Source organism: Streptomyces sp. NPDC045955 (genome assembly GCF_056430805.1).
On the sequence record NZ_JBWKKY010000015.1, the window covers coordinates 130,794 to 179,383 of the forward strand.

At 72.2% G+C, this 48,590-nt stretch carries 45 protein-coding genes (1 of these 45 only partly in view); 22 read left to right on the top strand and 23 right to left on the bottom strand.

The genetic code is table 11. The annotated features are described in order from the left end of the window. The 4 genes from AC07F0_RS28500 to AC07F0_RS28515 form a co-directional block, all read left to right on the top strand. Positions 1-1,848 carry the 3' portion of a SpoIIE family protein phosphatase gene (locus AC07F0_RS28500; RefSeq protein ID WP_478982943.1) on the top strand. It extends 888 nt beyond the left edge of the window, so 1,848 of the gene's 2,736 nt are visible here — the last part of the coding sequence; the start codon falls outside the window, past its left edge; the stop codon is at positions 1,846-1,848. A 138-nt stretch (positions 1,849-1,986) separates the two neighbouring features. After that, complete coding sequence (locus AC07F0_RS28505; protein WP_478982944.1) at positions 1,987-3,351, top strand: FAD-dependent oxidoreductase; 1,365 nt, start codon at positions 1,987-1,989, stop codon at positions 3,349-3,351. Positions 3,352-3,494: 143 nt separating this feature from the next. Further along, the gene (locus AC07F0_RS28510; protein WP_478982945.1) at positions 3,495-3,989 is read left to right on the top strand and encodes a lamin tail domain-containing protein; all 495 of its coding nucleotides are present in this window, start codon (positions 3,495-3,497) and stop codon (positions 3,987-3,989) included. A gap of 96 nt (positions 3,990-4,085) precedes the next feature. Next, positions 4,086-5,060, top strand: a complete 975-nt coding sequence (locus AC07F0_RS28515; protein WP_478982946.1) for an alpha/beta fold hydrolase — start codon at positions 4,086-4,088, stop codon at positions 5,058-5,060. On the opposite strand, the gene AC07F0_RS28520 is transcribed toward AC07F0_RS28515, so the two are convergent. From AC07F0_RS28520 to AC07F0_RS28595, 16 genes are all read right to left on the bottom strand, one after another. Further along, entirely contained in the window at positions 5,057-6,559 is a 1,503-nt protein-coding gene (locus tag AC07F0_RS28520; protein WP_478982947.1) for an FAD-dependent monooxygenase, read from the bottom strand. The two genes, AC07F0_RS28515 and AC07F0_RS28520, sit on opposite strands and share 4 nt — an antisense overlap. An 87-nt stretch (positions 6,560-6,646) precedes the next feature. Next, positions 6,647-7,021: a hypothetical protein gene (locus AC07F0_RS28525; protein ID WP_020276893.1), complete on the bottom strand. Its 375-nt coding sequence runs from the start codon at positions 7,019-7,021 to the stop codon at positions 6,647-6,649. Positions 7,022-7,111: 90 nt separating this feature from the next. Then, positions 7,112-7,633, bottom strand: a complete 522-nt coding sequence (locus tag AC07F0_RS28530) for a roadblock/LC7 domain-containing protein (protein ID WP_478982948.1) — start codon at positions 7,631-7,633, stop codon at positions 7,112-7,114. 38 nt (positions 7,634-7,671) lie between these two features. Further along, the gene (locus AC07F0_RS28535) at positions 7,672-8,505 is read right to left on the bottom strand and encodes a hypothetical protein (RefSeq protein WP_478982949.1); all 834 of its coding nucleotides are present in this window, start codon (positions 8,503-8,505) and stop codon (positions 7,672-7,674) included. Beyond that, entirely contained in the window at positions 8,502-8,906 is a 405-nt protein-coding gene (locus AC07F0_RS28540; RefSeq protein ID WP_478982950.1) for a hypothetical protein, read from the bottom strand. Before AC07F0_RS28540 ends, AC07F0_RS28535 begins: the two co-directional genes overlap by 4 nt. 210 nt (positions 8,907-9,116) lie before the next feature. Beyond that, positions 9,117-9,839 carry a gamma-glutamyl-gamma-aminobutyrate hydrolase family protein gene (locus tag AC07F0_RS28545; protein WP_478982951.1) on the bottom strand — a complete coding sequence of 241 codons (723 nt, stop codon included), beginning with the start codon at positions 9,837-9,839 and terminating at the stop codon, positions 9,117-9,119. After that, positions 9,836-11,326, bottom strand: a complete 1,491-nt coding sequence (locus AC07F0_RS28550; RefSeq protein ID WP_478982952.1) for an aldehyde dehydrogenase — start codon at positions 11,324-11,326, stop codon at positions 9,836-9,838. Before AC07F0_RS28550 ends, AC07F0_RS28545 begins: the two co-directional genes overlap by 4 nt. A 117-nt stretch (positions 11,327-11,443) precedes the next feature. Next, a complete protein-coding gene (locus AC07F0_RS28555; RefSeq protein WP_478982953.1) occupies positions 11,444-12,901 on the bottom strand; it encodes an APC family permease in 1,458 nt (485 codons plus the stop codon). A 59-nt stretch (positions 12,902-12,960) separates the two neighbouring features. After that, the gene (locus AC07F0_RS28560; RefSeq protein WP_478982954.1) at positions 12,961-13,407 is read right to left on the bottom strand and encodes a hypothetical protein; all 447 of its coding nucleotides are present in this window, start codon (positions 13,405-13,407) and stop codon (positions 12,961-12,963) included. Positions 13,408-13,479: 72 nt separating this feature from the next. After that, positions 13,480-14,082 (bottom strand): TetR/AcrR family transcriptional regulator, encoded by a 603-nt coding sequence (locus AC07F0_RS28565; protein ID WP_478982955.1) that lies wholly within the window; start codon positions 14,080-14,082, stop codon positions 13,480-13,482. Between the two features lie 48 nt (positions 14,083-14,130). Continuing rightward, positions 14,131-14,976 carry a fumarylacetoacetate hydrolase family protein gene (locus AC07F0_RS28570; RefSeq protein ID WP_478982956.1) on the bottom strand — a complete coding sequence of 282 codons (846 nt, stop codon included), beginning with the start codon at positions 14,974-14,976 and terminating at the stop codon, positions 14,131-14,133. Beyond that, the gene (locus tag AC07F0_RS28575; protein ID WP_478982957.1) at positions 14,969-15,892 is read right to left on the bottom strand and encodes a 3,4-dihydroxyphenylacetate 2,3-dioxygenase; all 924 of its coding nucleotides are present in this window, start codon (positions 15,890-15,892) and stop codon (positions 14,969-14,971) included. Before AC07F0_RS28575 ends, AC07F0_RS28570 begins: the two co-directional genes overlap by 8 nt. Continuing rightward, positions 15,885-17,348: an aldehyde dehydrogenase gene (locus tag AC07F0_RS28580; protein WP_478982958.1), complete on the bottom strand. Its 1,464-nt coding sequence runs from the start codon at positions 17,346-17,348 to the stop codon at positions 15,885-15,887. Before AC07F0_RS28580 ends, AC07F0_RS28575 begins: the two co-directional genes overlap by 8 nt. A 17-nt stretch (positions 17,349-17,365) precedes the next feature. Further along, positions 17,366-18,190 (bottom strand): acetoacetate decarboxylase family protein, encoded by an 825-nt coding sequence (locus tag AC07F0_RS28585; protein ID WP_478982959.1) that lies wholly within the window; start codon positions 18,188-18,190, stop codon positions 17,366-17,368. Between the two features lie 14 nt (positions 18,191-18,204). Beyond that, complete coding sequence (locus AC07F0_RS28590) at positions 18,205-19,422, bottom strand: NAD(P)/FAD-dependent oxidoreductase (RefSeq protein ID WP_478982960.1); 1,218 nt, start codon at positions 19,420-19,422, stop codon at positions 18,205-18,207. Positions 19,423-19,424: 2 nt separating this feature from the next. Further along, entirely contained in the window at positions 19,425-19,613 is a 189-nt protein-coding gene (locus AC07F0_RS28595) for a ferredoxin (RefSeq protein ID WP_478982961.1), read from the bottom strand. A 375-nt stretch (positions 19,614-19,988) separates the two neighbouring features. Between AC07F0_RS28595 and AC07F0_RS28600 the strand changes: the two genes are divergently transcribed. Continuing rightward, positions 19,989-21,308, top strand: a complete 1,320-nt coding sequence (locus tag AC07F0_RS28600; RefSeq protein WP_478982986.1) for a glutamine synthetase family protein — start codon at positions 19,989-19,991, stop codon at positions 21,306-21,308. 17 nt (positions 21,309-21,325) lie between these two features. Continuing rightward, positions 21,326-22,612 (top strand): cytochrome P450, encoded by a 1,287-nt coding sequence (locus AC07F0_RS28605; RefSeq protein WP_478982962.1) that lies wholly within the window; start codon positions 21,326-21,328, stop codon positions 22,610-22,612. A 216-nt stretch (positions 22,613-22,828) separates the two neighbouring features. On the opposite strand, the gene AC07F0_RS28610 is transcribed toward AC07F0_RS28605, so the two are convergent. Beyond that, positions 22,829-23,623 (bottom strand): SCO4651 family lipoprotein, encoded by a 795-nt coding sequence (locus tag AC07F0_RS28610; RefSeq protein WP_478982963.1) that lies wholly within the window; start codon positions 23,621-23,623, stop codon positions 22,829-22,831. Between the two features lie 654 nt (positions 23,624-24,277). Here AC07F0_RS28610 and AC07F0_RS28615 point away from each other — a divergent pair. Further along, complete coding sequence (locus tag AC07F0_RS28615; protein ID WP_478982964.1) at positions 24,278-25,435, top strand: hypothetical protein; 1,158 nt, start codon at positions 24,278-24,280, stop codon at positions 25,433-25,435. On the opposite strand, the gene AC07F0_RS28620 is transcribed toward AC07F0_RS28615, so the two are convergent. After that, positions 25,386-25,943: a serine hydrolase gene (locus tag AC07F0_RS28620; protein WP_478982965.1), complete on the bottom strand. Its 558-nt coding sequence runs from the start codon at positions 25,941-25,943 to the stop codon at positions 25,386-25,388. The genes AC07F0_RS28615 and AC07F0_RS28620 overlap by 50 nt on opposite strands. Positions 25,944-26,176: 233 nt before the next feature. Between AC07F0_RS28620 and AC07F0_RS28625 the strand changes: the two genes are divergently transcribed. The 6 genes from AC07F0_RS28625 (at position 26,177) to tgmB (ending at position 31,732) form a co-directional block, all read left to right on the top strand. Beyond that, entirely contained in the window at positions 26,177-26,707 is a 531-nt protein-coding gene (locus AC07F0_RS28625; RefSeq protein WP_478982987.1) for a (2Fe-2S)-binding protein, read from the top strand. Continuing rightward, entirely contained in the window at positions 26,704-27,708 is a 1,005-nt protein-coding gene (locus AC07F0_RS28630) for an FAD binding domain-containing protein (RefSeq protein ID WP_478982966.1), read from the top strand. The genes AC07F0_RS28625 and AC07F0_RS28630 overlap by 4 nt, the downstream gene beginning before the upstream one ends. Then, positions 27,705-29,861, top strand: a complete 2,157-nt coding sequence (locus tag AC07F0_RS28635) for a xanthine dehydrogenase family protein molybdopterin-binding subunit (RefSeq protein ID WP_478982967.1) — start codon at positions 27,705-27,707, stop codon at positions 29,859-29,861. Before AC07F0_RS28630 ends, AC07F0_RS28635 begins: the two co-directional genes overlap by 4 nt. Before the next feature lie 236 nt (positions 29,862-30,097). After that, positions 30,098-30,409: a YkvA family protein gene (locus AC07F0_RS28640; protein WP_478982968.1), complete on the top strand. Its 312-nt coding sequence runs from the start codon at positions 30,098-30,100 to the stop codon at positions 30,407-30,409. Positions 30,410-30,540: 131 nt separating this feature from the next. Next, complete coding sequence (gene tgmA, locus AC07F0_RS28645) at positions 30,541-30,732, top strand: putative ATP-grasp-modified RiPP (protein ID WP_037669517.1); 192 nt, start codon at positions 30,541-30,543, stop codon at positions 30,730-30,732. A gap of 16 nt (positions 30,733-30,748) precedes the next feature. Next, a complete protein-coding gene (gene tgmB, locus AC07F0_RS28650; RefSeq protein ID WP_478982969.1) occupies positions 30,749-31,732 on the top strand; it encodes an ATP-grasp ribosomal peptide maturase in 984 nt (327 codons plus the stop codon). A 30-nt stretch (positions 31,733-31,762) separates the two neighbouring features. Here tgmB and AC07F0_RS28655 read toward each other — a convergent pair whose 3' ends face one another. Continuing rightward, entirely contained in the window at positions 31,763-31,966 is a 204-nt protein-coding gene (locus AC07F0_RS28655) for a hypothetical protein (RefSeq protein ID WP_436728460.1), read from the bottom strand. Between the two features lie 139 nt (positions 31,967-32,105). Then, complete coding sequence (locus tag AC07F0_RS28660) at positions 32,106-32,579, bottom strand: hypothetical protein (protein WP_478982970.1); 474 nt, start codon at positions 32,577-32,579, stop codon at positions 32,106-32,108. 188 nt (positions 32,580-32,767) lie between these two features. Between AC07F0_RS28660 and AC07F0_RS28665 the strand changes: the two genes are divergently transcribed. After that, positions 32,768-33,766 (top strand): GlxA family transcriptional regulator, encoded by a 999-nt coding sequence (locus AC07F0_RS28665; RefSeq protein ID WP_478982971.1) that lies wholly within the window; start codon positions 32,768-32,770, stop codon positions 33,764-33,766. Positions 33,767-33,783: 17 nt separating this feature from the next. Here AC07F0_RS28665 and AC07F0_RS28670 read toward each other — a convergent pair whose 3' ends face one another. After that, entirely contained in the window at positions 33,784-34,035 is a 252-nt protein-coding gene (locus tag AC07F0_RS28670; protein WP_086559611.1) for a DUF5133 domain-containing protein, read from the bottom strand. 133 nt (positions 34,036-34,168) lie between these two features. Next, positions 34,169-35,026, bottom strand: coding sequence for an aldo/keto reductase (locus AC07F0_RS28675; protein ID WP_478982973.1), 858 nt, complete (start codon positions 35,024-35,026; stop codon positions 34,169-34,171). A 325-nt stretch (positions 35,027-35,351) separates the two neighbouring features. On the opposite strand from AC07F0_RS28675, the gene AC07F0_RS28680 reads away from it, so the two are divergent. From AC07F0_RS28680 to AC07F0_RS28705, 6 genes are all read left to right on the top strand, one after another. Then, a complete protein-coding gene (locus AC07F0_RS28680) occupies positions 35,352-36,881 on the top strand; it encodes an acyl-CoA carboxylase subunit beta (protein WP_478982974.1) in 1,530 nt (509 codons plus the stop codon). A 62-nt stretch (positions 36,882-36,943) separates the two neighbouring features. Beyond that, the gene (locus AC07F0_RS28685) at positions 36,944-38,710 is read left to right on the top strand and encodes a fatty acyl-AMP ligase (protein ID WP_478982975.1); all 1,767 of its coding nucleotides are present in this window, start codon (positions 36,944-36,946) and stop codon (positions 38,708-38,710) included. Further along, on the top strand, positions 38,707-42,672 hold the full coding sequence (locus tag AC07F0_RS28690; protein ID WP_478982976.1) for an acyltransferase domain-containing protein: 3,966 nt from the start codon (positions 38,707-38,709) through the stop codon (positions 42,670-42,672). Before AC07F0_RS28685 ends, AC07F0_RS28690 begins: the two co-directional genes overlap by 4 nt. A 21-nt stretch (positions 42,673-42,693) precedes the next feature. Further along, entirely contained in the window at positions 42,694-43,653 is a 960-nt protein-coding gene (locus AC07F0_RS28695; RefSeq protein WP_478982977.1) for an alpha/beta hydrolase, read from the top strand. A gap of 122 nt (positions 43,654-43,775) precedes the next feature. After that, a complete protein-coding gene (locus AC07F0_RS28700; RefSeq protein ID WP_478982978.1) occupies positions 43,776-44,996 on the top strand; it encodes a PucR family transcriptional regulator in 1,221 nt (406 codons plus the stop codon). A 153-nt stretch (positions 44,997-45,149) separates the two neighbouring features. After that, positions 45,150-45,791 carry a cutinase family protein gene (locus AC07F0_RS28705; RefSeq protein WP_478982979.1) on the top strand — a complete coding sequence of 214 codons (642 nt, stop codon included), beginning with the start codon at positions 45,150-45,152 and terminating at the stop codon, positions 45,789-45,791. 67 nt (positions 45,792-45,858) lie between these two features. Here the strand turns inward: AC07F0_RS28705 and AC07F0_RS28710 are convergent, their stop codons facing one another. Next, the gene (locus AC07F0_RS28710; protein ID WP_478982988.1) at positions 45,859-47,574 is read right to left on the bottom strand and encodes a hypothetical protein; all 1,716 of its coding nucleotides are present in this window, start codon (positions 47,572-47,574) and stop codon (positions 45,859-45,861) included. A 173-nt stretch (positions 47,575-47,747) separates the two neighbouring features. Here AC07F0_RS28710 and AC07F0_RS28715 point away from each other — a divergent pair, with 173 nt between their 5' ends. Continuing rightward, a complete protein-coding gene (locus AC07F0_RS28715; protein ID WP_356924912.1) occupies positions 47,748-47,978 on the top strand; it encodes a hypothetical protein in 231 nt (76 codons plus the stop codon). Positions 47,979-48,045: 67 nt separating this feature from the next. Further along, a complete protein-coding gene (locus AC07F0_RS28720; protein ID WP_478982980.1) occupies positions 48,046-48,459 on the top strand; it encodes a VOC family protein in 414 nt (137 codons plus the stop codon). Positions 48,460-48,590 lie beyond the last annotated feature (131 nt).

Here is a 48,590-nt window from a genome sequence, read left to right on the forward strand (position 1 = left end):
CTCAGCCTGGGGCTGGACCCCGGCACCGCGGAGCTGCTGGCCTCCGGACGTGACGCCACCGACGAGGTGCATCTCGTCGGGGACCGGCTCCTCGCCGTGAACCAGCGCACCACGGACCGTGCGGGCGTGCCGCCGGGCAGCGTGGCCACGCTCCGCGACTCCACCGAGCTGCGCGCCCTGTCCGGCCGGGCCGAGACCGCGCGGGAACGGCTCAACATGCTGTACGACGCCGGGGTGGGCATCGGGACGAGCCTGGACGTGACCCGCACGGCCGAGGAGCTGACCGAGCTGGCGGTGCCCCGGTTCGCCGACTTCGCCACCGTGGACCTGTTCGACGCGGTTCTGGGCGGCGGGCAGCCGGACGCGGCGACCGCGCTCAGCCGTGCCGCACTCAGCGGGGTCCGCAAGGACGCTCCCCTCTACCCTGTCGGCAAGCGGATCAGGTTCGTCGAGTCCTCTCCGCAGGGCCGCAGCCTCGACACCGGCCGTCCCGTGCTGGAACCCCGGCTGAGCGAGGCCCCGGGCTGGCAGGCCCAGGACCTCGAGCGCTCCGCGCAGATCGTGGAGTACGGCATCCACTCCCTGATCACCGTGCCACTGCGGGCCGGCTCCCTGCTGCTCGGCGTGGTCAGCTTCTGGCGCTGCGAGAAGCCGGAGCCCTTCGACACGGACGAACTGGCCCTGGCGGAGGAGCTGGTCGCGCGGGCCGCCGTCTCGATCGACAACGCGCGCCGCTACACCCGTGAGCACAGCATGGCGGTGACGCTCCAGCGCAGCCTGCTCCCGCGGAACCTGCCCGAGCAGGACGCCCTGGAGATCGCCTACCGGTATCTGCCCGCGCAGGCCGGCGTGGGCGGCGACTGGTTCGACGTGCTGCCGCTGTCGGGCGCCCGGGTCGCGCTCGTGGTCGGGGACGTCGTCGGCCACGGGCTGCACGCGGCGGCGACCATGGGGCGGCTGCGCACCGCCGTGCACAACTTCTCAGCCCTCGACCTGCCGCCGGACGAACTCATCGCCCTGCTGGACGAGCTGGTCGGCCGCATCGACCAGGACGAGACGCAGGAGGAGGGCAGCGCCCCGGTCACCGGCGCGACCTGTCTGTACGCCGTGTACGACCCGGTCTCCCGGCGCTGCACCGTGGCACGGGCGGGACATCCCCCGCCGGCGCTGATCCACCCCGACGGCAGTGTCGAGTTCCCCGACGTGCCGGCCGGTCCCCCGCTCGGGCTCGGCGGCCTGCCGTTCGAGACGGCGGAGCTGGAGCTGGCGGAGGGCAGCCGGCTCGTCCTCTACACCGACGGGCTGGTCGAGGACCGGCAGCGGGACATCGACGTCGGGCTGGACATGCTGCGCGACGCGCTGGGCCGGGCCGGCCGGTCCCCCGAGGACACCTGCCGGACCGTCCTCGACTCTCAGCTCACGGCCCGCTCCAGCGACGACATCGCCCTGATCGTCGCCCGCACCCGGGCACTCGCCGCCGACCGGGTCGCCGAGTGGCCGGTGCCGGCCGACCCGGCGGCCGTGGGCGAGGTACGGGCGGCGGTCACCCGGCAGCTGGCGGAGTGGGGGCTGGACGAGCTGACGTTCACCACGGAGCTGATCCTGAGCGAGCTGGTCACCAACGCGCTCCGGTACGGCGGCGGCCCCATCCACGTCCGGATGCTGCGCGACCGGAACCTGATCTGCGAGGTGTCCGACAGCAGCAGCACGTCGCCGCGTCTGCGGTACGCGACGATGACGGACGAGGGCGGGCGGGGGCTGTTCCTGGTCGCGCAGCTCGCCGAGCGCTGGGGGACGCGTTATCTGCCCGCCGGGAAGGTGATCTGGGCGGAGCAGCCGTTGCCGTGAGCGGGCCATAAGGCCGTCTACGGCCTGCCATAAAGTCGCCTTATGAGCTCATAGACCGGACCCGCGTACCAACTTAGGCATGCCTCAGTTTAGGCTTCACGGCGAGATCACTTGTCGCCGCTCGAAGGGAACCTGACCATGCCCCGCCCCCTGCGGGTAGCCATCGTCGGATCCGGCCCCGCCGGGATCTACGCCGCCGACGCCCTGCTCAAGTCCCAGGTGGCCGCCGAACCCGGCGTGTCCATCGACATCTTCGAGCGCATGCCGGCGCCGTTCGGCCTGATCCGTTACGGCGTCGCGCCCGACCACCCGCGGATCAAGGGCATCATCACCGCCCTGCACCAGGTCCTCGACAAGCCGCAGATCCGGCTCTTCGGCAACGTGGACTACGGCACCGACATCAGCCTGGACGACCTGCGCGCGTTCTACGACGGCGTGATCTTCGCCACCGGCGCGATGGCGGACCGGGCGCTGTCCCTCCCGGGCATCGACCTCGACGGCTCCTACGGCGCCGCTGACTTCGTGTCCTGGTACGACGGTCACCCGGACGTGCCGCGTACCTGGCCGCTGGAGGCGGAGAAGGTCGCCGTGCTCGGCGTCGGCAACGTCGCGCTCGACATCGCGCGCGTCCTCGCCAAGACGGCGGACGAGCTGCTCCCGACGGAGATCCCGCCGAACGTCTACGAGGGTCTGAAGGCCAACCGGGCCAAGGAGATCCACGTGTTCGGACGCCGCGGCCCGGCGCAGGCGAAGTTCAGCCCGATGGAGCTGCGGGAGCTGGACCACTCCCCCAACATCGAGGTCATCGTCGACCCCGAGGACATCGATTACGACGAGGGCTCGATCGCGACCCGGCGCGGCAACAAGCAGGCCGACATGGTCGCCAAGACCCTGGAGAACTGGGCGATCCGGGACGTCGGCGACCGGCCCCACAAGCTCTTCCTGCACTTCTTCGAGTCGCCGGTGGAGATCCTGGGCGAGGACGGCAAGGTCGTCGGGCTGCGCACCGAGCGCACGGAACTCGACGGCACCGGCAACGTCAAGGGCACGAGCACGTTCAAGACCTGGGACGTCGGCGCGGTCTACCGTGCCGTCGGCTACCTGTCCGACAAACTCCCCAAGCTGCCCTGGGACCTCGACTCCGGCACCGTCCCCGACGAGGGCGGCCGGGTCATGCAGGAGACCGGCGAGCACCTGCAGTCCACGTACGTCACCGGCTGGATCCGGCGCGGCCCGGTGGGCCTCATCGGCCACACCAAGGGCGACGCGAACGAGACGGTGTCCAACCTGCTGGACGACTACGCGAACGGCCGGCTGCACACGCCCGCCGCCCCCGGCCCCGAGGCCGTGGACGCGTTCCTCGCCGAGCGGAACATCCGCTTCACCACCTGGGACGGCTGGTACAGGCTGGACGCCGCGGAGAAGGCGCTGGGCGAGCCCGAGGGCCGCGAGCGCGTGAAGATCGTGGAGCGTGCGGACATGCTGCGGGCCAGCGGCGCCTGACGTCTCACACACCCCGCGGGCGGGTCCGGTGGCAATGTCACCGGACCCGCCCTTATGCGTGCTTGAACCGTGTACGATCCGGATGCTTCACCGAACCATCACATCGCCTTCACCAGAGGGCCATGCAGGGGGGACGAACGTCCATGCGTATACGCCTTGTCGCGGCCACGGCCGTCGCTGCCGGAACACTGACCGCCCTCGCGGCGGTTCCGGCCCAGGCCGCCGAATACAACTCCGCGCTGAAGATCCGCGGTATCCAGTACGACGCTCCCGGGAGCGACTCCAACCGCTGCTCGACGGGGAACACCGACGAGGAGTACCTGACCATCAAGAACTACTCGCGGTCGACGACGGTGAACCTCAAGGGGTACGTCGTGAAGGACGCCGCGGGGAACAAGTTCACCTTCACCGCGAGCCACACCCTCCAGCCGGGTGACTACGTGAAGCTGCGCGGCGGCAACGGGACCGACTCCGACGCGAACAACGTCGTCTACCGCGACAACTGCAACTTCATGTGGAACAACGACAAGGACACGATCTACGTGTACAAGCCGTCCGGCAGCCGCGCCGACGTGCACTCGTACACCAAGAGCGGCTCCGACCCGGACGGCAACGGGTACATCACGTACCACGGCTGAGCCGTTTGCCGAATCGGCAACAGGCTTCGTGTGCGTCGCGGCGGACGCTGCATGATCGGTGGACCGAGCGCCCCTTTCCGGAACGCGGGAGGAACCATGCCACAGACGTCCGCCGTCGACCACACCCATCGCCTGGTGCCTTCACCGGCCGGCCGCCTTCACCTCGTCGAGCAGGGTGACGGGCCGCTGGTCCTGCTCCTGCACGGATTCCCCGAGTCCTGGTACGCGTGGCGCCACCAGCTGCCGGCCCTGGCCGCCGCGGGTCACCGCGCGGTGGCCGTCGACGTGCGCGGTTACGGGCGCTCGTCCCGGCCCGCTGAGGTGGACGCCTACCGGATGCTCGAGCTGGTGGCCGACAACGTGGCCGTCGTGGAGGCGCTGGGCGAGCGGTCCGCGGTGCTCGTGGGGCACGACTGGGGCGCGGCCATCGCCGCGACGTCCGCTCTGGTCCGGCCGGACGTGTTCCGCGCGGTCGCGCTGCTGAGCGTGCCGTACACCCCGCCCGGCGGGCCCAGGCCCAGCGAGGTCTTCGCGCGGATGGGCGGCGAGGAGGAGTTCTACGTCTCCTACTTCCAGGAGCCCGGCCGGGCCGAGGCGGAGATCGAGCCCGATGTGCGCGGCTGGCTCGGGGGCTTCTACGCGGCACTGTCCCCGGACACGATGCCGGAGGCCGACCCGCATTTCGTGGCGCGCGGAGGCCGGCTGCGCGACCGCTTCCCCGTGGGCCGGCTGCCGCACTGGCTGAGCGAGGCCGATCTCGACGTCTACGCCGGGGAGTTCGAGCGCACGGGGATGACCGGTGCCCTGAACCGCTACCGGAACATGGACCGGGACTGGCAGGACCTGGCGGACTTCGCCGGCGCCCCCGTCACGCAGCCGTCGCTGTTCATCGGCGGCGGTCTGGACGCGTCCACGACCTGGCTGTCCGACGCGATCGCGGCGTACCCGACCACGTTGCCCGGATTGACGGGTTCTCACATCCTCGGTGGCTGCGGGCACTTCCTCCAGCAGGAGCGTCCCGCTGAGATCAACCGGCTGCTGACCGAGTGGCTGAAGGGCCTTCCCGCCTAGGCCTTCTGGCTGGGCAGCCAGCGGTCGAGGTAGGTGCGCAGGCCCGAAAGGTCGGTGCCTCGGGCGACGTAACCCACGTATCCGTCGGGTCGTACGAGGGCGTGAGTGGTGCCGGGCCAGGGACTTTCCGTGCCGAGGCGGTGGACGTCGACCAGGTCGTGCAGCGGTGGGATCCCGGGCCAGGAGCCGGTGAGCAGAAGGTGGTGGCCCGGCCCGGCGGTCCGCTGCTGGAGGCCGCGTGGGACATCGGGGAGCCGGTCCCCCGCCCGGGGGCCGCGTGCCGGCCGGGCCGGTCCGGTGGTGGAGACGGGGCCGCGACGGTAGTGGATGCCGAGTTCGGACACCGTGCGGAAGAGGCGTGCACGGGGGCCGGTCGCCCGCAGGAGCAGCGGAGCGAAGAGCGGGGCGAGGTGGGTGCGGGCCAGCCGTAGGGCCGGGTGACTGCTCGTGCCGACGCTGAAGGCGCGGTCGGTGAGGTGCCGTACGCGGTGGCCGACCGGGGCCCGCTCCGCCTCGTAGGTCTCCAGCAGGTCCTGTGGCGCTGTCCCGCGGCAGACGTGGGCGAGTTTCCAGCCCAGGTTGAGCGCGTCCTGGATGCCCGTGTTCATGCCCTGTCCCCCGGCCGGGCTGTGGATGTGCGCGGCGTCTCCGGCGAGGAAGAACGGGCCCTTGCGGTAATGGGCGGCGCCGCGGTTGTGGATGCGGAAGGTCGTCGTCCAGACCGGGTCCCGCAGGGTCAGCCGGTCGGTCGTCCAGTCGTCGGCGATCTGCTGGAGGAGGTCCAGGGTCACGTCGTCGGACCGGGCTCCCGGCGGGTGCGTGGCGATCATCCGCCAGCTGGCCGGGGTGCCGAGCGGGAAGAAGAACAACAGGCCGGAGGCGGTCATGAAGGTGTGCGCGGTGCCCGGCTGAAGTCCGTCGACCTCCAGATCGGCCAGCAGGAACGTCTGCGGGTAGGCGTATCCCTCGAAGACGATGCCCGCCGCGTCGCGCACGGTGCTGTGGGCGCCGTCGCAGCCGACGACGTAGCGGGCCCGCACCGTCTCCTCGCCGGCCTCCCCGTGGCGCAGGCGGCAGGTGACGTACTCGCCGTCCGCCTCGGCGCTCACCAGCTCCGTGCCCCGCTCCACGGTGACGTCTCGTGCGGCGAGACCGGCCGTGAGGACCGCCTCCGTCTCCGACTGCGGGAGGAAGAGCAGGAAGGGGTACGGCGTGTCGTCGCAGCCGACGTCGAACACCGGCACGTGCAGCACCCGTCCGGGAAAGTGCAGGTGCAGCCGGACCGCCGCGTTCCCCCTGTCGATCAGTTCGTCCGTCACGCCGAACCCGGCCAGCATCTCCAGGGTGCGGGGCTGGATGGCCGGGGCGCGTGACTCCCGCACACGGTCCAGTGATCGGTCGACGATCCGGAACAGGGTGTCGTACGCGCGGAGCTGGGTCGCGAGTGCGAGTCCGGTCGGGCCCGCCCCCACCACGAGCACGTCCAGGGGTGCCGTCATGGGACCAACCGTAGGCGCCGATTCCCGGCGTGTCGGGGCCCTCCGCGACGTGTCCGTGGCGGAGGGCTCCCGTCCGGTGGTGCCGGCTCAGACCTCCAGGTCGGTTTCGATCCGGCGGAGCTGATGGCGGGCCATCGCCAGGTTCGCGCGGCTCGCGTCGAGCACGAGGTACAGGAACAGTCCGCTGCCGCCGCGTCCCTTGAGCAGGCGGATGAGGTGGTACTGGGAGTTCAGGGTGATCAGGATGTCCTCGATCTCCTCCTTCAGGCCCAGGAGTTCCATGGTGCGCAGCTTGGCCCGTACGACGTCGGTGTTGCCGGCGGCGGCGACCTCCAGGTTGAAGTCCTTGGTGCCGCCGAGGGTGCCGAGCGCCATGCCGCTGGTGTAGTCGACGAGTGCCACGGCCGTCGCTCCGTCGATGGAGCTCAGGCATTCCTTCAGCGCGGTCTCGGTGTTGGCCATGCGGGCGGTTCCCTTCGTTCGGTGTTTCTTCGGTGGGTCGGATGGTTCGGGTGGTTCGGGTGGTTCGGGTGGTTCGGGGGTTCGGGTGGCTCAGATGCCGGTCTGCGGGCGCGGCTGGTGGGTGGGCCGCTGCGGCGTGCGGACCGGGAGGGTGCCGATGGGGCGGGCCGTGGCCGGGGGCGCCGCCGCGAGGTGTTCGGTGGGCGCGGGCCGGTCGGCGTGGCGGCCGGTGCCCGGCCCGACGTGCGTGGTCACCAGGTCGGCGATCCGGGCGCCGCCGCGCCGGCCCTCCAGGTGGAGGCGGCCGACGTTGACGTGGTCCTCGGCGAGGAGGGTGAGGACGGCGGTCGTCCCGGCCGCGTAGGTGGCGACGTAGCCTCCGGAGCCGCGCACCAGCAGTTCGCGGAAGTCGCCGCGGGCCGCGGCGTCGGTCATGCGGTGAGCGACGCCGAGGGCCGCGGCGGTGAGCGCCGCGAGTCCCTCCGGTTCGGTGTCCGGGACGTCGTGGGCGAGGACGAGTCCGTCGACGGTGGCCGCGAGCGAACCGGTCAGGCGGGGTATGCGGGTGCGGAGCCGACGCAGTTCGTCGAGGACGTCGGTCTCGACGGCCATGAGCAGTCTCCTTTCGGCACGCTGTCGTCGCGCGCGGATCACAGTGCCTCCAAGGCGTGCAGGAGCCGTCGCAGCAGCGCGGTGTCGGGCTCGTCCGGTGCCGTGGGACGAGGGGCGGGGCCCGGCTCGGCGGACACGGGTGCGGGGGCAGGGGCGGTGGCTGGGGCGGAGGCGGGGGCGTTGGCGGGAGCGGGGAGTTTGGGGACGACCAGCCCGGCGGCGGCCAGGCGCCGGAGTTCGACGAGGGTGTGGAAGGTGCGGCTGGCGAGGGCGGTGGCGATCTGGGCGGCGGTGCGGACACCGTCGACCTGGGCGAGGGTGCGGCAGCGGCGGGCCGGCAGGTCCGCCGGGTCGGTGCCGGGCACGCGGGCGAGCGGGGCGAGGTCGATGGCGGATTCGGGCCATATGCGGTGCAGCAGTTCACGGCGGCGTCTCGACTCGCGCAGGACGCTGTCCACCGGCACGGAACGGACCGCGCCGAGCCAGTGCGCGGCTCCGGGACGGAAGCGCAGGGCCGGTCCGTCGTGGGCGAGGACGAAGTACGCCGCGTCGAAGAGCGCGCCCAGGTGGCACAGTTCGAGCGCGCCGGCGGCGAGGTGACCGCTGTCCACCAGCCGACGGCCGACGCGGCAATCGCGGCCGGCCACGTCGATGGCCTCCCACCAGCCGTCCGGGGCGAGCGCGCCGCTGTGGGTGAGCAGATCGCCGATGTCGGGGGTGAGGGCGGATTCGACGTGAACGACGTGTCCCGCGGCCAGGTAGACGATCCCCGCCTCGGTCGACAGGGCGCCGCTCGCGCCTTGGGCGGCAAGGGTGCCGAGCAGGGCCGAGGCCGGTTCGTCCGTGCGTGCGGTCCGGGTCGGCATGATCATCCGAGCACCAGTCTGTCCGCCATCTCGGCCAGCCGGATGCGGGCCAGGGCGAGGTTGCCCTCGCCGCGGTCGAGCCATAAGTGCAGGAACACGGTGCTGTCGAAGGTCGTGGTGACGAATCTGAGCAGGTGGTACGAGTCGGTGTTCGTGATGATCAGGTCCTGTACGGGTGGTTCCTTGCCGGACGCTCCGCCCGCCTCGCCGCCGGCCGGGGCGAGCACGCCGCTCTCCGTGGCGAGACGGGCGAGTTCGGCGGTCTCCGCGGCCGCCGCCTCCAGGTCACCGCCCGGTGCGTCACCCACCGCGCCCAGGGCGAGACCGCTGATCCAGTCGACCACCACCGCCCCTCGCGCACCGGGCAGCCGCATGGCCTCCAGCAGACTCTCGTCGATTCCGGGCACGCCGAATCCCCCTCCCCTGCACGGCCGTTCCCGCGAACGTGAGCACGACACTACGGAACGTACTTGGCCCAGGTGAAAGCTTTGGCATTTTCCAAAGGAATGTGCAGCGGAGCGGGCAAGGGTGCGTATGGATCGATCCGAAACGGGCAGGACCTGTCCCGTCGGCCACAGATTCCGATCTCATGTGTGGCGAAGAGAGCCATGACTTCTTCAGTGTCTGTCGCGGGCGGCCTCGACCAGCGCGTCGAAGAGGCCCTGCTGGGCCGGGTCCTGGTCCGCCGTGTCCTCGGGGTGCCATTGCACCGCCATGAACCACCCCGGGTTTCCGGGTAGTTCGAGCCCCTCCACCGTGCCGTCGGCGGCCCGCGCGGTGGGCTTGAGCCCGAGACCGATGCGGTCGACCCGCTGATGGTGGTAGCAGGAAGCTTCCGTCTTCTCGGCGCCGGTGGCCTGTTCGAGCAGGGTGCCGCGCTGGATCGCGACCGGGTGCACGACGTGCCGGTGTTCGCGGTCCGCGCCGCCCATGTCCTGTTCCAGGCTGCCGCCGAGGGCGACGTTCACCACCTGCAGCCCCCGGCAGATGGCGAACATGGGCAGCCCCGAGTCGAGGGCCCGCCGGGCGACTTCGAGGTCGAACGCGTCCTGGAGGTCGTCGACGTCATAGACGCTGTCATGGGTGTCGGCCGCTCCGTAGCGGTGCGGGGCCAGGTCTCCCCCGCCCGGCAGCAACACGCCGTCGAAGCGGCCGAGCCGCTCGGCCACGTCGGCTCCGGCCGGGTCGGCGGGGTGGATGCTCACCGGCTCGCCTCCGGCCCGCCACACGGCCTCGACCAGCGCGCGGGCGTTGACCTCGGCGGCGTAGCGGAGCGCGGAGGTGGTGGCGGCGAACCGGGCCGGAATCGCGATGAGGGGTCGCGTGTGCGTACGGGTCACAGCTGGATCCAGGTGGTCTTCAGTTCGGTGTACTTCTCGATGGCGTGGGCGGACTTGTCGCGGCCGTTGCCCGACTGCTTCATGCCGCCGAAGGGGACGGTCAGGTCGCCCTCCTCGTAGCAGTTGACCCAGACCGTCCCTGCCTTCAGGGCGCGCGAGACCTTGTGGGCGGTGGACAGGTCGGAGGTCCACAAGCCGGCGGCGAGGCCGTACTCGGTGGCGTTGGCCAGCCGTACCGCCTCGTCGAGGTCGTCGAAGGCGAGGACGGACAGGACGGGGCCGAAGATCTCCTCCCGCGCCAAGCGCATGCCGGGGTCGACCCGGTCGAACACGGTGGGCCGCAGGTAGCTGCCGCCGGTCTCGGTCAGGGCCCGGTCCCCGCCCACGCGCAGCCTGGCGCCCTCGTCCAGGCCGGAGGAGACATGGTCCAGGACCCTGCCGAGGTGGCCGTCGCCGACCAGTGCGCCCATCTCGGTGGCCGGATCGAGGGGGTCGCCCACCCGCAGCTCGCGCGCCCGCGCCACGACGGCCTCCGTGACCTGTTCGGCGATGGACGAGTGGACCAGCAGCCGGGAGGGTGCGGTGCACATCTCACCCTGGTTGAAGAAGATGCCCCAGGCCGCGGTCGCCGCCGCCTTCTCCAGGTCCGGAGCGTCGGGCAGCACGATGTTCGGTGACTTGCCGCCGAGTTCGAGCCAGACGCGCTTGAGGTTGGAGTCGGCGGCGTAGCGCAGGAAGTGGCGGCCGACGGCGGTGGATCCGGTGAAGGCCAGGACATCGACGTCGGGGTGGAGGCCGAGCGCCCGCCCGGCCACCGGCCCGTCACCGGCCACGACGTTGAGGACACCCGGCGGCAGTCCGGCGTCGGTGGCGACGCGGCCGAGCAGGAGGGCGGACAGCGGAGAGGACTCCGACGGCTTCAGGACGACCGTGCAGCCGGCGGCGAGCGCGGGAGCGACTTTCCAGCTCGCCAACGTGAGCGGGAAGTTCCACGGCACGACGGCACCGACGACGCCTGTCGGCTCCCGGGTGACCAGGGCGAGCGAGTCCGGTGCGGTATGGGGAGACTCGTCGGTGAGTTTGTCGGCGAGCTGCCCGTACCAGCGGAAGGTGGTGATCGCGGCGCGCAGCTCGATGGCGTACGCGTCCGTGATCGGTTTGCCCATCTCCAGGCTCACGGTCAGCGCCAGTTCCTCGCGCCGCTCCTGAAGCAGCTCGGCGATCCGCAGCAGCACCCGGCCGCGCTCGGCGGGCGTCAGGTGCGGCCACGGCCCGGTGTCGAAGGCGCGGCGCGCCGCCGCGACGGCGAGATCGACCTCCGCCTCCCGCGCGTCGGCGACCTGGACCAGGGTCTGACCGTCGCGAGGGGAGATCACGGCGAACGATCCACCGTCACCGGCTTCGTCCTTGCCGTCGATGTGGTGCCGCGTGGGCAGATCGAGTCCCTTGGCGCGGCGCAGCAGTTCCTCGTGGGTGGCGTTCAGCACGCGCTCTCCCTCTCCGTTCCATCCGTTTCATTCGATGACGAACGACTCCCGCTCTCGACGAAGGCCCGATGCGGCCGGGGCGCGGGGTCCGGCCGTATCGGTGAGGGATCGCGGTGTTCAGTCGGTGGTCTCTGCCCGGGACCGCGTCAGCCGGGCGGCGACGACACCGAGGATCAGCACCACCGGAACGGCGGCCTGGAGCCATAGGGCCGTGGTCCGGTCGCCGCCGATGAGCGTCGTGAAGTTGGCGACGACGAGCCAGATGGCACCGGCGATGCCGAGCGCGCCCAGAACGGGGGCGATCAGGGTGTTCCAGGGGCGGGTGTCGGCGCCCGAGCGGCGGAAGTACACGATGACCGAGACCGAGGTCAGGAAGTACAGCAGCATGATGCCGAGGACGGCGACCCCGCTGAACCAGGAGAAGAGGGTCAGCACCGGGTCCTTGCCCAGGACCGCGAAGGGCACCACGAGCAGCACCGCGATCGCGGTCTGCACGGTGCCCGCCACCCAGGGCGAGTGACGCCGGTTGATGGCGGTCAGGCCGCGCGGCAGGAGCCCTTCACGCCCGAGAGAGAACAGGTAGCGGTTGGCGGAGTTGTGGAAGGCCAGGAGGCCGGCGAACAGGGAAGTGGCCAGCAGGATCGGCAGCACGTCGTCGACCCAGCCGCCGAACTGGGCGGCGATCGGCGCGAAGACGAAGGCCGTGGCGTCGCCGCTCCCCAGGGCCTTGCCCGCCTCGGCCGTGGCCCGGGAGGCGCCGTGCGCGGAGACCAGCATCCATGAGGTGAAGGCGAAGAAGCCGGTGATCACCGCGACGGACAGGTAGGTCGCCCGGGGGACGGTCTTGCGGGGTTCACGGGCCTCCTCGCCGTAGATGGCGGTGGCCTCGAAGCCGAACATGGACGCCACGGCGAACATCAGCGCCACGCCGGGAGCGCCCTGGAGCGCGGCGGACGGCGAGAAGCTGTCCGTGACGCCGAGCCCCTCGGGACCACCGCCCTTGAAGAGGGTCACGAGGGCGAAGACGATCAGGATGCTGAACTCGGCCAGCACGAAGACGGCGAGGATCTTGGCGCCCATCTCGATGCCGGAGGCACCGAGAACCTGCACGATCGCCATGGTGACCAGGGCCCAGACCCACCACGCCACATGGGCACCGGTGTGATGCTCGACGAGGCCGCTCATGATGCTTCCGTACAGCCCGTACATGCACGCTTGCACGGCACAGTAGGAGAAGAGCGCGACGGCGGCGCTGCCGGATCCGGTGGAGCGGCCGAGGCCCTTGCCGATGTAGGTGTAGAAGGCGCCGGCGTCCACGACGTGGCGGCCCATGGCGACGAAGCCCACCGAGAAGAGCAGGACGATGACTCCGGCCGCGAGATAGGCGGCGGGAGCGCCCGCGCCGTTGCCGATGGCGATGGCGATCGGCACGGCCCCGGCGATGCCGGTCAGCGGTGCCTGGGCGGAGAGAACGAAGAAGAGGATGCCCAGGACGCCGAGAGAGTTGGGCTTGAGTCTGCCTGCCATGGATGCGTCATGAGCGGTCTGGGTGGCGACCGCGGTCTGACTGTCCACTCGAATCACCTGCCGGGAACGGGGAGGGGCGGAGGTTGTTTTAGGCCAAACGAGTTGCCTCATGCTGGGCCTGAACTATCCGTTTGGCAAGGGTTGGCGGGGAGATCTTTTGTGCGGCGGCGGAGTTCTTGCGGGACGGCGACCGGGGACCCGCGGCAGGTGCGACGGGTTACGCGGTCATCGTCTCCACGCGTCGCATGACGTCCCGGCAGAAGTGTCCGATGCCGTTGGGGTCGTCGATGAACTGGTTCGGCTTGATGCAGAAGGTGGTGAAGCCGAGCTCCATCTGCTCGGCCGGCGGCGACCGGGCGGGTGTGGTCGAAGGTGTCGGGGTCGGCGAACACCTCGGAGCCCTCGCCGGGGCGGGCACGCTTGTCGGCCAGCAGCCGGCGGATGCGCTCGGCGAACCAGGCGAACGCCTCCGTGGCGGTGCGGGCCTCCTCGTCGTTGCCGCCGGGGCCGAGGCTCAGCCCGATCTCGTAGGTCTCGCGCTGGATGGTGTCCATCGAAGTCCCCGTTGCTGGGCGACGGGGGCCCCTCCTGACCTGCTGTTATGGCAGGTACCACGACATGGGCGACTACTCTGCGCCGCCACGCTGCCGCGTCAGCAGTGACCGCAGCTCCTTCAGCGCGGCCTCGGTGACGTCCGGCTCGTCGAAGATCAGCTGATGCAGTACGAGGCCCTCCAGAGCGGCGAACACGAGCCGGGTCAGGGCAGGGCTGGTGCCTTCGGGCAGGCTGCGGGACAGCTCCCTCTCCGTGGCCTCGAAGTACTCGTCGTACAGCGCGCGGATCTGCGGCAGCAGCTCGGGCCTGCGTCGGGACTCGAGCATGAGCTCGTACTGGAACGTCTGCATGGCCGGCTCGCGGGTGACCATGTCCGCCAGTCCCGCCGCGAAGTCCGCGAGGTCGCCCGTACCGGGTTCCAGGGAACTCGTACTCGCGCTGGTGCGTACCGCGTGTTCGAGGGCTGCCTCGATCAGTGCGTCCCGCGAACCGAAGTGGTGCACCACGAGCCCGTGCGTGACACCCGCCTCCTGCGCGACGGCGCGATAGGTGAGCTTCCGCAGCCCTCCTCGGGCCACGACGCGCACAGCGGCGTTGAGCAGGGCCTCGCGGCCGGTCCCGTAGTCCACGCGCTTGCGAGGCCTGGCGGGGGGCTTGTCGGAGGAATCGCTCATGAGCGCGACCCTACCCGTACCTCGGGACCGGCGGACCGCCGCTCGGCGTCACCGCTTCGGCGGGCGGATACCGCGGAACTCCCAGTCGCCGCCGAGCGCGGTGGACAGCACCTCCTCCGATTCCGTGGGCTGGGCGCCGACGTCGGCGCGGATGGAGGTGGGGCCGGTGACGATGTGGTTGGTGAGCCGGCCGAGGCCCTCGACCTCGACCTCGACGACGTCGCCCGGCTGGACGGGGCGGGAGTTGGCGGGGGTGCCGGACAGGAGGACGTCGCCGGGGTAGAGGGTGATGGTGCGGGCGATGTCGGCGACGAGGTAGTGCATGTCCCACTTCATCTCGTCGGTCGAGCCGTCCTGGACCACCTCGCCGTTGACGTAGGTGCGCAGGCTCTTGCCGTGGAAGTCCCAGCCGGTGACCAGGGCGGGGCCGAGCGGGCAGAGGGTGTCGGAGCCCTTGACCCTGAGCATGGAGCCGGCGTCGGTGTCGCGGAAGTCGTGGAGGCCGTAGTCGTTGGCGATCGTGTAGCCGGCGATGTACTCGCCCGCTTCGGCCGGGGCGATGTTGCGCGCGGTCCTTCCGATGACGATGGCCACCTCGCCCTCGTAGTTGAGCCACTTGCAGCCCTCGGGGCGGACGATGGAGCCCTGGTGGGAGTTGAGGGCCGAGGTCGGCTTGTGGAAGTAGGTGGGAGTGTCAGGGAGGTCGATCCCGAACTCGTCGACACGGCTGCGGTGGTTGAGGTGGACCGCGATGATCTTGGAGGGCACGACCGGGGGGAGGTGCCGGGCGTCCTCGGTCTTGACGCGGCGGCCGTCCGCGGCGACGAGTTCGTCACCGTCGGCGGTGACCTGGACGGCGGCGCCGTCGAGGAGGATGCGGCCGTACTCAGGCATGGGCGGTCTCCCGGGAGGTCGTGGTCGGGCTGCCGGTCCAGCCGCCCACCGGGCGGTCGAACCAGAGGTGCACCTGGCCGGTGCCGATGGAGTTCTCGTACTCCCCGTACTGCCGGGCCCTGGCGACGCAGGCCCGCTCACCGAGGGCGCCGGCCATCATCAGGTAGTGGAAGAACTTCGCCTCCGGCTTGTACTTCCAGAACTCGTCCATGGTGTCGAGGACCTTGTCGTGACGGCCCTCCTTGAACCAGCCGATGCGCTCGAAGTCCGCCTCGCGGGCCTCGGGCGTGAAGATGTGCACCGGGTCGCCGGCCTCGTGGTCGCGCAGCTCGCGCAGCGGCCAGAAGGTGTGCGAGAGGGCGCCGGAGGCGATCAGCAGGACCCGGCGGCCCGGGGTGGCGGCGATGCCGTCGGCCAGGGCACGGCCCAGGCGCAGATGGTCCTCCATGTCCCCGGTCTGGCAGACGCCGATGGTCACCCACCGCTTGTCCGGCAGGCCCTCACCGAGGAACTTCCAGAGGTTGATGGTGGCGTAGTAGATCGGCAGGTACTCGTCGTCGATCGCGGTGATCCAGGTGCCGTGCTTGTCGGCGAACTTCTCGATGTTGTGGGCGAGTTCGGGATCACCGGGGAAGTCGTACGGCATCCGGCACATCCCGCGCGGCAGTTCCTCGGAGGTGAACAGGCCGGCGCGGCGGTGCTGGGCGGTGACGACGAACTCGACGGTGGTGGCCCAGTGGGAGTCGAGGACGACGACGGTGTCGTAGTCGTCGCGCGCGAAGACGTCCTCGCGGAGCTGGTTCAGGCCGGTGACGAGGGTGATCTCCTTGCCCCCGTTGAGTTCCAGCCGGGTCTCCTCGGGCAGCACGATGGTGGGGACGTGGGCGAGGAGGCCCGCCCCGACGATCTCACCCATGGCTTGTCCATCCGTTCGGTGCGGTCACGGTGTTCTTGAGGTCGCAGTAGAAGTCGAAGCTCCAGGTGCCGCCCTCGCGGCCGACGCCGGAGAGCCGGGAGCCGCCGAAGGGGGCCTGAAGGTCGCGTACGAAGAAGCAGTTGACCCAGACCGTGCCCGCGACGAGTTGCGCGGTGACGCGCTCGGCGCGCTCGGGGTCGCCGGTGGCGACGGTGGCGGCCAGCCCGAAGCGGGTGCCGTTGGCCAGCCGGACGGCCTCGTCCTCGTCGGCGAAGGTCTGCAGCGTCAGGACCGGGCCGAAGACTTCCTCCTGCACGATCTCCGAATCCTGGTCGACGTCGGTGAGCAGGGTGGGCGCGTAGTACTGGCCGTCCTTGCGGTGGCCGCCGATGACCGCGCGGGCCCCGGCCGCCACGGCCCGCTGCACGAAGCCGTCGATCTTCTCCAGCTGGCGGGGGTGGATGTTGGGCCCGATGTCGGTGGCCTCGTCGCGCGGATCACCCTGCTTCAGCGCGCTCGCCTTCTCGACGAACCGGCGTGTGAACTCCTCGGCGACCGACTCCTCGACCAGCAGCCGGGTGCCCGCCAGGCATACCTGCCCGGCGTTGTCGTACTGCTCCACCGCGAGGCCGACGGCGAGGTCCAGGTCCGCGTCGGCGAACACCAACAGCGGTGATTTGCCCCCCAGTTCGAGACTCAAGGGCGTGAGGTTCGCGGCCGCCGACTCTGCGATGCGCTTGGCTGTGGGCACCGAGCCGGTGAAGCTGATCCGGCGCACGTCGGGATGCGAGGTCAGCGCGTCGCCGATCTCGGAGCCGTAACCCTGGACGACGTTGAGGACACCTGCCGGGAGCCCGGCCTCCGCCGCGATGTCGGCCAGCAGGGAGGCGGTCAGCGGCGACCACTCGGCGGGCTTGAGGACGACCGTGTCACCGGCGGCGAGGGCCGGTGCGACCTTCCAGGTGGCCAGCATGAGCGGGGCGTTCCACGGGGTGATCAGCACACAGGGGCCCGCCGGGTCCCAGCTGACGTGGTTGGTGTGGCCACGAGTGTCGAAGTCCTCGTGGTCCAGCGTGAGCAGCCAGTCGGCGAAGAAACGGAAGTTGTGCGCCACGCGCGGCATCACACCGCGGCGGTGGGAGCGCAGAAGGGCTCCGTTGTCGGTGGTCTCGACGATGGCGAGCTCTTCGGTCCGCTTCTCGACCCCGTCGGCGATGGCGTGCAGGACGCGGGCGCGTTCCGCACGGGAGGTGGCCGCCCAGGAGGGGAACGCGGCCTTCGCCGCGGCCACGGCGGCGGCCGCCTCCATGGCCGTGCCGCGGGAGATGCCGCCGATCGCGCTGCCGTCGATGGGCGAGACGTCCGGGAACGTCTGTGCCGAGGCGATGCGCTCGCCGCCGATCCAGTGCCGGGTGTCGACGGCGACCCCGGCAACGGTGATGGTGTGTTCGCTCATGCTGTGTTCCTCCGGTCTCACGGGGTGGCGGGGTCTACTCGGGCGCCGGAGGGGCCGGATTCCAGCAGCCGGCCGCCGTCCCAGACGACGCCGACCTGGCGGTAGTAGGCGGCGATCGGCTCGCGGATCTCCAGACGGGCCAGTTCTTCGGTGGGCGCTTCGAACAGTTCCAGCTCGGCGTCGCCGCGCCATGCCTGTCCCGCCTCGAAGGACGCGGCGCCCGACTCGATCAGCTCGTCCAGAGCGAGGCCCTTGCCCTTCTCGATGGAGGGCAGCCAGCGGTGGTGGGCCATCGGGTGGGCGTTGACGAAGCCGTTCGTCTCCGACGGCTCGCGCAGGGTGACCACGGTGTGGGCCAGGCGCCGGTCGGCGGCGGCGAGGGTGGCGCCGAAACGGGCCCCCGCCTCGATGCGCGGCGCGGGGCCGTACGGGTGCGGGCGGGTCTGGTGGATCGAGCCGAGCTTCTTCGGGTAGCCCTGGTGCAGGCCGCGCGCGATGGCGAAGTCCTTGTCGACCCAGATGTAGACGCATCGCGAGTAGGTCTGTCCCCGGTACTGGCAGCGGACCACCGCGAACGCCTCCTTGTACTGGGAGAGCACGGGATCGAGCAGTTCCTCGCCGGACGCCGAGCAGGACTGCCAGTCGGCCCAGATCAGGGCCACCGTGCCCGGGTCCTCGTCGGCGAGCTCCAGTGGCTCGGGAAGCAGTTCACGCACGCGTGCCGGGTCGGTGCGGTACTCGACGGTGAGCAGGTCCCCGGAGTACCGCCAGGGCGGTGAGGGGATCAGCGACGAGGCTCCGCTCGCCGTCTTGGGGAAGAGGAATCCGCGGACGGTGTTCATGATCAGCAAAGTCCTTAGGCGGTGAGGGCGGGCTGCTTGAGCAGTTCGGCGCGGTAGCGGGAGGCGGCGGCCGCCGCGGCCTGACCGCCGAGGGCGACGACACCGGCCAGCCGGCCACCGGCGTGGTAGCCGACGACGACATCGCCGTCGAGGTCGCCGTCCAGGACCCGCACGTCCTCCCTGCCGAGCGCCGGTGCGCCGAAGGACTGCAGGCGGAAGTCGTGCTGGTCGCTCCAGAAGGTGGGCAGCGGCGCGAACGGGGACAGGTCGTGGCCGGTGCCGGTCAGGTGGGCGACGAGGGTCTTCGCGGCGTGCTTGGCGGTGTCCGTGGGGATGCACCAGTGCTCCACACGGCGCGGTACGCCGTCGTAGCGGGCGTTGGGGAAGCGGGCGACGTCACCGACGGCCACCACGTCGGGCCGTCCGCCGACGCGCAGGTGCTCGTCGGTGAGGACGCCGTCGCTCAGGTCGAGGCCGTTGCCGTCCAGCCACTCGGTGTTGGCGACCGAGCCGACCGACTCGACCACCACGTCGGCGGGCAGGACGGTGCCGTCGCCGAGGGCGACGCCGGTGACATGGTCGTCGCCGGTGAAGCCGGTCACGCCCGTGCCGAGGGCGAAGCGCACGCCGCGTTCTTCGTGGCGCTTCAGCAGCGCCTCGGCGAGGAGCTCACCCAGGGGGCCGACCATCGGCAGGGGCAGCGGGTCGACGACGGTCACCTCCTGGACGCCCAGAGCGACGGCGGTGGCGGCGACCTCGCAGCCGATGAAGCCGCCTCCGACGACGACCACCCGGGCTGCGGGCCTGGTGAGGGCCTGCCGCAGGCCCTGCGCGTCGTCGATGGTGCGCACCGAGTGCCGGCCGGCGAGCGGGCCGGGGCAGCGCAGGCGCCGGGGCCGCATTCCGGTGGCGACGACCAGACCGTCGTACGAGAGTGCCTCGCCGTCGTCCAACTCGACGATGTTCTCCGCGAGCCGCGCGGCGACGACCTTGGTGTCCAGCCGCCACTCCGCGTCGGCCACGCTCGCCCGCGGGCGGAAGGAGAGCGACTCGAAGGCGGCCTTGCCGGCCAGGACCTCCTTGGACAGGGGCGGCCGGTTGTAGGGCATGTGCCGCTCGTCACCGACGAGCGTGATGGCTTCGGTCCAGCCGGCGGCCCGCAGTTGCTCGGCCGCGCGCAGGCCTGCCATGGAGGCGCCGGCCACGACGATGCGTGCACTCCTCGACGTCATGGTCAGCCCTCGATACGGATGGCCTGGAGCGGGCACACGTCGGCGGCTTCCTCGACCTCGTCGCGCAGCGCGTCGTCGGGGTCGGGGACGTAGGCCAGGTGGCCGCTGTCGTCCATGGAGAAGACATCGGGGGCGGCGAAGACGCACTGGCCGTGGTCCTGGCACTTGTTCATGTCGACGACGACCTGCATGGCCGGTCCTCCTGGAAGTGAGGGCGTCGGGGCGGGGGTGAAGGGAGGAAGAGAGGGGGCGAAGGGAGGAAGAGGGGCCCGACCGCCGTCGGCCGGGCCCCGGCCAAGGGTCCGGCGACTGGCCGGACCCTTACTCATTTGACTTCAAACAACATAGGAAGCCATCTGACCCTGGTCAATACCTATCCATGCGGATAATTTTTTTCCCACCCCTCTTGCGGGGTGCTTGCGACCCCCATACCGTTTGGCATCAAACAAGCCGGTGTCCGCCGCGCCCCACCCTGACCGGCCCTCTGACTCCCCTCGTCATCCACACCCCAAGCGCCCGAGGAGACATCGGTGAGCGCAGCCCCAACCCCCAGCCTCCGTCAGCGCATGCAGCGGCTCGCCGCCGACGGCATCGACGTGGTGCGCGTGAGCTATCCCGATCTCATCGGCACCGACCGCGCACGCGATGTCCTGCTGGACCATCTGCCGTCGGCCTGCGACCACGGCCTGGCCTTCTGCCGGGCCGTCTATCACACCAGCCCCCAGGGCGACGTGGTCCCCGTCTCCGGCGGCCTCGACGCCGGCCTGCCCGACATCACCGTGCGACCGGACCTGGACACCCTGGTCCCCCTCCCCTGGGAACCCGGCGTGGCCTCCTGCCTCGCCGACGTCACCGACCCGGCCACCGGCCTGCCCGCGCCCGAGTCACCCCGCGACCTGCTGCGCACCGTCCTCGACCGGTGTGCCGAACACGGCCTGCGTCCGGTGGTCGGCCCCGAGCTCGAGTACTTCCTCTGCGACGAGGACGTGGCCTCCCCGAGCGGCTGGAAGCGTTACTCGGGCGCCGCCGGTGTCGTCTACACTGCCGGCCTGCGCGCCGACGGTGACAACCACCTGCTCCGCACGCTGCGCCTGTTGCGGGACATGAACATCGGCGTGACCGGCGGCAACCACGAGTTCGACGGCGGCCAGTTCGAGATCAACCTCACCCACTCCGACGCCCTGTCCGCCGCTGACCGCGCCTTCCGCTTCAAGTCCGCGATCAAGGAGCTGGCCCGGAAGGAGGGGAAACTCGCCACCTTCATGGCCAAGCCGTTCAACGACGCCGGAGGCTCCGGCTTCCATCTCCACCTGTCCTGCGACCACGACGAGGGCGGTAACGCCTTCGACGATCCCGCCGGGGCGTACGGGCTGTCCGCCACCGCCCGCCACGCCGTCGCCGGCATCCTCGCCCACGCCCCGGCCCTGGCCGCACTGGCCAACCCGACCGTGAACTCCTACAGACGTTTCGGCCCCGACACCCTCGCACCGTGGCTGATCGACTGGGGCCTGGACAACCGCAGCGCCATGGTCCGCATCCCGCCCGAGCGCGGCTCCGGCGCCCGGTTCGAACTGCGCCTCGGTGACGCCGGTGCCAACCCGTACCTGCTGATCGCGGGTACCGTCGCCGCCGCGCTGCTCGGGGTTCTGACCGGCGAGGAGCCCCCCGCCCCACTGGAGGGGTACGGCTACGGCACCGCCAGGGCAGCCGTGCTGCCCATGAGCCTGCCGGCCGCGGTCGACGCCCTGGAAGCGGACACGGAACTGACCGACGTCCTCGGCAAGGACTTCACCGCCTCCTTCCTCTCCTACAAGCGCAACGAAATCGAACGCTTCCAACGGCACGTCACCGACTGGGAGTTCACCGAGTACGCCTATCACCTGTGACGACTGGGAGCCATGCGATGACGACCGAGACCCCGACCGCCGCGGTGAACGAACCGATGCCACTGGCGGACGTCAACCTCGCCGACCTGGACAACTTCACCGACGGCATCACCCCGTGGCGCATGTTCCACACCCTGCGCCACCGGGACCCGGTGCACTGGCAGCCCGAGGAGGCCCCCAACTCCGGCTTCTGGGCCGTGACCCGCCACGCCGACATCGCCCGCGTCGACCGCGACGCCGAGACCTTCACCTCCACGAAGTTCGTCAACCTCGAAGAAGTCGACGACGACCAGATCAAGACCCGCGCCTCCATCCTGGAGCTGGACGGTGTCCGCCACCGCGCGCTGCGCAGTCTGCTCCAGCGCCAGTTCGGCGCGAGCGTCATCAACAGCTACACCGACTTCCTGCGCGGCCTGACGGCCACCACGCTCGACGCGGCACTGGCCAAGGGGACCTTCGACTTCGTCAAGGAAGTCTCCGCCGACTTCCCCATCAACGTCCTCGCCCGCCTCCTCGACGTTCCGCCGGAGGACAACCAGCAGCTCATCGACTGGGGCAACCGCATCATCGGCAACACCGACCCCGACTACGCCGACGTCCTGCTGGACAGCGCGGAGAGCGAGCAGTACCGGCACCTGCCCTTCCGCTCACCCGCCTCGCTGGAGGTCTTCGCATACGGCCGTGAGCTGGCCCGGCAGCGGCGCGGCGGCGACGGCACCGACCTGGTGTCGAAGCTGGTGAACACCACCCCGAAGGACGGTGTGCCGCTCTCACCGCAGGACTTCGACAACTACTTCCTGCTCCTCGTGGTGGCCGGCAACGAGACCACCCGCCACACCATCACCCACTCCATGCTGGCCCTCCTCCAGCACCCCGACCAACTGGCCCGCCTCAAGGACGACCCGTCCCTGATTCCCGTCGCGGTGGAGGAGTTCCTGCGCTGGGCCTCCCCCGTCTACCACTTCCGGCGCACCGCCACCCGGGACGTCGAACTCGGCGGCAAGCGGATCAAGGAGGGCGACAAGGTCGTCATGTGGTACGCCTCCGGCAACCGCGACGAAGCGGCCTTCGGCAACCCGTACGACTTCGACGTCACCCGTGCCGGCAACGACCATGTGACCTTCGGCAAGGGCAGCCCCCACCTCTGTCTGGGCAACCTGCTCGCCCGCACCGAGATCCGCATCATGTTCGAGGAGCTGATCCCGCGCCTCGCCGGCATCCGCCTCGTCGGCGATGTCCCGCGCGTCCGCTCCAACTTCGTCAACGGCATCAAGAAGCTGCCGGTCGAGGTGACCCTCGCCTGACCAGCGCCGGGGCGGCACGCGGACGGAAGCGTGCCGCATCCGCCCGCGTGCCGCCGTCGATCGCCTCTTCCCCGGTGTCGAATGGCCGGCTGGATCTGTCCGACACCCGCCATCAGCCTCTGCGGACATGCCGGGCGCCGGCCGGCTGGACAAGGCGTCGTACTCGGGCTCGTCGGTCCGACTGTCGCCCAGGGCCGCGCGTCAGGTCGCTCCCACTCAGGCCAGCAGGACATCCTCGCCCGCTGTCACGGGGACGACCTGCTCGGCCGACGGCGCCTCGGCCTTCACCGGCGTCCCGAAGTCCGACAGCGTCATCGTCGTCATGACCTTCACACCTCCGAAGCAGGACAGCCGGGCCTGGACGGCGCGCCCCTTCCCGTCGACCCACACGTCCGCGAAGACGGGCATGTCGTCGCCCAGCTTCTCGCGCAGGTCGTCCAGGCCCTGTTTCGTCTCCGCCGTCATGCGGAGCGTCGCGGTGGCGTGGTCGATCGTGCCCCGGTAGTGCACCGCGGGGGCGCCGTTCACCTGCTCCTTGCCCTCGTTCGACACCTGCCGCATCGCCTTCGTCTGGCGGAGCAGGTGCTCGGGGTCGTTCAGCGGCGCCCGCAGGAAATAGCGGGTCAGGGCCTCGCTCCGGACGGTCGAGGCCCACTCGCTTGCGCCCACCGCCCGCGAGCCCCGCACATAGACGGTGTCGCCGACGAAGACCTCCTCGACGGGGTCCATGCCGCTGTCCTCAAGCTCCACCGTGAGCCGGCCCCTGTCACCCGCCAGATCGAAGCCGCCGGCGATCGTGAACACGTACGTCGTGGGGCTGTCGGCGGAGCGCAGCTCGATCTTCTGGTCCAAGCGGGCGCTGCCCGCGCTCGTCCTCTCGATCGCGGCACGCACGGCCGACCCGTGATCCACGGCCTTCTTCGCAGTCTCCCCCGAGTCCTTGTCCGGACCGCCGGAACAGGCAGTGCAGAACAGCAGGACAGCGGCGCAGAGGAGGGAGGCGCGGCGCATGGGCTCTCCGAGGAATCGTTACTGCGGCAGGGTGGGCCCGACAGGGCCCGTAGATCTTCGCACGACATCGGTGACGGGGCCCGGGGTTTCGGCCGTGACGCCCTGTTCCTCACCAGGTCCGAGGACGGGGTCCGGGTCCCCCGACGGCGATCGCCACCGACCGGCGCCGCGGCTCCCGTTCCGCCATGTGCCGCCACGGACTGGTCGACCAGATCCGGGTTCTCATCGGAGACCAGAGCGAAGCGGCCGGCGAGCGCGCCGCCGGCCACCTCCTCGGTGGCTCCCAACCGCCCACCGTAGTCACCCCGTCAGCGACCAGTCGGCCATCGGTGTGCCGGCCGCCCTGACCCGTGCCCGGTTCCCCAAGGGCCCGACGGCAGGCGAGCAGGACCCGCCCCGATGCGGATGGTGGGCGGGCCCTGCTCGTGCGGACCATTGTCGGGATCTGGTGCCGGTGGAGCCACGAGTGTGATCCGCCGGTGTGCGCGCGGCGCGCACACCCCGTGCGCGCCGCGTGGCTCCGAGCACCCGGTGCTGCCCCCTGGCGCCGCCCGGTGCCGCAGGGCGCCACCCCGTGTGTGACCCCGGGTTATGCCCGTCGGCCTGCGCCGACGATACTGGCAGGAGCCCCTGCCCCCGTTCACAGTTGGACCCATGCCGACTTCCCCCACCGTCCGCCCCATGACTCCCGCCACGGTGTGGCTGGCTCGCGGCCGCCTTGCCGAAGGCGCCGCGGAAGACGTGCTCCGGCGCTCGCTGGAGCAGCGCAAGCGAAGTCGGGCCATCGACGACTTTCTCGAGTTGCCCGAAGCCGGGACCGAGGCCGACACCGATGCCGGGACCGATGCCGGGTCGGAGGAGACCCCGGCGGAGCGGGTCTTCGAGGCCCGCTGGCGGGTGGAGGAGACGGTGACCGTGCGGGCCCGGATCGGCGTGACGCCCGGGCCGGACGGCGGGCAGGAGTGGATCCTGGTCGCGGAGGCCGAGCAGCCGTGGAACAACGACTGGCCGTCGCCCGCCGCGCTGTTCTGGCCGGAGGAGCCGGACCTCGCCTGGGACCGGGACGGCGCCGCGGAGCTGTCCCTGCGGAAGATCAACCCGCTCCCCCACGACGACAAGGACACGCGGCGCCTGTTCAGGAACGCGGTGCGCGGCGGGTGGCACATCCACGTGGTCGTCCACGAGGCGATGACCACCGACGACCGGGGTCGGTTGCCGGTGGCGCGGTGGCTTCCGCCGGGCCTGCGGCACCGTGTGGTGGAGCACCGCGCCGCACCCCAGCAGCACCGGGGCCTCAACTGGGCCCTGCGCGACCTGGGGGTCCAGGTGCCGCGCGGCGGTGCCGTGGTGCTGCCCGGCACCCCGGCGCCGGAGGGCTACGTCGCCGAGGACTTCTCCGTCCGCGCGGTCTTCCTGGACGGCTCGGAGCCCACCGACCTCGTCGACGCGGTGACGCGGTACGCCGCGCTGCCGAGACCGCTGCCCGACGGGGCCGAGGACGCCCTCACCGCGCTGCGGGAGGACTGGCACCTGCTGACCCTCCAGGAGGAGCTGGAGCGCCAGCGCGGGCTGGTGGCCATGTACGCCGAGGCGCTGGAGGCCATGACGAAGTCACGTGACCTGTACCGGGAGGCGGCCGAACGCGCCCACGAGGCCCTGGCCGCCTACCAGGAGTCCGCCGAGGCCGTTCCCGCGCGCCGGCAGCCCTCCGACACCACAACGGCGTCTCCGTTGCAACAGCTCACACGCACGTTCGAACGCCTCAAGAGCAGGTCCCAGCGTCCCGTGGCCCCGTCCGGGGACGAGCACTAGGTCTAAAACTGACGGACGTTATTGACAGGGGGGTCTCCCGAACGCGAGCTCGCAAGACGCGCCCGCCATCGGCTCGCAGTGCTGCGTCACGCGGAAGCCCCGGGCTGTCCAGGGCGCCGAGCCTTAAGCGCTGGTGCTGCAGTGCATCCAGGCCGACCCGGCCCTCCGCCACCAGCTGCAGCACCACCGTGGCGACGAAAACCTTGGTGATGCTGCCGATCCGGACCTTGTCACGTGCTGTCACGGGCCGCCGCGTGCTGATGTCGGCCACGCCCGAGGTGCCGCACCAGTGGCCGGTCGTGCCGCCGACGCGCAGCTGGGCCGCGGTCGACGGCGGGTGCTCCAGGTCGTCGACCGCCGCCTGCAGGGCCATGGGATCCAGCGGTGGGAGCGGGGCGGACGAGGCATGGGCGCGAGGCGCGGGGAGAGCCGCGGTGGCAGCCAGCGCGGCCGTCCCGAACAGGGTGGCGCCCGCAAAGGCCCTTCGTGACATGCGCGGTGAGGTCATGCCCCCACGCTGTCAGCGGGCAGGCGCCCGAGCATCGGGGTCGATCCCGGAGCGATCCCCGAGCGCACCCTGACCCGTCCCCGCACACGGACGGACCGGGTGACCTTCCTGGCACCGGCACATGCGGTATACACCCCAGGATCCTTCCTCGCGGGGCGCACGTGTCAGTCGTGGTCTGGTGGATACGCGGTTCCGTACGGCAGTACGGCCCGTCCGGGAAGGTCTTCCACGCCATGGGCAACGACCAGCACCACTCGGAGACGACGCTCCGCGTCAACGGCAAACCCCACACCCTCACCGTCGACCACCGGCGGGTCCTGCTGGACCTCCTGCGGGAGGACCTGGACCTCACGGGCGCCAAGAAGGGCTGCGACCACGGCCAGTGCGGTGCCTGCACGGTCCTGGTGGACGGGCGGCGCGTCAACAGCTGTCTGCTGTTCGCGGTCGCCCTGGACGGCTGTGACGTCACGACCGTCGAGGGGCTGTCCGGCGACGGGGAGGAACCGCACCCGTTGCAACGGGCCTTCCTGGAGCGTGACGCCTTCCAGTGCGGCTACTGCACCCCCGGCCAGATCTGCTCCGCGGCCGGCATGCTCGCCGAGGCGGCGGCCGGCCACCCCTCGCACGTCACCGACCCGGCCACGCCCTCGGCCGGGCCGGTGCCGCTGGACCGGGCGGAGATCCGGGAGCGGCTGAGCGGCAACCTGTGCCGGTGCGGTGCGTATCCGCGGATCGCCGAGGCCGTGGAGGACGTGATCCCGTGAAGGAGTTCGCCTATGTCCGCGCCGGGAGCGTCGAGGAGGCGACCTCCGCGTACGCCTCCCACGCCGGTGCCCGTTATCTCGGCGGCGGCACCAACCTCGTCGATCTGATGAAGCTCGGTGTCGAGCGGCCCGCCGCCCTCGTCGACGTCACCCGTCTGCCGCTGAACGCGGTGGAGGAACTGCCGGACGGCGCGCTGCGGATCGGGGCGACGGTCCGCAACAGCGACCTCGCGGCCCATCCGCTGGTGCGCGACCGGTACCCGGCGCTGTCGCAGGCGGTCCTCGCGGGGGCGTCGGGGCAGTTGCGCAACGCGGCGACGACCGGCGGCAACCTGCTTCAGCGGACCCGGTGCCCGTACTTCCAGGACCTGTCGAAGCCGTGCAACAAGCGGGAGCCGGGCAGCGGCTGCGGCGCCCGGGACGGCGTCCACCGTGATCACGCCGTGCTGGGCCACTCCGCGCACTGCATCGCCACCCATCCGTCGGACATGGCGGTGGCGCTGGCCGCTCTGGACGGGCGTGTCGAGCTGTACGGTCCGAAGGGCGCCCGGAGTGTCGCGGCGGCGGACTTCCACCGGCTGCCCGGGGACCGGCCGGAGCAGGACACCGAGATCCGGCCCGGCGAGCTCGTCACCGGCGTGGTGCTGCCCGCCGCGACGGCCGGGCTGCCGTCGGTGTACCGCAAGGCCCGCGACCGGGCCTCGTACGCCTTCGCGCTCGCGTCCGTCGCGGCCGTGCTGCGCGTGTCGGACGGTGTGGTCGCCGACGTGGGGCTCGCGTTCGGGGCGCTGGCGCACCGGCCGTGGCGGGCCCGGCGGGCGGAGGAGGCGCTGCTGGGTGCGGCTGCGACCACCGCCGCGTTCGAACACGCCGTCGACCTGGAACTGTCCGCGGCGCAGCCGCTGCGCGACAACGCCTACAAGGTGCCGCTGGCCCGGTGGATCGCCCTGGACGTGCTGTCCCGGCTCGCGGACGCGGCGCCGGCGAGGAGGACCTCATGACCGGCAGCGTGGGAGCCCCCGCCGAGCGCCGGGAGGGCCGGGAGAAGGTCAGCGGCACCGCCCGCTACGCCGCCGAGTACCACTACCCCGGACGCGCCCAGGCCTGGCCCGTGCCGGCAGCTGTCGCCCGGGGCCGGGTGACCGGCATCGACACGGCGGCCGCCCTGGCCGTGCCCGGTGTGCTCGCCGTCCTCACCCACGAGAACGCGCCGCGGCTCGCCGAGCCGGACGACGCCACGCTCGCCCTGCTCCAGAACCCCCGGGTTCCGCACCGCGGCTGGTTCGTGGCCCTGGTGGTGGCCGAGACCCTGGAGGCGGCGCGGGCCGGTGCCGCCACGGTCCGTGTGGACTACGCCGCCGAGGAGCACGATGTGACCCTCACCGCGTCGCACCCGGGTGTGTACGTCCCCGACGACGCCAACGCCGAATATCCGGCCGTCCGCGAGCGGGGCGATCCAGACGGGGCATTCGGGTCCTCGGCCGCCCGGGTCGATGTCGCCTACCGCGTGCCGCCGCTGCACAACCACCCCATGGAGCCGCACGCCAGCACCGCCCGCTGGGACGACGGCCGGCTCACCGTGCACACCTCCAGCCAGGGCGCCGGTGCCGTGCGGGGTGTGCTCGCCGGGCTGTTCGGCGTTCCCGAGGAGCGGATCGTCGTCACCGCCGAGCACGTCGGCGGCGGCTTCGGTTCCAAGGGCACGCCACGGCCGGACGTGGTGCTCGCCGCGATGGCGGCGCGGCAGACCGGGCGGGCGGTCACGGTGGCGCTGCCCCGCCGGTACCTGCCCGCCGTCGTCGGGCATCGTGCGCCCACCCTGCACCGGCTGCGGCTCGGCGCCGACACCGACGGACGCCTCATCTCCCTCGTGCACGAGGTCACCACGCACACTTCCCGCATCAAGGAGTTCGTGGAGCAGGCGGCGGTCCCGGCGCGGGTGATGTACGCGTCGCCGCACAGCCGTACGGAGCACCGGGTCGCTGCGCTGGACGTGCCCTCGCCGTCGTGGATGCGGGCGCCGGGCGAGGCACCCGGTATGTACGCGCTGGAGTCCGCCCTGGACGAACTCGCCGACGAGCTGGGCATGGACCCGGTCGAACTGCGGGTCCGCAACGAACCGGACGTCGAACCCGACAGCGGCAAGCCGTTCAGCAGCAGGCACCTGGTGGAGTGTCTGCGCGAGGGCGCCCGCCGCTTCGGATGGGCCGGGCGCGATCCCCGGCCGGCCTCCCGCCGGGACGGGCCCCTGCTGCTGGGCACGGGCGTGGCGGCGGCGACGTACCCCGTCATGGTGTCGCCCGCCACGGCGTCGGCCCGCGCACTGCCCGACGGCGCGTTCCTGGTGCGGATCAACGCCACGGACATCGGTACGGGCGCGCGGACCGTGCTCGCACAGGTCGGCGCCGACGCCCTCGGAGTGCCGCTGGAGCGGGTGCGGATCGAGGTAGGCAGCACCGAACTCCCGCCGGCCCCGCTGGCCGGCGGCTCGTCCGGCACCGCCTCCTGGGGCTGGGCGGTCCACGAGGCCGGTGCCCGGCTGGCGCGGCGGCTGGCCGAGCATCCGGGGCCGCTGCCCGAGCAGGGCCTCGGCGCCCGCGCCGACACCGAGGGCACGGCGGACGCCGGGAGCGAGTGGGCGCGGCACGCCTTCGGGGCGCACTTCGCCGAGGTCGCCGTGGACACGGTCACCGGCGAGGTGCGGGTCGGCCGGCTCCTCGGGGTGTACGCCGCGGGACGCATCCTCAACGCCCGTACGGCACGCTCCCAGTTCGTCGGCGGCATGACGATGGGTCTGGGCATGGCGCTGACCGAGGGCAGCACGATGGACCCCGCGTTCGGTGACTTCACGGAGTCGGATCTGGCGTCGTACCACGTGCCGGTGCACGCCGACGTCGACCGGATCGAGGCGCACTGGCTGGACGAGGACGATCCCCACCTCAACCCCATGGGCAGCAAGGGGATCGGGGAGATCGGCATCGTCGGGACGGCCGCGGCGATCGGCAACGCGGTCCACCACGCCACCGGCGTCCGCTTCCGCGAACTCCCGCTGACGCCCGACCGGGTACTGGCCGGACTGCTCGGCGGCCGGACGGCGAAAGACGCCCGGACCGGCTCCGCAGGGGGCGGATCCATTCCGGTGCGGGGCGTCTAGGCGTCACTCCGCCGCCTGGCGTATCCCGGGCGTCGCTGCGGGTGCCCACTCCCGGCCCCCGAGAGGCGTCACACCGTGCCACTCGGGTGAACCACCGGGATGACCACCACACCTGCGGCGGTACGGAAAATCCGCCGACGCGCCGACATGTCGGGCCCCGGCGGCAATACAGCCGCCGGAAACGGGAATCCAGGAAGGGACACCCCGTGTCGCGGACGCCAGGAGGAGGGCAGCCCGTGGATACGACCACAACGGTGATCACCCTGGCCGCGGTTGTCGCGGCCGTCGTCCTCGTCTTCGCCGTCGGCATTCTCGTGCGACTGGTCAGGACCCGGCGTGAGTTGCGTCGCGCGGGGCTGCCCGCGGGTCCGCGCTGGGTCTTCTGGGGCGCGGTTCTCTATTTCCTGCTGCCCGTCGACCTGCTGCCCGATCCGGTGTACCTGGACGACATCGGCGTCCTGCTGCTCGCTCTGCGCACCGTCCGTGGCTCCCTCGGCGAGCGGGAGCGCGAGTCGGCACACCGGCCGGACCGCCAACCGGCCCGATGACTACGGAAAGTAAGGAAACCAACCACCCGTTCGATTCGTATAAGTCTCTGGGAGCCGAAACGAGTCGGCGGACCGGGTGGCCGTGCCCCTGGATCCGGCTCGATCGGCGCAGCACCGACGAGGGAGAGACGATGCAACCGTTCGCGCTCAACTACGCGCGCCCGGCAGTGGAGTTGGAAGCTGCCATTCCGTACGTGTACGACGCCGGACAGCAGTTGAACGTGCTCCACGACGGCCGGGTGGCCGCCTCCGACTTCGCTCTGTTGAGGGAGGTCGGCACCACGACGTCCACCGCCGGCTCCAAGACGCACTTCGACGACTGACCGCGGGCCGCCGAAGATGACGGTATTGATCCTCACCTGCGAGGAGGACGTGACCGCGGACATGGTGGTCGTCCACCTGAACGCGGCCGGGATTCCAGTGGTCCGCGTCGACCCCGCCGATCTGACCGGTGGTGTCTCGCTGTCCGGGGAGTACGTCCACGGCCGCTTCCGCGGTCACCTGTCCGCCGGGGGGCGGCTGGTGAGCATCGGCGGGCTGCGATCGGTGTGGGTCCGCCGGCCGGGCACCCCTGCGGTGCGGGCGGCCCAGCCGTCCGCGTGGCTGACCGAGGAGGCCGCCCAGGCTCTCTACGGAATGCTGCGGGGCTCGGATGCACGCTGGATGAACCACCCCGACGCGGCTCGCCGGGCCCGGCACAAGCCCTGGCAGCTGCGCCTCGCCCAGCGGTGCGGCCTGCCCGTGCCGGCGACGCTGATCACGACCTTCCCGCGCGCCGCCCGCGAGTTCTCCGAGCGCTACCCGGACCTGGTGGTCAAGCCGGTGTCGGGCGCGCATCCGCAGGACCCGCCCCGGGCCGTGCCGACCAGCAGGGTCGCGCCGGACACGGACTTCTCCGCCGTCGCGTTCGGGCCGACGCTGTTCCAGCGGCGGATCTCCAAGCGGGCCGACATCCGTCTCACCGTGGTGGGCGACCGGATGCTGGCCGCACGCAAGGCGGCCGCCGCGGACGCGGATCCCGACGAGGTGGACGTGCGGTTCGCCGCACCCGGCGAACCGTGGCGGCCCACCGACGTGCCGTCGTCCATCGTGCCGGGTGTCCGGGCCTATCTACGGGAGGGCGAACTGGCGTACGGGGCCTTCGACTTCGTCGAGGACGCCGACGGCACCTGGTGGTTCCTGGAGTGCAATCAGTCGGGACAGTTCGGGTTCGTCGAGGTGGAGACGGGCCAGCCGATCGCCCGCACCATCGCCGAGTGGCTGGCCCGCCCCGTCCCCGAGGGGCCGTCGCGCGTCAACGGCGCGAACAGGACGGCCTGTTGAGCACGGTGACGGCCGCGCACCGATCCTGGTTCACTGCGGCCGCGGCCCGGGCAGCATGGCCGTACGCTGCCATCCGGTGCCCGGGGAGTGCGGGCGGTCGTAGCCGGGGGACTGCGCGGGCCGCATGACCTGCTCCAGTTCCCTGCTCACGCGTTCGGCCTCGCGGCGAACCTGTGTGGGCACATCGCCGCACTCCGCGATGAGTCGGTCGTAGATGGGGGAATCCTGGAACACCCGTCAACACGCCTTTCTGCTCGTCGGCCCCGAGCGGGGGCGAGAGAGCCGAGTGTAGGCGGACAGGTGTCCCGGAGTGTGAATTACCCGGGTGGACTTGACGCAGACCGGATATCCGTGACATGCGGCCGGCCGGAGCTCAGGCTCCCGTCGTGGAGCCCGGCCTGACGATCATCAGGACGGTCACCGTCGCCCACAGGAGGTTGAAGATGCCGGTGAACATGGCGAGTTGAACGGTACTTCGGTGCTCGACAGCCTGTTCGCCGTCCAGTTGGCCGAGGAGCTCCTCCTGGCGGGGCAGGACGAAGGCGACCAGGATGCCCGCCGCGGCGGCGGTCAGCGCGATGGACGTGACGAGCCATCCGCTGCCCAGGACGCCCATCGCGGCACCGGTGGCGAACCCGAGGAGCGGAACGGTCAGTCCGATACCGGCGTAGACACGGCAGATGCGGTGCAGCAACGCGACCGTGCTCACCGCCGACGAGTCGGGGGCGTGGCCGCCCGCGGGGACGGCGCGGCGCACCGCGGGCGGGAACATGCTGGCGGCGACGGTCACGGGACCGATGGCGACGATGGCGGCCAGTACGTGCAGGGACAGCAGGATCTTGGTCACCGGGACTCTCTCCGTGGTGCGATCGACGGCGGCGAGCCCACGTTAGGGAGCCCGGAGACGATCGCCCATGGGCTGGAACGACAGCTTCCAACGGATTCCCGCCAACTCGTGCGACCTGCTCTCTTGTGCCGTGGGCCGGTACTTCGGCGGTTCGTGCGCCTGGCGGGAATGCGCCTAGGGTGGCGGTCATGCACTCCGTGGCGATCCTGGTTCTCGACCGAGTGGTGCCGTTCGACATGGCGGCGCCCCAGCAGACGTTCGCCTGGACCCACCTGCCGGACGGGCGGCCGGCCTACCGGGTCCGGTTGTGCGCCGAGACGCCGGAGGTGCGTGTGGACGGCGGTTTCACCCTGCGCATCGACCGGGGGCTGGAGGCGCTGGCGGAGGCCGACACGATCATCGTGCCGGGCTGCTCTCCCGAGGCGCCGCCACCCTCCGCCCGGGTCCTGGCGGCGCTGCGGCAGGCCGCCGAGGCCGGTACCCGGATCGCGTCCGTGTGCGTGGGCGCCTTCGTGCTGGCGGAGGCCGGGCTGCTGGACGGGCTGCGCGCCACCACGCACTGGGTGGCCGCGGGCGAGCTGGCCCGGCGTTTCCCGCGGGTCGAGGTGGAACCGGACGTGCTGTACGTCGACAACGGGCAGATCCTCACCTCGGCCGGTGCGGCCGCCGCACTGGATCTGTCTCTGCACATGATCCGGCGGGATCTGGGGTCGGCCGTCGCGGCGAACATCGCCCGGATGTCGGTCATGCCGCTGGAACGGGAGGGCGGACAGGCCCAGTTCATCGTGCACGAGCACCCGCCGGTGCCGCGGGGGTCGGCGCTGGAGCCGCTGCTGGAGTGGATCGAGGACAACCTCGCCCACGAGGTGACGCTGAGCGCACTGGCGGAGCGCGCGGGAATGAGCGAGCGGACGTTCAGCCGCCGCTTCCGCGAGCAGACCGGGACCACGCCGTTGCAGTGGCTGCTGCGGGCGCGGGTGCGGCGCGCCCAGTACCTGCTGGAGAACACCGACCACTCCGTCGAACGGATCGCGCGGCAGGCGGGGTTCGGCTCGCCGACGGCGTTCCGGGAGCGGTTCCGCAAGGTGGTGGGCACCACACCGTACGCGTATCGCACGGCGTTCCACGGGAAGACGAACGCCCCGGCGGCCCGTTCACCGGCCGCCGGGGCGCTGCCCGGTTCATGACCGGGCCCTACGAGATCTCAGCCGACCAGCGTCAGCCCGTTCTCCCCGTCCGCGTCCGCTTCCTCGGACCGCTCCTTGGTGAGCAGCAGGGTGTCGGCCTTGGCGATGGCGTCGGTGATGTCGGACGTTCCCATCATCACGCACAGCGTGTAGCTGACGTCCTCAAGCTCGCGTGCCGCCGTCGGCACGTGCCTCTCCGCCTGAGTGATCCTCAGCGACGCATACCGCGTCAGCAACTCCCTGACGACCTTCCGGTCCGGTACGAGCACGTAGCGCCCCTCTCTCTGTTTTCGCTGCGTATGCCCGAACCACGCGGAAACATTCACATGTTTTTCTCACCAGGGGCGGATGTGACGGAAAACTTACCGTCTCCGACTGTCCGTCAGTGAAACCGGTCGATGCTCAGGCCGCGTCCAGCTCCGCCAGTTCCTCCGGCGTCAGGACGAGGTCGGCCGCGGCGAGCGAGTCGCGGATGGTCTCGGGGCGGCTGGCGCCCGGGATCGGGACGACCACGGGCGACTTGGCGAGCATCCACGCCAGGCACACCCGCTGCGGGCTCACCCCGTGCACCTCGGCGATCCGGGCGAACGCCGCGTGCCCGGAGCCGAGTTCGCCGGCCTTGGAGATCCCGCCGAGGGGGCTCCAGGGCAGGAAGGCGATGCCGAGCTCGTCGCAGAGGTCCAGCTCCGGTTCGCTGGAGCGGAAGGCCGGGGAGAACTGGTTCTGCACGGAGACCAGACGGCCGCCGAGGATCTCGCCCGCCAGCCGGATCTGCTCGGGGTTCGCGTTGGAGATGCCGGCCATGCGGATCTTGCCCTCGTCCAGCAGGTCCCGGATCGCGCCGACGGACTCGGCGTAGGGGACGCGCGGGTCGGGGCGGTGGAACTGGTAGAGCCCGATGGCCTCGACGCCGAGTCGGCGCAGGGACGCCTCGCAGGCCTCCTTCAGGTGGCGGGGGCTGCCGTCCAGCGTCCAGCTGCCGTCACCGGGACGCAGATGGCCGCCCTTGGTGGCGACCAGGACGTCGCCGTCACGGTCGTGGGAGGCGAGGGCCTTGGCTATCAGGGTCTCGTTGTGACCGACCTCGTCGGCGTCCCGATGGTAGGCGTCCGCGGTGTCGATCAGGGTCACGCCGGCGTCGAGCGCGGCGTGGATGGTGGCGAGGGAGCGTTCCTCGTCGGGTCGTCCCTCGATGGACATGGGCATCGCGCCCAGGCCGATCGCGCTGACGTCGACATCACCGATGCGGCGGGTGTGCATGTGCTCGTGACCTCTTCCGGCTGTCGCTGAGGCTGTCTGGCGATGGTGCACTCCAGCCTGGACACCGAACGGCCCCGGGGTCCAATAGAAGAAGGAGAACGCATTCAGCACTCGGGCAGCTGAATCGCGCCCGCCCCCTCGGCGGCCGACCGGCGGTCCCTTGTCACGCGGGGATGAAAGCCCGCACCCGAGGACTCAATTCCCCCACACGGACCGGCGATTCGCCCGGCGCTCCCCCGTCCCACTGCCATATTCGAGAACCGCTTCGGAGGTGGTTGTGAGCACAGAGGTGACAGCATCCGGTCCGGGGGAAACGGCGGCGCACGTGCCCGGGAGCACCGCGGAGCGCGTCGCAGGCCTGGAACGCCGCCGCGAGCAGGCGGTGGCCCCGGGCGGACCGCGCAGACGCGGGGAGTTCTCGGCCCGGGAGCGGATCGAACGGCTCGTGGACAAGGACTCCTTCACGGAGACCGGCCTGTTCGTCCGGGCCCGGCCCGCCGCGAAGGACGGCACCCGCCGTCCCTGGGGCGACGGGGTGATCACCGGGTACGGCACGGTCGACGGCCGCCCGGTGTGCGTGTTCGCCCAGGACTCCACGGTGTTCGGCGGCAGCATGGGCGAGGCCTTCGGCGAGAAGACCGTCGCGCTGATGGAGCTGGCCCTGAAGACCGGCTGCCCGGTGATCGGTCTCAACGACTCCGGCGGGGCCCGTATCCAGGAGGGCGTCGCCTCGCTCGCCCTCTACGCCGAGCTGGTGCGCCGCAACGTCAAGGCGTCCGGGGTGATCCCGCAGATCTCGGTCGTCCTGGGGCCGTGCGCGGGAGGCGCCGCCTACTCACCGGCGATCACCGACTTCACGGTGATGGTGGACGGCGCCTCGCACATGTTCGTCACCGGCCCGGACGTCATCGAGACGGTCACCGGCGAGCGCACCACGGCCGAGGAACTGGGCGGCGCCCGCACCAGCAACACCGTCAACGGCAACGCCCACTTCCTGGCCGCCGACGAGGAGGACGCCCTCGACACCGTGCGCGACCTGCTGTCGTACCTCCCGGCCAACAATCTGGAACGGCCCCCGGAGTACGCCCCCGGGCACGCGCCGCCCGGTGCCGGCCTCGACGAGGTCGTCCCGGACCGGCTGGGCGAGGCGTACGACATGCGGGCGATCCTGCACGCGGTCGTCGACGACGGTGAGCTCCTCCAGGTACAGGAGCTGTTCGCACCGAACATCATCTGCGCCCTGGCCCGGATCGAGGGCCGCTCGGTGGGTGTCGTCGCCAACCAGCCGCTGCACGCCGCCGGGGTCCTCGACATCGACGCCTCCGAGAAGGCGGCGCGGTTCGTGCGGTTCTGCGACGCGTTCGGCATCCCGCTGCTGACCTTCGCCGACGTGCCCGGTTACCTGTCCGGGGTGCGGCAGGAGCAGGCCGGCATCATCCGGCGCGGAGCGAAACTGCTGTACGCCTACGCCGAGGCCACCGTCCCCAAGGTCACGGTCGTGGTGCGCAAGGCGTACGGCGGCGGATACGCGGTGATGGGCTCCAAGCACCTGGGCGCCGACGTGAACCTCGCCTGGCCCACCGCCCGTATCGCCGTCATGGGAGCCGAGGGGGCCGTGGGCGTGCTGCACCGGCGGGAACTCGCCGCGGCCGACGACCCCGAGGCGCTGCGCGCCCGCCTGCTCACCGCGTACGAGCGCACCCACGGCACGCCCTATCTCGCCGCCGAGCGCGGCTACGTCGACGCCGTCATCGCGCCGCGCGAGACCCGGGAGCAGGTCTGCCGCGCGCTGCGCGCCCTGCGCGGCAAACGCGCGCCGATGCCGGAACGCCGGCACGGCAACATCCCGCTCTAGCCGCCCCCCTCTCCCCCCTTTGCGACCCCTAGGCCGATCCGCGCCGTGAGGAGCCCCGCCTGATGGACAGCCGCCGCCCCCCGCTCGCGCCCGTGTGCCCGACGCTGCCGGAGTACGTCCGGCACTGGGCCGAGAACACCCCGGAGCGCAGGGCGTTCACCTTCGTCGAGCACCCGGCACCGCACTCGCGCGGCGTCCACCGCACCCTGACCTGGCGCCGTCTGGACGTGCGGGTGCGGGCGCTGGCCGCGCGCCTCGCCGAGCAGGCCGGTCCGGGAGAGCGGGTCGCGCTGCTGTGCCCGCAGGGCACGCAGTACGTGACCGCCTTCCTCGCGGCCCTGGCCGCCGGGCTGGTCGCCGTGCCGCTGTATCCGCCGGGCCTGCCCGGGCACGCGGACCGGCTCGCGGGTGTCCTGGCCGACGCGTGTCCCTCGGTCGTCGTGACCACGAGCCGCTGCCGGGACGAGGTGCGCGACTTCCTCGGCCCCGACGGGCCGCGGATCGTGGTGGCCGACCAGGTGACGGACGAAGCCGCCCGGGACTGGCGGCCCGCCCCGCCGGACGCCGGGGCGACCGCCTACCTCCAGTACACCTCCGGTTCGACCCGCGCCCCGGCGGGTGTGGAGATCACCCACGGCAACGTCGTCGCCAACGCCCGCCAGGCACTCACCGCCTACGGTGCCGACGCCCGCCCGGTGACCTGCGTGGGCTGGCTGCCGCTCTACCACGACATGGGGCTGGTGCTCAGCGTCGCGGCCCCCGTGACACGAGGGACGCTGTCGGTGCTGATGGACCCGGCCGCCTTCCTGCACGAGCCGGTGCGCTGGCTCCGGCTGCTCTCCGCGCACCCGGACGCGGTGAGCGCCGCGCCCAACTTCGCCTACGACTACTGCGCCGCGAGCGTCTCCGACGACCAGAAGGAGGGGCTGCGGCTGGACCGGGTGACGGCGCTGATCAACGGCAGTGAGCCGGTCCGCCCGGGCACGGCCGACCGTTTCCACGCCGCGTTCGCCGGTCAGGGACTGGCGCCGGAGACGCACTGCCCGTCGTACGGCCTGGCCGAGGCCACCGTGTTCGTCTGCGCGGCCCGGCCGGGTGAGCCGCTCGGCCGGTTCGCGCTCGACCGTGACGCCCTGGCCGCCGGGAAGGCCCTGCCGGCCCGGCCGGACGATCCCCGGGCGGTGCTGCTGGCGGGCTGTGGCACCCCGGCGGGCCAGCGGGTCCGTATCGCCGACCCGGTGACGCGGGCCCTGCTGTCGGAGGGCGAGGTCGGCGAGATCTGGGTCCAGGGGCCGAATGTCGGCCGGGGTTACTGGAACCGGGAACCGGGGGACGTCTTCGGCGCCCAGTTCGCGGACGCCGAAGCCACTCCGGGCGGCTGGTTGCGGACGGGCGATCTGGGGACGGTGCTGGAGGGACAGCTGGTCGTCACGGGACGGTTGAAGGACCTGATCATCATCGACGGCCGCAATCACTATCCGCAGGACGTCGAGGCGACGGCCCAGGACGCGGACCCCGCGGTGCGCCGGGACCGGCTCGCGGCGTTCGCCGTGCCCGGCGACGGTGGTGGTGAGCGGGTGGTGATCGTGGCGGAACACGCGCGGAGCGTGCGCCTCGCCGAGCTGGACGTGCCGGCCGTGGCGCGGGCCGTGCGCGGTGCCGTCTCCGCCCGGCACGGGTTGCGGCTCGCCGAGGTCGTCCTGGTGCCGCCGGGCACGGTGCCGCGTACCTCCAGCGGGAAGGTGTCGCGGGCGCTGACCCGAGCCCGGTACCTGGAGGGTGCGTACGGCGGGCAGGCCACCGCGGCGACGGCGGGTACCGCGGGATGAGCCCCCTCGACGAGGGCGCGCTGCGCCGGCTGATCGCCGAACGGGTGGCCGTCTGGTACGGCGCCTCGCCCGAGAACGTTCCGATGGACCGGCCTCTCGCCGACCTCGGCATGTCCTCGCGGGACGCGGTCGCCCTGGCCGGTGAACTGTCCCGGGCGACGGGCCGGGAGCTGCCGACGACGCTGCTGTGGGAGACGCCCACCGGTCAGGCCCTGGTGGCGCGGCTGTGCGGCATGGAGGCCTCAGGAGCCTCGGATGCCGCCCGAGCCGGACTGCCGGGCGTGACGGCCGAGCCGCTCGCCGTCGTCGGGGTCGGCTGCCGGCTGCCCGGCGGGGTGCACGGCCCGGACGGCTACTGGCGGCTGCTGAGCGAGGGCGTCGACGCGATCCGGCGCGTCCCGGAGGACCGCTGGCGCGACTTCACCGACTTCCCACCCGCCGACGCGCATCCGTACGGCGGCTATCTCGACGACATCGCCGGGTTCGACGCGGACTTCTTCCGCATCACGCCGCGCGAGGCGGCGGTGATGGACCCCCAGCAGCGGATCCTGCTGGAGGTCGTCCACGAGGCGCTCGACCACGCCGCCGTGCCGGCCGGGTCCCTGGCGGGCACCGCCACCGGGGTGTTCGTCGGGGTGTCGGCCCCCGAGTACGGGCAGCTCACGGGCGCCGATCCGGCCGCTGTCGATCCCTGGGCGCCGGCCGGGGGCGCCCTGAGCGTCACCGCCGGACGGCTCGCCTACGTCCTGGACACGCGGGGGCCGAGCCTGGCCGTCGACACGGCCTGCTCGTCCTCTCTGGTCGCCGTGCACCACGCCTGCGTCAGCCTGCGCACGGGCGAGAGCGACCTCGCGATCGCCGCCGGGGTCAACCTGCTGCTGTCGCCGGCCGTCACCGTCGCCTTCCGCAGGGCGGGCGCGCTCGCACCGGACGGGCGGTGCAAGCCGTTCTCGGCGGCGGCCGACGGCATCGGGCGCGGCGAGGGCTGCGCGGCCGTGATCCTGAAGCGGCTGTCCGACGCGGAACGGGACGGCGACCGCGTCCTGGCCGTGGTCCGCGCGACCGCCGTCAACTCCGACGGCCGCTCGAACGGCTTGATGGCGCCCAACCCGGCCGCGCAGCAGGCGCTGCTGGAGAGCGCGTACGCACGGGCGGGGCTCGCCGCGGCCCAGGTCGACTACGTGGAGGCGCACGGCACCGGCACCCCGCTGGGCGACCCGATCGAGGCGGGCGCGCTGGGCGCGGTGCTCGGCCCGGGCCGCGACCCGGACCAGCCGCTGCTGCTGGGGTCCGTCAAGGGCAACCTGGGGCATCTGGAGTCCGCCGCGGGCGTCGCGGGCCTGGTGAAGACCGTGCTGGCCCTGCACCACGACAGCATCCCGCCGTCCCTGCACTGCGCGGAGGGCACGTCCCTCGCGGACGAGCGGCTGAGGGTGGTGACCGAGCCGGAGCCCTGGCCCCGCTACGGCGGCACCGCCCTCGCGGGCGTCTCCGGGTTCGGCTTCGGCGGCACCAACGCGCATGTGGTGCTGGAGGAGGGGCCGCCCGGCCTGGCCCCCGTACGGCCGGCCGAGGAGCCTGTGGCACGTCTCCATGTGCTGTCCGACCTCGACGCGGGGCGCGTCCGCGACACGGCGGGCCGGCTCGCCGACTGGCTGCGCGAGAGCACCGCGCACCCCGCCGATGTGGCCCGGACCCTGGCCGGGCGCACCGGCCGCGGTCCGGTACGTGCAGCCGTGGTCGCCCGGGATCGCGCCGAACTCTGCGATGCCCTGGGCGCGTTGGCGGCGGGGCGCCCGGACGCACGGGTGGTGACCGGGGAGGGGGACCGGGTGGGGCGCGGCACGGTGTGGGTCTTCTCCGGCTACGGCAGCCAGTGGCCGGGCATGGGGCGCAGGCTGCTGGCCGAGGAACCCGCGTTCGCCGCGGCCGTGGAGAAACTCGACCCGCAGCTCGCCCCGGAGTGTGGCCTGTCCCTGTACGACCATCTGTCCTCCGGGGCCAGCGTCGACCGCCTGGACGTCGCCCAGCCCGTGCTGTTCGGCCTCCAGCTGGCACTGGCCGAGCTGTGGCGTTCGTACGGGGTCGAGCCCGCCGCCGTGGTCGGCCACTCCATGGGCGAGGTCGCGGCGGCGGTGTGCGCGGGCGCGCTGGACGTGGCGGACGGGGCGCGTGTCATCGCCGTACGGGCCCGGCTGCTGAGCGGGCTGAGCGGCGGCGCGATGGCCGTGGTGGACCTGGACGACGCCGAACTGGACTCCCTGGAGCGGGACTTCCCAGGGGTGCACGTCGCCGTGCACTCCTCGCCCCGGCAGAAGGTCGTCACGGGCGAGGAGGCCGCGGTGGCCGGGCTCGTGCGCCGGCTGGAGGGGCAGGGCCGGGCGGCCCGGGCCATGCGGGTCGTCGGTGCCGGGCACTCGCCGCAGGTCGACGCGCTGCTGCCGGAGCTCGCCGAGGCGCTGTCGGGCATCCGGGGCCGGCGGCCGCGTGTCCCGGTGTACTCCACCGTGCTCGACGACCCGTGCGGCGACTGCCTGTTCGACGCGGCCCACTGGGCGGCCAACCTCAGGCGGCCCGTCCGCCTCGACCGGGCGCTCGCGGCGGCAGCGGCCGACGGCCACACGGCCTTCGTCGAGATCTCACCCCACCCGGTGCTGACCGGGGCCGTCGCCGACACCGTGCCCGATGCCCTGGCCCTGGCCACCCTGCGCCGGGACGCCGACGGGACGGAGGCGTTCGCCGGGCAGCTGGGCGCCCTGTACGTGGCGGGCCAGCGGCTGCCGGTGCCGCCCGGCCGGGTCGTCGATCTGCCGGTGTCCCGGTGGCGGCACGTACGGCACTGGTGGACGGACGGCCGGGCCCGCACCGAGCCGGAGCCGGAACCGGCGGAGCCTGCCACCGAGGTGACGGAGCCCTCGTCGGTCCTGGCCCGGCTGACCCACCACATCGCCGCCGTCACCGGCCACCCGCCGGCCCGCGTCACTCCCTCCACCGCCCTGGCGGACCTCGGCCTGGACTCGTTGATGGCCGTCCGGGTCCGCACGGCCGTGGAGCGCGAGTTCGGTGTCGAGCTCCCCCTGCGCGACCTGTTCGCCGCCGCCACGGTCGAGGACGCCGCCGCACGGATCCGCAACGCCCTCCCCCGCGAGGACACGCCGCTGCGGCCGCTGCGCGCCACCGGTTCCCGGCCCCCGCTGTTCCTCGTCCACGCGGCCGGCGGCCCGGTGACCGTCTACCGGACGCTCGCCGAGCGGCTCGGCGAGGACCGGCCGGTGTACGGGCTGGAGCGGATCGAGGAGGCCCGGACCGTGCCGGAGAAGGCGCGGTGCTACGCCGAGGCGATCGCCGCCGCCCACCCCGACGGGCCCTGCCTGCTGGGCGGTTGGTCCTTCGGCGGGTTCGTCGCCCAGGAGACCGCGCGGCAGCTGACCGCCGCCGGACGGGACGTGCCGCTGGTGGTGCTCCTCGACTCCGTACGCCCCCTCCCCCGGCCCGGCGTGACGCGCGCCGACCGGATCCGGGCGCATTTCGAGGGCTTCGCCGGCCACGTCGCCGACGCCTACGGGGTGCGGCTGGAGCTGCCGTACGACGAGCTCGTGGCCATGGACGACGACCGGGACCGCATCGACACCGTGCTGCGGGCGCTGCGCGAGGCCGCCGACGTGCCGCCCGCGGCGCTGGAGCACCAGCGTGCCTCCTACCTGGACATGGGCATCGGGGAGTCGCACCGGCCCGGCGGGTACGACGGGCCGGTCCTCCTCTACCGCGCCACCGAGGCCGCGCCCCACACCGTGCGCGACCCGGCGTACGAGCGGGACGACGAGGCGCTGGGCTGGGACGAGGTGTGCCCGCGCCTGGAGGTCGTGCCGGTGCCCGGTCACCATCTGTCGCTGCTCGATCCGCCGCACGTCGACGAGATCGCCGCCCACCTGAGCCGGGTGCTCGCCGAACGGGCCCCCTGAATCTCCAACCGAGGAGCCGCCATGCCCGACCTGCCGCCCAAGCCCGCTGCCGGAGTGTCCCGGCGCACTGTCGCCAGAGCGACGGCCGCCGCCGGCCTCGCCGCCTTGTTCGGGGCCGCGGGCGGCACGGCCCGTGCCGCGGCCGCCACCCGGCTCGGGCCGCGCACGCTGGACGTGTCCGTGCCCTCCGCCGCGCTCGGCCGCAGCGCGCCGGTCCGGCTGATCCTGCCGTCGGACTTCGGTGCGCGGCCCGAGAAGAGGTACCCCGTGCTGTACCTGCTGCACGGCGCCCACGACGACTACACGTCGTGGACCCGGGAGACCGGCATCGAGGCCTTCACCGAGGGCCGCGACCTGATCGTCGCGATGCCGGACGCCGGCCCCACCGGCATCCCCAGCGTCTGGCGCGGCGGCCCCGACTACGAGACGTTCCAGGTCAAGGAGGTGCCGGCGCTGCTCGCCCGGAACTACCGGGCCTCCGGCGTACGGGCGGTCGCCGGGGTCTCCACCGGCGGTTACGGCGCGATGGCCCACGCGGCCCGCCACCCCGGGGCGTTCACGGCAGCGGCCTCCTACAGCGGCATCCTCGACACCACCGCCCCCGGCGTGCCCCCCATCATGGACGCCATCGTGGCCCGCGAGAACCTGCCGGCCGCGTCCCTGTGGGGCCATCCGCTGCTGAACCTCCTGACCTGGCGGGACTTCAACCCGCGGGCCCGCGCCACGGGGCTGCGCGGCACCGCCCTGTACGTCTCGCAGGGCAGCGGCGTGGGCGATGGCAGCGGCGGCGATCCGCTGCCCGGGGTGCTGGAGAGCGCGCTGTGGCCGTCGGCGCAGGGCTTCGCCGGCACCCTCGCCCGCCTCGGCATCCGGGCCACCACGCACCTCTACTCGGGAGGAGGACACGACTGGCCCTACTGGAAGCGGGAGTTCACCGCCTCGTGGCCGATGCTCGCCCAAGCGCTGGGCGTGCCGGAGTGACGGGGGTGCCGTCGGGGCACGGAACGGAGCGCAGGGGTCGTCCGTCCAACCCAGGACTTCCCACGCGTCACAGCGGCAACAGCCTGCGGGTGAGCCGCTTCCGCTCGAAAGGAGTGTCCGTGATGGCTGTGCCTGCCCGGCACGGCGTGCCGGACCGCCCCGGTATGCCACCGATGCCGCCCGAGCTGGCGAAGCTGCTGCGCGCCCAGCTGGCGGCCGTCGCCGACCAGGTGGAGGAGGAGGTCCGCCGTCAGGTCCCCGAGTACGCTCGGCCCGCCGACGGGCCGTACGGCAGAAACCTGCGGGCCGGGGTGGTGCAGGCGCTGACCCTGTTCGTCGACCACATAGCCGACCCGCGCGACGACGCGGGCGCGATCGCGGCGACGTACTACGAACTGGGGCGCGGCGAGGCCCTCGAGGGCCGCAGCCTGGACGCGTTGCAGTCCGCGCTGCGGGTCGGGGGGCTGCACGCCTGGCGGCTGATGGGGCAGACGGCGGAGGAACTCGGCCTGGACTCCACGGTCGTCGCGGCCCTCGGCGAGCTGGCGTTCCGGACGGTGCACGAGGTCGCCGAGGCGGCCGCGGCCGGCTACGCGGAGGCCCAGCTGCGCAACTCGGACGAGCTGGAGCGGCGCCGCAGACGGCTGCTCGACCTGCTGCTGGAGGACGGGCCGGTGGCGCTGGAGGCCGTGCAGGACCTGGCGCACAGCGCGCGCTGGCCGGTGCCCCGGACGGTCGCCGTCGTGGCGCTCGCGGCGGCGCCGGACCGGCGGGAGGAGGACCGGCCGCTGGCCGCGGCGGGCGCGCTGGTGGACATGAAGTCCCGGCCACCGCGGATGCTGGTGCCCGACCCGGACGGCTCCGGCCGCTTCGGCGGCCGGGCGTTCACGCTCGCGCTGCGCGGCCGGCCCGCCGCGATCGGCCCGACCGTCGCGGTCACCGATGCCGCGCAGTCGCTGCGCCTCGCCACCCGGGCACTCGGGCTGATGGGCCGCGGGGTCCTCCCCCGCCAGGGCGTGGTGCGGTGCGCCGACCATCTCTCGACGCTGCTGCTGTACGGCGACGAGCCGCTGCTGGAACGGCTCCAGGCGCGGGTTCTCGCGCCGCTCGACACGGTCTCGGCCGGGCAGCGCGAGCGGCTCGCCGAGACGCTGCTGGCGTGGCTGCTCACCGGCAGCAACGTGCCGGACGTCGCCACCCGGCTGCACATCCACCCGCAGACGGTCCGCTACCGCCTGCGCCAGCTGGAGAAGCTCTTCGGCGACGCCCTGCACGACCCGGAAACCCGCCTCGACCTGATTCTCGCGTTGCGCGCGGAGTCACTGCGCACACCACAGAACTGAATGCCGGTACTCAATCGGCGACGTACTCATTCGGCGACAAAAAGCTGCGGCGATTTCATAATCCCGTCCATAACACTCCGGGAGACACAGCGAATACGTTCGGGCCGTCCTTTTTCGCAGGCGCTCCACGCGCCCCACCCGCAGAGGATCCCCATGCGTATCCGTTTGTGTCTCGCCGCACTCTCGCTGGCCGGCGGGGCCGGTCTGGCCACCCTCTCGGCTCCCTCGGCCACGGCCGCGGCCTGCTCTGACGTCGAAGTCGTCTCGGCACGCGGCACCTTCGAGCCGGGCACGCTCGGCTTCATCGTCGGCGACCCGGTGTATTCCGCGCTGCAGAAGAAAACGGCGGGCAAAAGCCTGTCGAGCTATGCGGTGAATTATCCGGCGGACCTTTCCCTGACGTCCGCCGCGCAGGGCAACAGGGACCTGGTGGACCATGTGAAGAGCCAGGCCGCCGCCTGCCCGAATCAGCGGTTCGTGCTCGTCGGCTATTCGCAGGGCGCGAACGTCGTCGACAACTCGATCGGCATCAGCAGCGCGGGCGCGGTGGTCGGCAGCCCCATCGTGGCCACGCTGCCCGCGGCGGTCGAGCCGAAGGTCGCCGCGGTGCTGCTGTTCGGCAACCCGATCCGGGCCCTCGGCAAGAGCGTCACCGGCACGTACCAGAGCCGCACCCTGGACATCTGCGCCAAGGGTGACCCCGTCTGCGAGAGTGGCGGCGGCAACGTCGGGGCGCACCTCGGCTACCGCGACAACGCCGACCAGGCGGCCACGTTCGCCGCGGGCAGGCTCTGACCCCGGCAGCACACCGAAGGGCCCGGGAGGATCTCCTCCCGGGCCCCTTGTGTACGTACGCGGAGGGTCAGCGCGGCGACCGCGCGAAACCGGCGAGACTGGTGGAGACGATCTCGGGTCGGCCGTTGTTCTGGACGGGCGCGGCGGTCAGGACGTCGAGGTGCTGGTAGCCGTCGGCGACCACGGGGTGGAGCTCGGCCGGGGCCCGGCCGGCGAGGAGTCCCTCACCGGCGAGGACGGTGAGCACCGGGTTGGCGGTGAGCCCGCCGGGATGGACGACGAGCTTCTTGACCTGAGGCGAGCCGGCCAGCTGGATGTCCGTCACCAGCTTGGTCGGGAAGTACTGCTCGGTGAAGTCCAGCGGCTGCTCGGCCAGACTGCGGGCCAGTTGCCGCACGTCGGTGACCTCCTCGCCGGGGCCGGTGAACGGGGTGCCGTCGGCCGACCGGTGGCCGGGGTCGTCGGGGTCGCCGACGCGGTCGTAGTTGCGCCAGGTGTAGAGCGGCCCCCGCGGCCGGTCCGGGATGGCCTTGTACGCGGTGCCGTACAGCCCCGGCTGCTGCTCACCGCCGTTGGCCACGGGGAAGCTCTTGTCGGCGATCGGCCCGCCGTCGAAGAAGCCGACGCTGGTCTGGAGGAACGCCAGCGGTACGGAGTTGTCGTCCAGCAGCGCCCCGAGCACCGCCCCGTTGGTGAGGCGGAAGTCCTTCACTGCGGGCTTGCCGGTGAGGAAGGCGGCGGTGTCCTTGGAGAACAGGAAGCGGTGGGTCGCCTCGATGTTGAGGTTGGAGGGCAGGTACCGGGGCAGGTCGGCCTCGGCGTCGGGGTCCTTGAGGGCGCCCATCCCGGCGATGCCGAGCAGGGTCATGGTCTCGGGGTTGAGCAGCACCGGCGCGGACAGCGTGCGCGGCAGCACCCCGGTGTCGAGGCCGGCCTGCACCGCGCCGTGACCGAGGCCGATGTCGGGCAGGTTGGTGTCGTCCGGCAGGCTGCCGCTGAGGTCGGCGAGCGAGGTGGAGACGGTCGTGTCGAGGGCGAAGTAGCCGGCGCACTGGTTGTAGCCGGCGTCCGCCGTGGTGGCCCGGTCGCCGTCGAAGTCGGCGGCGGCGAAGTACCCGGTGATCACACCGCCCAGCGAATGCCCGCCGCACAGCACCTTCCGCTTCCGCAGTCCCTGGTCCGGCAACTCCGCGGTGAGCAGGTCGTACTGGTCGCGTACGGTCTGCTCGATCCCGAGCTTCGCCATCCACCCCAGTTCCGCGTTGCGGGCGTAGCCGCCGAAGGTCCGGCCGCCGACCTGCTTGCCGCGGTAGTAGTAGTCGACGGCGGTGTGCTGGTCGCCGGAGGCGATGCCGGTGCGGTCCTCCAGGCAGTTGGAGCGCCGGTCCAGCGCCCAGAACTCGATGTGCAGGCCCTGCTCGGCGGCTCGCGCCACGGTGTTGCGGGCCACGCTGTCGAACGCCCCGGCTCCTTCCAGGATCCCGGGCTGGGCGACGAGGATCCGGTCCGCGTCGGCCGAGGCGGCCGGGCCGTCGGCGGAGCGGTAGCGCAGGTACGACAGCCAGTCGCAGGCGGCCGGACGCGGCCCGGCCGACTCCGGCAGCGGCACCTTCACCCGCACCACCGACTCCGTCACCCCGGTCACCGGCGACGTCGACGCGACCGGCGTCTCGGTCCGCGCGCCGTCGGCCCGGGCGCCCGGGGCGGCGGCCGTCAGCGTCCCTGCGGTGAGCAGCACCGCCAGTGCCGCGCCGCGCCACTTCCCTCTTCTCGAAAGGTTCATGTCCATGCCACGGACGCTAGGGCTGCGGTGCGAGCTCCCTCAGGGGATGCTGATGAGAACTCAGTTTCCGGATCGTGCCTTGTCACCGGCGCACAGGGACCCGGTACCCGCACAAGGACCCCTTCTGGGCCAGTCGAGCTGCGAACCGGCGGTTTCGGGAGCATGGTGGGGCTATGGACGGTCAACCCCCTGTGGTCGTGCAGCCGCCCGCGCCGGACGGCGGACGGCTGGTGACCATCCACGGCGAGCGCATGGGCGTCGCCTACAGCCTCTTCGACGTGCTGGACCTGCTGCACCGCGAGGGCCTGCCCACCACCGACACGGCCGTCGACGACACCGAGCTGATCGAGTGGCGCGGCGGCGGCCCGTACGACTGGAACAACGGGTCGTCCGACGAGGCGTGAGCCTGTCCGACGAGGCGTGAGCCTTCAGCGCCGTCCCTATGACAATGGTCCCGTCCCGGAGGTTCTCATGGTCTCGCGTCTCAACCCGTACCTGTCCTTCAACGGCGACGCCCGGCAGGCGTTGGAGTTCTACCAGGAGGTCTTCGGAGGCACCCTGGCCCTCAACACCTACGGTGACTTCGGCCATGGGGACGACCCGAACGCCGACAAGATCATGCACGGCATGCTGGAGACCACCACCGGCTTCACCCTGATGGGCGCCGACAACCCCCCGGGCATGGAGTCCGCGCCGGGCCAGCCCTTCTCGGTGAGCCTGAGCGGCGACGACGACGCCGAGCTGCGCGGCTACTGGGAGAAGCTCTCCGAGGGCGGCTCGGTGTCGGTGCCGCTGGAGAAGCAGATGTGGGGCGACGTGTTCGGCATGTGCACGGACCGCTTCGGCGTCCCTTGGATGGTCAACATCAGCGGATCGGAGAGCTGAGCAGGACCGACCGGACGGTCAGGGACCGTCCGCCGCGCGGGGGGGGGGGGGGGGGGGGGGGGGGGGGGGGGGGGGGGGGGGGGGGGGGGGGGGGGGGGGGGGGGGGGGGGGGGGGGGGGGGGGGGGGGGGG

Bases quoted from the DNA above. Each gene is read 5' to 3' on its own strand.
- AC07F0_RS28515 (WP_478982946.1), top strand. From the start codon at position 4,086: ATGCCACAGACGTCCGCCGTCGACCACACCCATCGCCTGGTGCCTTCA.
- AC07F0_RS28605 (WP_478982962.1), top strand. From the start codon at position 21,326: ATGACGACCGAGACCCCGACCGCCGCGGTGAACGAACCGATGCCACTG.
- AC07F0_RS28600 (WP_478982986.1), top strand. From the start codon at position 19,989: ATGCAGCGGCTCGCCGCCGACGGCATCGACGTGGTGCGCGTGAGCTAT.
- AC07F0_RS28575 (WP_478982957.1), bottom strand. From the start codon at position 15,892: ATGGGTGAGATCGTCGGGGCGGGCCTCCTCGCCCACGTCCCCACCATC.
- AC07F0_RS28510 (WP_478982945.1), top strand. From the start codon at position 3,495: ATGCGTATACGCCTTGTCGCGGCCACGGCCGTCGCTGCCGGAACACTG.
- AC07F0_RS28585 (WP_478982959.1), bottom strand. From the start codon at position 18,190: ATGAACACCGTCCGCGGATTCCTCTTCCCCAAGACGGCGAGCGGAGCC.
- AC07F0_RS28610 (WP_478982963.1), bottom strand. From the start codon at position 23,623: ATGCGCCGCGCCTCCCTCCTCTGCGCCGCTGTCCTGCTGTTCTGCACT.
- AC07F0_RS28720 (WP_478982980.1), top strand. From the start codon at position 48,046: ATGGTCTCGCGTCTCAACCCGTACCTGTCCTTCAACGGCGACGCCCGG.
- AC07F0_RS28570 (WP_478982956.1), bottom strand. From the start codon at position 14,976: ATGCCTGAGTACGGCCGCATCCTCCTCGACGGCGCCGCCGTCCAGGTC.
- tgmA (WP_037669517.1), top strand. From the start codon at position 30,541: ATGCAACCGTTCGCGCTCAACTACGCGCGCCCGGCAGTGGAGTTGGAA.
- AC07F0_RS28715 (WP_356924912.1), top strand. From the start codon at position 47,748: ATGGACGGTCAACCCCCTGTGGTCGTGCAGCCGCCCGCGCCGGACGGC.
- AC07F0_RS28505 (WP_478982944.1), top strand. From the start codon at position 1,987: ATGCCCCGCCCCCTGCGGGTAGCCATCGTCGGATCCGGCCCCGCCGGG.
- AC07F0_RS28530 (WP_478982948.1), bottom strand. From the start codon at position 7,633: ATGGCCGTCGAGACCGACGTCCTCGACGAACTGCGTCGGCTCCGCACC.
- AC07F0_RS28695 (WP_478982977.1), top strand. From the start codon at position 42,694: ATGCCCGACCTGCCGCCCAAGCCCGCTGCCGGAGTGTCCCGGCGCACT.
- AC07F0_RS28520 (WP_478982947.1), bottom strand. From the start codon at position 6,559: ATGACGGCACCCCTGGACGTGCTCGTGGTGGGGGCGGGCCCGACCGGA.
- AC07F0_RS28580 (WP_478982958.1), bottom strand. From the start codon at position 17,348: ATGAGCGAACACACCATCACCGTTGCCGGGGTCGCCGTCGACACCCGG.
- AC07F0_RS28565 (WP_478982955.1), bottom strand. From the start codon at position 14,082: ATGAGCGATTCCTCCGACAAGCCCCCCGCCAGGCCTCGCAAGCGCGTG.
- AC07F0_RS28685 (WP_478982975.1), top strand. From the start codon at position 36,944: ATGGACAGCCGCCGCCCCCCGCTCGCGCCCGTGTGCCCGACGCTGCCG.
- AC07F0_RS28665 (WP_478982971.1), top strand. From the start codon at position 32,768: ATGCACTCCGTGGCGATCCTGGTTCTCGACCGAGTGGTGCCGTTCGAC.
- AC07F0_RS28705 (WP_478982979.1), top strand. From the start codon at position 45,150: ATGCGTATCCGTTTGTGTCTCGCCGCACTCTCGCTGGCCGGCGGGGCC.
- AC07F0_RS28595 (WP_478982961.1), bottom strand. From the start codon at position 19,613: ATGCAGGTCGTCGTCGACATGAACAAGTGCCAGGACCACGGCCAGTGC.
- AC07F0_RS28675 (WP_478982973.1), bottom strand. From the start codon at position 35,026: ATGCACACCCGCCGCATCGGTGATGTCGACGTCAGCGCGATCGGCCTG.
- AC07F0_RS28690 (WP_478982976.1), top strand. From the start codon at position 38,707: ATGAGCCCCCTCGACGAGGGCGCGCTGCGCCGGCTGATCGCCGAACGG.
- tgmB (WP_478982969.1), top strand. From the start codon at position 30,749: ATGACGGTATTGATCCTCACCTGCGAGGAGGACGTGACCGCGGACATG.
- AC07F0_RS28615 (WP_478982964.1), top strand. From the start codon at position 24,278: ATGCCGACTTCCCCCACCGTCCGCCCCATGACTCCCGCCACGGTGTGG.
- AC07F0_RS28535 (WP_478982949.1), bottom strand. From the start codon at position 8,505: ATGATCATGCCGACCCGGACCGCACGCACGGACGAACCGGCCTCGGCC.
- AC07F0_RS28620 (WP_478982965.1), bottom strand. From the start codon at position 25,943: ATGACCTCACCGCGCATGTCACGAAGGGCCTTTGCGGGCGCCACCCTG.
- AC07F0_RS28560 (WP_478982954.1), bottom strand. From the start codon at position 13,407: ATGGACACCATCCAGCGCGAGACCTACGAGATCGGGCTGAGCCTCGGC.
- AC07F0_RS28590 (WP_478982960.1), bottom strand. From the start codon at position 19,422: ATGACGTCGAGGAGTGCACGCATCGTCGTGGCCGGCGCCTCCATGGCA.
- AC07F0_RS28625 (WP_478982987.1), top strand. From the start codon at position 26,177: ATGGGCAACGACCAGCACCACTCGGAGACGACGCTCCGCGTCAACGGC.
- AC07F0_RS28710 (WP_478982988.1), bottom strand. From the start codon at position 47,574: ATGAACCTTTCGAGAAGAGGGAAGTGGCGCGGCGCGGCACTGGCGGTG.
- AC07F0_RS28635 (WP_478982967.1), top strand. From the start codon at position 27,705: ATGACCGGCAGCGTGGGAGCCCCCGCCGAGCGCCGGGAGGGCCGGGAG.
- AC07F0_RS28700 (WP_478982978.1), top strand. From the start codon at position 43,776: ATGGCTGTGCCTGCCCGGCACGGCGTGCCGGACCGCCCCGGTATGCCA.
- AC07F0_RS28525 (WP_020276893.1), bottom strand. From the start codon at position 7,021: ATGGCCAACACCGAGACCGCGCTGAAGGAATGCCTGAGCTCCATCGAC.